The organism is uncultured Porticoccus sp. (assembly GCF_963975625.1).
GTDB lineage: Bacteria > Pseudomonadota > Gammaproteobacteria > Pseudomonadales > Porticoccaceae > Porticoccus.
On sequence record NZ_CAXBHS010000009.1, the window covers coordinates 1 to 57,671 of the forward strand.

The following is a 57,671-nucleotide window of genomic DNA, read 5'->3' on the forward strand; positions in this document are numbered from 1 at the left end:
CTGATCTTCCGTCACCGAACGGGCGTCGTTCGTGACCACCGCTCCGTCGTTGGTGGTCTCTCCATTATTATTCCCATTATCACTGATATCCGCATTAGCAGTCGGATCAGGCAACGGCGGCGGTACATAGTCGGGGTCAATACCCGCCGTCGGGGTCACTTCTCCGCCGAGCAAGGAGAACTGCAGGCCCTGACCGATTTCATCACCCGTTCCAGAAGCACCGTCCTCAGCGCCAGCTGCTGTTGCTTCCTGATCTTCCGCTATATCCTCACCGGCGGCGAGTGTGGCCAGCAAATCCTGGAATTCGGGATTTTCCTCTTCAGCAGACTCGATAGCCGCCAGCTGTTGATGACTGTCCAGGCCGACAACAAAAGAATCGCCACTATTTAACTGGCGAACAGAGCCGTCGGCAAAACTGATCGCGACATGGCTACCATCAGTTACCTGGAGGACATCACCCTCATGAATGGGATCACCCATTTTGAGCTCACGGAGAGCACCGTCTGGAGAAACAACTACCACTGTGGCGCCTTCAGTCGATGCAACAAATCCGAGAATTTGCTGGTCTTGACCGGACTCGACGGTGTTTGCTTGTGAAGTTTGCTCGTTCATGATTTCAACCCTCCCGGCTCAATCCGGCTTAAACTTGGTCACATCTCTCACTTGACATGTGTCCTGCTATTAGAGTTCTACACCAACGGTGTAGAGCAGTTCTCCAATGGCGCGAAATATCCTATATTCATTGTAGAGAAGATCCTGCCTGGCAGTGACCAGAGACTGTTTGGCAGTGATCATTTCATTTTCAGTATTCAAAAGATCGAGGAGCGTGCGGCGACCAAGATCGAACTGCTGAATATACGCTGCTTTTGTTGATTCAGAATCCCGAACATAATCCTCAAGTACCGGGATTTGATCGCGCACTGCCTCATAGGCAACCCACGCCAAGTGCGTCTCCTGCTCGACCTGGCGATAGGTGTTGTTACGTACTTCTTTTGCCTTTTCCACCAGGTGGGCAAATTGCTGTTTCTTTGCTTCATCGGAACGACCTCGATAAAGGTTATAACGCATACGCAACATGACCGTCAGATCATCGACCTGCTCGTCTACGCCGTCGATATTCTTATTCAGGTCACGCTCCAGCTCGACATGAAACTGTGGGTAAAAGGTACTTTTTGTCTGTTCGTACTGAAAGTTCACAGCTTTGACATCCGATGCGGCGGATTTCAGCAACGGATGCGCCTCAATAGCCCTGGCAATGGCTTCATCGACTGTAGCAGGCAAATATTTACTGTAGGTGCCGGGTGCAACCAACTCACCTTCCTGGGGATAACGTCCAACTACTCGCTGAAAATTTGTTTTAGCATCCAGTAGATTTGCTGTCTGATTAATGACGTTCGTTTTTGCCAGGGCCAAACGACCGGATATCTGATCAAAATCAGCGGTACTGCCCACGCCGGAATCGGCACGTTTTTTCATCTTGTCATAAATATTTTCATGTGTAGCCAATGTTTGCTTGGCCAACGCAAGGATGTCTTGCTGCTTGATGACTTCCAGATAGGATCTGACTACCTCTAGAGCAATATTCTCGCCCACGGAATAGGCACGATGCTCAGCACTTTCGTGCCTGGCCATCTGATTTTTGTGTTCATTTGGAGTACTAAATCCGTCAAACACCAGTTGTTTGACGTTTAACTGAGCCTCGTGTCTCTCCAGCTCATTGCGTGTGCGGTCAGGATCAGAAAACTGGCGTGATGTGGGGTCTCTCTCCTGATAACCAAACCCGGCCAGTAGGTCAACAGAGGGATAATAGCCACCCAACGCTTCCCTTATTTGTCTTTCCCGTGCATCGACTTCACGAAGTTCCGCTTGAACCTCCGGATTGGATTGCAACGTTTCAGCAATAGCATCCCGCATATTTATTGTTTGTGCATTCAATTGCATCGAGAAGCAAGCAGCCCCGGCAATAGAAAAAAATGTCAGATATCGGTTAAAAAACATTATTACTTCCTGTCCTTCTTGTATTGCCTTCGGAATATAAAATCATAGTGATTATATATGGTTAGATTTATAACACAGAATTTGGGTGAACCAGTTACCGTTTGGATTGGTAAAATGACCACTTAAGTAGTGATCTATTTCAATTACGGCAACTAGCGTTCCCTGAACGCCAACTCTTTGGTTTTCAGGATGGGTTTGAGTAGATAGTCCAGAATGGTTTTCTGACCGGTCAGAATATCGACCTGAACAATCATCCCCGGAATAATTGGCAATGGATCGTCTTCGTTGCCCAAATGGCTGCTGTCCGTTCGCAACCTTACCTGGTAGTAGCTAACGCCCTCTTCGTCCACAATCGTGTCCGGGCTGATTCTGATCACCTTGGCCGGCAAACCACCGTGAATCGAAAAATCGTAAGCCGTAAACTTGACCGTTGCCTGCTGCCCGGGATGAATAAAAGCAATATCGGAAGGCGAGACACGGGCATCCACCAATAATGAATCATCAAACGGCACAATCTCAACCAGATCCTCCCCGGGCTGGATGACACCGCCGATCGTTTTAACTTTAATCTGCTTGACGATGCCTTTCATGGGCGAACGAACCAAGGTCCGGGTCACCCGATCTTCCAACGCCTGGTTACTTTGGCCGATACGGCCCAGTTCAGCCATCACCTCATTCAGTTCTGCACGGGACTCACTGGCAAAAGTTTGCGAATAGCTTTCGGCATTTTTAATTGCCTCCTGGTAAGCAGATTCCAGCTGGGGAATTGATATTGTCGCCCTGTCCAGCTCACCTTTAAGATCGTTAGCCTGACGCTCCAAGCGAAGTAATTCCACCTGGGAAACGGCACCCTGGGAAACCAGTGGACGGGTAAACTCGAGCTCTTGGCGAAGCAGACGGTAGCTGTCAGACAGGCTTTGCCGATTGACCCGCATTGAGGACAGTTCCTGCTTCTTTTGTGAAACCTTCTGATTGAGGCTGTCCAGCTGCGAGAGATGAGCCTGTTTGCGGGATTCGTATAATGCCCGCTCACTGGCAACCAATATTTCATTGTGAACATCGCCCAGCTTTTCCAGCTCTTCATCAAATCCGGTGCTATTGGCCTCAGCTCGCAACCGCGCAGCTTTGACCGTCAGCTGTTCGACTTGTAGCGAGCGCTCCCGGTAAGTCGATGCAAAAATGGTATCGTCAATCTGTAAAAGCGGTTGGCCGCGGTCGACCACCTCGCCTTCAGTGACAAACAGCACCTCCAGTATGCCGCCCTCCAGATTCTGCACTATCTGGATATTGCTGGAAGGGACAATTTTGCCCTCCCCACGGGCAAATTCATCAATTCTGGCCAGACTGGCCCAAATTATCATAATGACCAGAAATGCTGCGATCACCCATAACAACACCTGAGAAACAAACGGTGACTGCTTCAGTACCGCCTCTGAGGAGTACGACATGTACTTCAGGTCGACAGCAGAGGTCTTGTCCAGTTGACGGCGCAATTTTTCCAGTTGTTGCTTGGGCATCAGCCTTTCCCTCTGATTTTGCCTTCCTTGAGGGCCGCCAGCACTTCCGACTTTGGACCATCGCTAATGATCACACCCCTATCGACCACAATCAGGCGGTCAACCAGAGTCAACATACTCATCTTATGGGTAATGATCAGCAACGTACTGTTCGAAAAACGGGTTTTTATCTGCTGGGTCAAGCGCTCTTCTGTCCCCTGATCCATGGCCGATGTCGGTTCATCCATCACCAGCACACGGGGTTTGCGAAGAAATACCCGAGCCATCGCAATGGCGCTGCGCTGACCTCCGGAAAGTGTTTCTCCCCGCTCGCCCACCGGCATTTCAAAACCCAATGGATGGCTGTTGACCAACTCCAGTATACCAGCCTGCTCTGCGGCATCGACCACCTGCTGATCTGTAATACCATTCAGGCCAAACGTTATATTGTCTCTCAGCGTGCCAAAATACAGTTTTGCATCCTGTGCCACATAGGCCACGTTATGACGCAAATCTGCCGGATCGAGTTGATTGATATCGAAACCGTCCATCAGCACAGACCCACTGGTGGGCTCATACAAACGTATCAGAAGCTTGGCAAGGGTCGATTTACCTGAACCAATTCGACCGATAATCGCCACTTTTTCGCCGGAATTGATGGTGATATTGACATTTTCGAGTGCCGGCCTGGGCTGCTCCGGGTAACTAAACGTCACTTGCTTGATGCGGATATCCCCGTGAAAAACAGGGCGTGTCAGGTAACGTTTATCCGGTTCACGCTCAACCGGCAGGGCCATTACCTCATTCAGGGACTTCAGGGTCGCCTCCGCATGGTCATAACTGACCAGCAAATTAGCAATCTGACTTAGCGGCGCCAGTGCACGTCCATTCAAAATCACACAGGCAATCAGACCACCGAGCGTGAGGTTCTGATCGGCTATCAGATAAACACCCCACACTACGATGGCAACCATGGCTACCTGCTGCAGGAACTGAACAGCCTGAAGTGCGCTGTTGGAGGTCAAACGCGATTGCAGACTCCATTGCGAGACATAACCCACCGCCTGTTCCCAACCTCGCTGGATCTGACTTTCAGCACCCAGCGTCTTGATGGTTTCGATACCCACCAGGCTTTCGATTAATGTGGCATTTTTCTTGGCACTGCCCCGCATGACATTTTCAATGGTGGGACGAAGCTTTTTCTGGGCCCGAAATCCAAGGTAAAGCGCTATTGGGAACACCGTTAACGGGACAAACACCAACCAGCCGCCCAGGTACCAGATGAACACTATAAAGAGAACCACAAAGGGCAGATCGATCAGGGTCAGAATGGTGGAAGAGGTGACAAAATTTCGCAGCATATCGAAATCGTGTAGACGGGACGCAAAGGCACCGGTGGAATTGGGCCTGGCAGACATCTTCAGATTAAGCACCTTTTCGAGCAGTTGTGCAGAGAGCACCACATCTGAACGTTTTGCGGCCAGCTCTACCAGATAGGCACGCAGCAGTTTTAAGACCAGATCAAATGTGTAGACAATGAGCACACCGACAGCCAGCGCCCAGAGAGTCTCCACTGCGTTGTTAGGCACCACCCGGTCATAGACATTCATGACAAACAGGGGTTGGGCCAAAACAAAGAAATTAATCAGGAAAGACGCTAACAGGACATCGCGATAAATCTTCCAGGAGCTGCGCATGACGCCCCAGAACCAATGATCTCCGGTTTTCTGATAAATTTTTGGTGTGCGGGAATCAAATTGCTGCATTGGCCTGACATAAAAGACATGGCCACTGTGAAGCCCTTTCAGCGTTTCAAAATCCACTTGCTCGGAGGTATTGTTTTGAGGATCGGTTAATACAGCCAACTGCAACTCAGCATCCAGGCTGGACAAAACCACGGCCTGACCACTGTTAAGTAGCAGCACACAGGGTAAAACTTCCTGCGGAATATTATCCAGTTGTCGAGCAAGCAGAATCGAGGCCAGGCCCGCCCGGTTTGCCGCCCGGTTAAACAACTCCGGCGTCAGTTTTCCATCTACCAGCGGTAGGCCGGACGACAGAGCAGAAAGTGAGGTCGGGCGACCTTCCAGTCCAGCCAACAACAACAGGCAATCCATGAGCTCATGGGTGTTAATCTCTGCCGTATCCTGATGATATGCTGCTTTTTGCTCAGGCGTAGTCATAAATAGTATTCTTCATAAATGGTCAGTATCAGTGGCTGCGCAATGCTAACATGCCGGTGACTGAACACCCAGCGGGGTTATTTCGATGGTTTTTGCCGATATAATTCCAGCCAACACACTTACTTTACAGACAAATCAGTTGTACCCATGCCAACCAGCAGCAGTCTTTTAACCAACCCGGTAAACCGTCGGTTCTCTATCGCACCCATGATGGACTTAACCGATCAATACTGTCGTTATTTTCACCGGTTGCTGAGCAGGCAAAGTGTCCTCTATACAGAAATGGTCACCACCGGAGCATTGATTTACGGCGACCGGCCAAGACATTTACAGTTTCACTCAGCGGAACACCCCGTGGCTTTGCAGCTTGGCGGCAGTGATCCCACCGAGCTGGCCACGGCCGTTAATATTGCCAGTAGTTACTGTTACGATGAAATCAACCTGAACTGTGGCTGTCCCAGCGACCGGGTACAATCAGGCAAATTCGGCGCAATTTTAATGAAAGACCCCGGGCTGGTTGCACAGTGTTTTCAAGCCATGCAGGAAGTGAGTACCGTTCCTGTCACGATAAAACACCGCACCGGGATTGATGAACAGGACAGTTACGCCTTCTTATCTGACTTTATCGGCACTGTTGCAGAAGCAGGTTGTCAGACCTTTATCGTTCATGCGCGCAAAGCTTGGTTAAAGGGATTAAGTCCGAAGCAGAATCGTGATATTCCACCGCTGGAGTACGAGAAGGTTTATCGTCTGAAAAAGGACTTTCCACAACTGGAAATCATTCTAAATGGTGGTGTCACAACCTTAAATGATACCAAGGCACATCTGGATCACGTCGATGGCGTCATGATGGGCCGGGAGGCATACCAAAATCCTTATTTACTCGCTGAGGTCGATCGAGAGCTCTACCACGATCACCGTTTATCGCCTGACAGGGAGCAAATTCTGGAGAACTTCGCTGTTTTCATGACAGAGGAACTGTCTAAAGGCACCAGGCTCAGTCATATGACCAGACATATTCTTGGCCTCTATCAGGGTATGCCTGGCGCGAGAAAATTTCGGCGTTATATCAGTGAACATGCTCACCGGCCAGACGCCGGTATAGAGGTTCTTTACGGTGCCATGGCGGCAATGCAAAGCACTCAAACCCATATACAACTAACCGAGCCTATTTAATATGATCAGCAAACTGGATCAATTGCGCGAAATGACTGTCGTTGTTGCGGATACTGGTGACATCGACGCCATTAACCACTATCAGCCCATTGATGCCACCACAAACCCATCCCTGATCCTGAAAGCTGCCGAACTGGAAAGTTATCGCCCCCTGCTGGAACAATCAGTCAACCGCGCCAGGCAGTCACATCCGGACTGGTTGCCGGAATGCATGGACATGCTGGCGGTAGGCATTGGCCGGGAAATACTTCAGCTGATTCCCGGTCGGGTCTCAACAGAAATTGATGCCCGCCTCTCGTTCGACACGGAAGCAACCATCGCCCGAGGTATGAGCCTAGTAGAGAAATACCAGAATGCCGGTATTGCTAGCGACAGGATTCTGCTGAAGATAGCAGCAACCTGGGAGGGTATACGCGCCGCCGAACAACTGGAAAAATCTGGCGTCCAATGTAATTTGACGCTCCTGTTCAGTTTTGAACAGGCAGCGGCAGCAGCAGATGCAGGCGCCTTTTTGATTTCCCCTTTTGTGGGTCGTATTCTCGACTGGCATAAACGTCACAGCGGCAAGACAGATTATCTGCCTGAAGAGGATCCCGGTGTTCTCTCAGTGAAATCAATCTACAATTTTTACAAGCAGTACGGTTACGACACTATTGTCATGGGTGCCAGTTTTCGAAATACGGATCAAATCGAAGCACTTGCAGGCTGTGATCGCTTAACCATAAGCCCACAACTACTGGAAGCATTAAACAATGATAGCGGCCACCTGGCACGCCAGCTCCATCCGGACAACACTGGGGAACCAATTGATTGCGATCAGTTAAATGAAGCAAGCTTTCGTTATCAATTAAACAACAATGCAATGGCCACCGAAAAACTCGCCGAGGGAATACGCAATTTCATAGCTGATCAGGACAAACTGGAGAAACGGCTGATGGGAGAAACAACTCGATGATAGACCAGATCAAACAGTTTTTTTCTACCAGAATTGATGAGCCCGACGGCGAACCTGTTCATCAGAGGCAGCTTGCGGCAGCCGCGCTAATGGTCGAAATCATGGTCATTGACAGGACTCTGAGCGAAGACGAACAAAAGATTATCCGACAACTACTGGAAAACCAGTTTTCCCTGTCACACGAAGAAATCGAGACGTTAGTCCGTCTCGCTCACAGCGAAGTTAACGATGCCACATCACTGTTTCAGTTCACTCGATTGATCAATGATCATTTTGCCGTGCACGAAAAAAGGGAGCTGGTCGAAAACCTATGGCGAGTTGCCTTTGCTGACAATCAATTGGACAAACACGAAGAAGCGCTGATTCGGCGAATTTCAGAGTTACTGTACGTCTCCCACACAGATTTCATTCAGGCAAAACACCGCGCCAACCAGAACTACGGAAATTAACGGGTCTGCTCGAGAGAGCGTATCAAATCGATGAATTCCTGCTGATTTCTCTCATTTAACACAGACAACAACCGGTGTGCTTCAAGCACACGATCCCGAACCTCTTCCACTTCCACATCTGGGCTAATATCAGGCAACTCCTGATAGTCCGCCGCAGATGACGATGATTCCTGGATGATATTGAATATCTCATCCAACCCCATCACAGCAAGCACCTGATAAAGGCTTTCATCATTACAGAACACAGTAGGTTTGATACCAAAATGGTCATGGCTGTAGATAGCGAGCTTGGCCAACAAACCCAATGTCGTGCTATCGACGGCAATAGTATCAAGCATGTCGATCACCACCTCAGCGACATTACCGGTCTGAAAAATGGCTTCAATATAATTGTTCAGCGAAGTGCACAGAGTAACGCGTACATCACCAACCAGCTTGATAAGGTAAACATCATCGTCATGAGAAACCAGAATTTTACCCGGTTGCACTAATACCCCCTGCGCACGGTCAAAACAGTGACATCGTCGGGCGCATCTTTCAGCTGGTTGATACACAAACCTTCACAAATCGCCTCTATGGATCCGTCTGATTTGGCCACCGCATCTGCAATAAACTGCTGTTTTTCACTGTAGGAGTTTCCCGGTAAAAATTCCAGTACACCATCCGACACCACAGTCAGAACAAACTTTTCTGGCAACTTGATTTCCTCTACTGCCCAATGACCTTCAGGAAAAATACCAATCGGTTTACCTTTGCCCGGCAACAGTGAAACCTGGTCATCGGTAACCAGCACCGGCATCGGCATATGGGCAGCAACTGAATACCGCAAAATATTCTGCTCCATATCAATAGATGCAGAGAACATGGTCAAATGTTTATCGAGCCCCAGTGCCATAATCTGTTTATTGATGTGCTCAATAAAGCCCTCTGGAGCTCTGGTCATGGCCCCATAATCATTGCGACTGATATGCCTTCGCAAAATACGATTAAGAATGAATTTCAACAGGACAGTTAAAAATGCAGAAGAGGCACCGTGCCCCGACACATCCGCGACATAAAGCACCATATAACGATCAAAAATGACGTTGTAGCCGACAAAATCTCCGCTCAGAAACAGCGACGGGACAATCCGATGAGCAATTTCGTAGTCGCCATGATAGAGCGGGGTCACCGGCAACAGGCTGCTCTGCACCTGCCGACCTGCCATTTGATCAACTTCCAGTATCCGGAGACTCTCTTCCAACTCACGGTTTGCTTTTTCCAGCTGCTCACGGTACTGGCGGTTTTGCACCATCAGGCTTTTACAATGTGACGCGCGTTCAACAGCCTCTAGAAACCGGTCGCCATCAAATGGTTTGATAACCACGTCCGCCGCATAGTTATGGAAAAGTGCAACCACATCCCGGGGATCCGTTTCCGGGAGCACAACAACATAGGCAATATCCACATCCTGAGAGGGAAGACAGGCAAACTTTTCTCGAATCACCGAGAGAGGGAAATCGATCACCACGACACCGGGGTGGTCGATTTTGATTGCTGCGAGAGCATTTTCAGGATTATCAAAAATTGAAACGCGCCAACTGGTGTCGACCAGATGCGCGTTCAAGGCATGACATTTTTCCTGACTGTCGGCAACAATAAACAGTTTGCCGTTCTTATCCATAGGTTACTCGGAACTGATATCCAGTTGATCAGGTATAAGCTCCATGCCCTCTTCGATAGTTGCTTTCCCGGGCAACTGTCGATTAGCAAAGAAAAATGAACTGGGGTTAAAAATCCTTATAGTCCCCGAAGTCATCTTCCACACCGCCATCCGTCAGCAAAAATTTACGACGCTGTAAGTATGCATCGCGGATAAAGCTGTAGCGCTCGCCGCGCACGAACTTTTCAGCCTCGAGGAGATCGGCACGGGTAGAAATCACCTCGGCGCCGTAGATCTGATTTCGGGTTGGGACATGGTCTATTTCGTTAATAGGGTTGATAAACCAATCGACGATCCGGGCCGGGCCGTCACGAACAGTGCTGGGACCGATCAACGGTAACACCAGATAAGGGCCACTATCTACACCCCAGACACCCAGTGTCTGGCCGAAATCTTCCCCATCATTTTTTGGCAGGCCAAAATGATCGGCCACATCAAAAAAACCCACCAGACCGATAGTGGTGTTGATGACAAAGCGTCCAGTGTCATTCCCTGCCTGACGGAATTTCCCCTGCAACAGATCGTTGAAAACGTTCACCACTTCACCAACATTGGAGAACATCCTGCTGACTCCACGCTCAACCGGATCAGGCGTGACTGCCCGGTAACCCTTGGCGATAGGCTTCAGCGTATAAGTATCCACGGTATCGTTGAACGCAAACATCTTGCGGTTGAAGCCTTCCCAAGGATCGTCGGGGTTCCCCGCAGCAAATACATGGGTAGATAACATAACGCCAGTCAGCAACAGCACTATTTTTTTCATCTGGGGTGTTCTCCCTGCTTTTTATAATCTGATAACAACAAATTCTCGCAATTCTACACGCTGAATTTTTTCAGGTATACCGTAATCATCCAAAACCACACGCCACAAGTCTCCCGACCCTACCGCTCAGCAGATAACAACCTTGTGTCATAAAACTGACATATTAAGATACCAACACCCGTTTATGTCTGTTTCGGAAAAAACAGCAACTATAAAGCAAGCATCGACGATATCGAGATATCAAGTATTAAATAAACAAGAGTGGAATCATAACTATGAAACGAACTGCCATTTTCCTAGCTGTTAGCGGCTTTACCCTGTGCCCTGCCCTGTTCGCAAATGCAGACGAAGCAACCCTGCAGGAATTGAGAGCTCAGGTTGCCGTCCTGACTGAGCGCCTCAATGAAATGGAGGCAAAAACCAAAGTAATGGAGGAAAAAACCAATCAGGTGGTTGCCACCGCAAAACCAGCCACCTCCTGGGCCGACAGAATCCAGTGGCACGGCGATGTCCGGTACCGTGTCGAACAGACTGACAAAGACAGCGCCTACGATGACATCAACCGCAACCGGGTACGTGCGCGTATTGGTCTCACCGCTCAGGTTTCCGATGAATTCAAAGCGGGCGTAGCACTGGCCAGCGGAAGTGAATCGCCAACATCCGCCAACCAGACTCTCGGAGGGGGAGGCAGCTCCAAACAAATCAATCTGGATATGGCCTGGATTGACTGGAATTTTGCCGAAAACCTGAACCTGGTGGCCGGCAAGACCAAAAATCCTTTCTATACCCCTGGTGGTAGCGGCCTGGTATGGGATAGCGATTATCGCCCTGAGGGCGGGCACCTGTCCTATGACAATGGCTCGATCTGGGCCATTGCCGCCTATCACTTTCTGAATAGCTACGATGGCAGCAAAGGGACGGACGATATCGAGGAGATGTTTGGTGCCCAGCTAGGCTATAACGCAACAGTTTCCGACAAAACATCTCTAAAGGTGGGTACCAGCTACCTTTTATATACCGGTTGCCGGCAGTGCCGCTTTTTTTGAGGATAGTGATGATAATGCCGAGTTCTTCGGTAACACAGGGATTGGCGGATCCCATGCACTGGATTATGAAGTTGCCGAAGTCTTTGCCGAGTTGAACACCAAGCTCGCTGGTATACCAACTATGCTGTTTGCCGATTACGTCAAAAACACCGATAGCGACGCCGATGAAGACACAGGCTATGCGGCAGGATTCAAACTTGGCAAGGTAAAAGGCAGGGGTGATCTGGCCTTCAGCTATCTGTATCAGGATCTGGAAGCCGATGCTGTCTTTGCCGCTTTCTCTGACTCGGATTTCGCTGGTGGCGGCACCGACGTGGAAGGACATAAATACGGAGCCTATCTCGGCCTCAGCAAGAACACCACAGCAAGCCTGTCCTACTACGACACCGAAATCGGCAAAGTCAGAGGTGAAGGCAAAAAGAGTGACTACGACGCCATCAAGCTCAACGTAGAGGCGAAATTCTAACCGGTCGTCCCGCCAAGTATCAGAAAAATGGCCCACCCCGGGCCATTTTTTGGTTGGACCCAATAGTTTTCATTCCCGCCAACTGGGCCAACCTCTCTCAGTAGACAGATTGCATAAAACAACGACTGTCACCAAATTGTCACGAAACTATCACGGCGCTGAAACAATCGCGACATAAGGTTCTCCTGTCTGAAGCAATCAGGCTAAACGCGTTTAGTTATTTGAGGAGAACGATTCGATGAAATCAAAAACATCTGCAATTTTAATCACCGGCGCCATGCTGAGTGCCGCTGTTTTGCCTGTTCAGGCGGACCCCATGCTGGATCTTCTGAAAGTGTTGCGGGATAAAGGTGCTATCAGTGCGCAAGACTACAACACCATCGCAAATGCAGCCAAAGCCAAGGAAGAAAAAACACTTGCTGAAAAAGAAGAAATTGTAAGCATGGTTCAGGAGGCTGACAAAAAAGCGTCCATCGTCACATTAAGTGAAAAAGGACTTAATTTTCAATCAGTTGATAAGGCGTTCACCGCAAATATCGGCGGCAGAATTCATACTGATTACGTCAACATAGATGACGAATTCTTCGATCGGAACTCCGGTGCCGATGAATTTGGTAATGCAGCCAAGTTTCGTCGTGCTCGCATCGGCATGGAGGGGACCATGTTTACCGACTGGAGCTACGCGCTTGAAATCAACTACGGTCAGGATGAAAGCACTGAATTTACTGATGCGACCATTGGTTACACCGGATTTGACAATGTCAAGTTAAAACTTGGCCGCCACAAAATGCCAAGTGGCCTGGAAGAGTTGACCAGCTCGAACCGCATTTCGATGATGGAAAGAACCGCTGCCACCAACACTTTTGCCAAAGGCCGACGCAACGGGTTTACCGCAGAAACTAAGGGCTCCAACTGGACACTGACCGGTGGCGTCTATCTTGGCGAAGGTGTAAGCAAAGAAGATAACGAGGGCAAAGACACAGACTATGGATATGGCGGTCGTTTTACTTTTGCCCCTCTGCATGAAAAAACCCAGCTTGTTCACCTAGGTGTCTCTTATCAACGTGAAGAATTTGAAAAGACTTTTGATGGCAATGAACTCGCCACCAACAATGGTCGTTTGAGGGCAAGGCCCGGCGTACATTTCTTCAACGATCGACCAGTACAAGTGCGTTACCGGAATACTGAATATACCGATACCATTGGCCTGGAAGCAGCCACAGTCATGGGTCCCCTCTCACTGCAAGGTGAGTATTTTAGACAAGACCTAAGTCGTGAAGATGCGAAAGATGCAGATGTAGATGGCTGGTACGCTCAGGCAACTTACACACTAACTGGCGAATCTCGCGGCTATCGGGGCGGAAAGATGCGCACCATCTCGCCGAAAAATCGCTTGGGTATGGGTGGTTACGGCGCATGGGAATTGGTTGCCCGCTATGACACGCTTGATTTGTTCGATAGTAGCGCTGCCAATGAACTGACTGACAGCATTCGGGGTACCGAGATCAAAACACTGACCCTGGGCGTCAACTGGTACGTCAACGACACCATCAGATTCATGGCTAACTTCGTCGATGCCGAGATTGATTCCGATGACGTTAGTAACATGGAAGGCGATGTCAAAGCCTTTATGGTCCGCGGTCAAGTCGCCTTTTAATTTACAGGACCTCTTCTCCTGAAACCTTAAACCCCACCTCTAAACTGGTGGGGTTTTTTTTGATCAAAATGTAGCAGCAACTACAAACCTCTACGGAGCAACTACCATGAAGATAAAGTCGCGCTTTCTAGCATTAACAATAACTGCTGGGGGTTGGCTATTCAGCAGCATGTTGGCTGCAGAATTGCCGAAAAACCATAGCATTAATAGAGGTGATGTGATCGCAGTACACCTTCATCAGCTAAGGCCAACACAAGCAGCTGTCGGTTACGATCAGATTTTTTACAAGCTTGGTCGTTATCAACATGACAGAGAAAAGAAATTTGATGAAATCTGTGAAACTAATGGCCAAAAGTCAATCGTTACTGTTTCAGCCAAGTCCACAGCCTCTGTTGCCAGTTCATTTGAATGCACTGACCCCATTGGGACTCACAAAATGGATATGAAAACTGTGGTTATTGGCCCTGACCATCAATTGTATTTAACGGACGGACATCACACATTTAACGTATTTTGGCATATGGAGGATGGTGGAGCCGACTTCGAAGTCAATGTTGTTGTTGCCGACGACTATCGTGATACTCCCACAATGGAAGATTTCTGGCTAAAAATGGAAGCGGCAAATAATCTTTGGCTTTACGATGAAAAATTTAAAAAAATTGCACATAGAACACTGCCCGAATCACTGGGCTTGGAGAACTTTCATAACAACGTTTATCGTGCATTAATGTATTTCTCTAGAAAAATTGCCTGGGAAAAACCCAAGCCAGCGATTAACTTTGTGGAATTTTACTGGGGTAAAGAAATCCACGATAAAATCAATCTCAATAAATATGATTTGAACTCAATGAAGGGTTATCAAAAAGCCGTTAAAGATGTGAGTGAGCTGATTTTGTCCATTGATAGTAACAATATCGGAGGTATCGGAAAATCCGCAAAGCAAATGGGGCAGTACGATGGTTTTGATAAAAAGGAATTTGAGAAGCTCGCGAGAAAAGGCAAAAAACTGGATTATATGCTTCTCTACAAAAAGCAGGCCTCAGGCAAGGGGCTTAGCTTTGATAAAGCTGTAAATCATAGCGTTAATCTTATCTTTAGAGATCAGACGACCCTTTTTTCTACTACTGATTTGATGAAGATACCAGCTATGAACATCTCGAATGAAGTCAATGCGTTGATCGAAATACCCACAGGCACATCGGCAAAATGGGAACTGAATAGGCACAATACGCATCAAATTATTTGGGAACTCAAAAACGACAAACCTCGTATTGTTAATTACTTGGGCTATCCAGGTAATTACGGCACCATCCCTAGCACTGCAATGCCTAAAGAATTGGGTGGAGATGGTGACCCTCTTGATGTTTTGGTTCTGGGGCAATCAATTCCGCGCGGCGAGGTTATCTCAGTTCGCTTAATTGCTGTGCTAAAAATGCTTGATGGTGGTGAGCAAGATGACAAGCTGATTGCTGTTATCTCAGAAGACAGCCCATTCTCCGGTGTTGAGTCCATCTCGCAATTGAATAGCCAATTTCCCGGAGTATTGGATATCATCAGGATTTGGTTCGAGAGTTATAAGGGGCCAAACGGCGACATGGAAAGCCAAGGCTTTGGAGACCATATAGAAGCAATGGCAGTTTTGAAAAAATCCATTCAAGCCTATCAAAACCTTTGACAAGAACTTTAAATCACAAATTTTCAACAGCATGGCATGGAGTTTTTAAATACGGGGGAAGTGACTTAACTTGATAGCCGTCATTAGCCACTTCCTCTGTAGTCATGGTGAAATCAAAATATCCAGTTGATAAAGCCGCTCAAGCAATTGCGCACCGTGAGCGATAACGGCGTCGGGGTTGTCATGCCCCAACTCCGTGGCAATAGCTTGCAGCGCATCCAGGCCGGTGCAATGACGTGCCTCCAGCAACTGCAACAGCCGAATTGTCACCGCGTTGCTCTCAAGAAACTTCACGCTGTGTTCCCGGTTACGATACACCACCAGAAATGTCGGCTGCTCGGGCGGTTCTGCTGGCTGGTATTCCTGTCCAATCAAATGAACCGGATATTCATAGGATAGCCGCCACGCCAGTGGCGAAACCTGCAGCGACTCAGCCATCACGTCAACAGGAACATAGGGCAACTCCGGTAGATCGCCTTCGGCGACATCAAGTGCCAGTTCTACCCATTCATAATGGGCCAGTTCCAGCAGAAATGGAGGATCCGTTACCAGTGGCTGGCGCTCTTCCTGAAGGTACTTGAGAAACTCCTGACTGATCTCCAGAAAATAAGGTGAATGGCTACAATGCCGGCTGACAAAGTCGCGAACCAGGGCATGCCACTGCTGGTCAGCGATCAACTGCCTCAACACGGGGAAACCGGTTGCAATGAACGATTCTATGTTGTTGTAAACCAGCTCCCGATAGATCTTCATACGCCGGTCTTCAATATCCGGGGGAGCTGGGTTAGCATCCGGGTCCCGCAGGTGTGCAGCAAATGCATATTGGGTTTGCTGAAACATCGGCAGGGTTGATGATTCGAGGGATGATTCAGACATTGGCTACTCTTCCACGCTCCCCGGTCTGCAGGGCTGACTGCTGCGACTGTCGGATACGCGCCACCTCCTCCAGCAAGACAGGCACGGGTGGTATGTTGAAGTCCCGTTCCAGCAGGGTTGGCACAATGCCAAACTGTTGATAGGCCACATCGAGGAGATGCCATACAGGGTCAATAACATCCGCGCCGTGGGTATCGACTCGCAGATCGTCCGCCTCTTTGTAGTGGCCGGCAATATGGGCATAGACCACCCGCTCTCCGGGCAATTGCGCGAGGAACTCCTCTGCGTTGTAGCGATGATTGATACTGTTCACGTAGATGTTGTTCACATCCAGCAACAGATCGCAGTCGGCCTCTGCGATCACCGCATTGATAAAGTCAATTTCAGACATTTCCTGTTGGGGCGCCGCATAGTAGGAGACGTTCTCCATTGCGATACGCCGGCCGAGAAAATCCTGAACCTGGCGAATTCTTCCAGACACGTAGTGAACAGCCGATTCAGTGAAGGGAATGGGCATCAGGTCATAGAGATGCCCGTGATCACTGCAATAACTCAAATGTTCAGTGTAGTAACGCACCTGATGTTGATCTAGGAAGGTTTTAACTCTCGACAGCAGTTCAAAATCCAGCGGCGCGGGGGAACCGATTGACAGAGAGAGACCATGACAAACAAAAGGGCAGCGCTCCGTATAGGCGCGGAACTGATGGCCAAGGCGACCACCCACTCCAATCCAGTTTTCCGGGGCCACCTCCATAAAATCGATATTTTCAGGTGATTGGGACCACAGCGAACCCATCAGTGCTCGCCGCAATCCCAGACCAGCCCCCTGGACGGGGTATTGGCGATCAAACATGGCCGTACAGGCTACTCAACTTACCCTTGACCACCGCACTTGCCTTCGCCGCATTTACCTTCCTTATTGCCTTTGTCGCCCTCACCACATTTACCTTCACCGCATTTACCTTCTTTATCTCCCTTTTCACCTTCACCGCATTTCCCTTCACCACATTTGCCTTCGCCATGGTTACCGGCCAATTTATAGCCTGCACCCAGCTCAGTGGCCTGAAAGGGATTCTCGGTGGCAGATGCCATTGGGGAAATGGCAACGGATGCCATAAATGCGGCGCCAACTGCCGCTGCCAGTGGATTCAAGTTACGCTTGCTCATCATTAATCTCCATTTAGGTTAGTTGGCCGAAAGAATACTCGACCGTAAACGAAAGGCTCTAAAATCAGACTGGATGCCACAGAATAAGTTTCCCGATCTATTTTTAATACAGGATTATTCAAAAAACCACACCAAATCAGGTCCCTGCCAGCATTGACTCCAACTCGAACCAGTGGGCAGTTATCCGTTTCTCTGAAACAGGCATACGCGTACCCAGTTGCTGAGCAAATAGTGAAACACGGTATTCCTGCAACATAAAGTAGTGTTGCCACATCTCTTTGCGAACGTCATCGGCGAGATCGTCCCATTTGCCAAAGCAGGGATAGAGACGATCCTCCAGTTTTGTCAGCTGCTGTAGTGTCTGTCGATCTTTTTCCGGCTGGCCCGGCAGTTTTTCCAGTCGCGCCAGGATCGCCTTTAAATAGCGCGGGTATTGCTGCAACCATTCCGCAGGCACATCCAGCAAAAAACCGTCGCGGAACAGACCATCAATCTGCCGATTTATATCTGACACCGCGGGCAAAACAACGAACCCGAGTTTTTTAATGACTCGATACACATCTGCCCGCAGGGGCAGACAGCTGAGAACCAGCTTTTCGAGTTCCAGGGCGGCACCGGCAATCTCCGCCTTGCCCTCCAGAAGTTGCTGCTCAAAGGCTTGGCGGTTTCGCGGTACAGCGTTGCCCTCGATCAACGAACGGTAATAGGCTGCATCTATCAGCGAACCGAGCAGCTGCTCTCGACCCTGGAAATGGGCGGCTTTCAACGACAAATCACAGCCCTTCAGCAACGTTTTGCGCAGGTATTTCACCCCCTGCGGATAGCTCAACTGATAGAGCTTCAACAACCCCCTGACCGTTTCATTGGCGGCTCTAGCCGGATTATCCAGTAACTTCAAATCCACCCGGTTTCCGTCACAAACCAGCGCCGGATAGGTGCGAATAGCCAGCCCCTGCTGCCGGATGGTGAAACTCGTTGGCAACTCATCAAATGTCCAACCGGAAAGGTCTTTTTTCTCGATGCTGTCGACAGAGGACTCATTGATCGTTTGGGAGACCCGCCCCCGGTAGGTCGCTTTAAGCTCGGTCAGGTTGCGGCCCATCGCCAACAGCTCGCCCTGCTCATCGGTCAGGCGAATATTAACGGAATAAATGGGCTCCAACTCAACCTGCTGCCACTGCCCATCGGCAACTGTCACACCGGAAAGCCTTTTCAACTGCTGTCCAAGGGACTCGGCAAGAGGGAAATCATCCGCCTTCAAGCCCGCCAGCGCCTTGTCCACAAAACCGGGAACCGGCACGAAATGACGGCGCAGTGATTTCGGCAACCCCTTGATTAAAGCAATACACTTATCCCTCAGCATACCCGGCACCAACCACTCAAAACGGTAGTTTGGCAACTGGTGGAGGATACTGACAGGAACCGTCACACTCACCCCGTCTTCGGGATGCCCCGGCTCGAAATGGTAACTCAGTGGATAGGCTGTGCCCTGCCACTCCAGATGATCCGGGTATTGGGTCTCAAGGTCTTCATCAAGCTCCCGCTGGATCAATAGGGACTCGTCCATCCACAACAGCTTGGGGTCCTTTTTTTCTGCCTCGGTGCGCCATTTTTCAAAGCCTTTCAGATTAACAATATGGAGGGGCAAGCGCTCCTGATAAAACTGGTACATCACCTCATCATCCACCAGCACATCGCGACGACGGATTCGCGATTCCATATCCTCGAGATTTTCCTGCATTGCTTGATTGTGGTCGAAAAATGCACCCTTACCCCGATACTCGCCCTCCACCAGTGCGGCACGAATGAAGATGTCGCGACACACGGATGGATCAATCGCACTGTAGTTACAGGGTTTTCTCGTGAGAATCGGCAGTCCATACAACGTCTGTTGCTCAAAAGCCATCACCTGCCCTCGCCGGGCACTGTAATGAGGTTCGCTATAACTTTTCTTGACCAGATGTGCCGCCAGCTCCTGCAGCCATTCAGGTTCAATCGCGGCGTTGACATGACTGTACAGTTTTGACGTCTCAATAATTTCTGCTGCCATTAGCCACTTGGGCGGTTTTTTAAACAGTCCAGAGGCGGGAAAAACATGGAACTTGCGATTGCGCGGGCCGAGAAATTCCCGTTCATCGTGGCGGAATCCCACTTGCCCCAGCAAACCGGTTAACAGGGCTCGGTGGATCGCCGGATAGTCCGCTGGATCACGGTTTTCGGGTAACTTCAGCTCACGACAATAACGGTGCAACTGGTGATGCAAATCCCGCCATTCCCTGATTCGCAGGGGCGATACAAACTGCTGTCGGCAATATCTGTCAAACGGGTTGCGGCCCAATGCCTGGCGCTGGTCTTCCATCGTATTCCAGAGGTTTAACAGCGCCGTGAAATCCGAGTGTTTATCCTGCCACTGGCGATGTTTTTCGTCGGCGGCCTGCTGCTTGTCGGCGGGCCGCTCCCGGGGATCCTGAACACTGAGTGCGGAGACGATAACCAGCAATTCACGCAGGGCGCCTTCTTTTCCGGCCGCAAGCAACATCCTGCCCAACCTCGGATCGGCCGGAATACGGGAGAGTTGCCGCCCTGTCTCGGTCAACTCGCCCTGCGGAGTAACTGCATGCAACTCCTGCAACAGACTGAAACCGTCGTTGATCAGCCGCTGGTCCGGGGCCTCGACAAACGGAAAGTCACGGATATCACCAATTTTCAACTGCAGCATTTGTAGAATCACTGAAGCCAGGTTGGTGCGGACAATTTCGGGATCGGTATAGGCCGGACGGTTATTGAAGTCCGCTTCGCTGTAGAGGCGAAAACAAACCCCTTCACTGACCCGGCCACAGCGCCCCTTGCGCTGGTTGGCACTGGCCTGAGAAACCGGTTCTATTGGCAGTCGTTGTACCTTGGTGCGATAACTGTAGCGACTGATTCTGGCCGTGCCCGGGTCAATCACATAACGGATGCCGGGCACTGTCAGGGAGGTTTCCGCCACATTGGTGGCCAGTACCACCCGTACACCCTTGTGGGGCAAAAATACCCGGCCCTGCTCCGCCAGACTCAAACGGGCATAGAGTGGCACCACCTCGAGGTGAGGCAGTTGCGCCTTGCGCAACAGATTGGCCGTTTCGCGAATCTCGCGCTCGCCGCTGAGGAACACCAGGATGTCACCCCGCTTTGGCAACGTCAGAATCTCTTCTACCGTATCCAGCACCTGCAGCGACAGATCCCGGTCTTCCTCGGCGGGACGGTATTCAACGTCCACGGGATAGGTGCGGCCGGATACCTCAATAATCGGTGCATCATCGAAGTGCTGCGAGAAACGCTCTACATCGATGGTCGCAGAGGTGATAACCACTTTCAGGTCGGGGCGCTGGGGGAGAATATTTTTCAGATAGCCGAGCAGGAAGTCGATATTCAGGCTCCGTTCATGGGCCTCGTCGATAATCAGGGTATCGTAGCGGTGCAGCAGTCGGTCATTCTGAATATCGGCGAGCAGAATACCGTCAGTCATCAGTTTAACCAGCGTGTTATCGCCGATCTGCTCACTGAAACGAACCTGATAACCGACCGTTTCGCCAAGTGGTTGCTGCAACTCCTTAGTGATACGGTTGGCTACCGTCCGGGCCGCAATGCGACGCGGCTGGGTGTGGCCGATCATGCCGGCGACGCCGCGACCGAGCTCAAGACAGATTTTGGGTAACTGGGTGGTTTTACCGGAACCGGTTTCCCCGGCCACAATCACCACCTGGTGGTCGGCAATTGCTTTGCGAAGATCTTCACGACGGGCCGCAATGGGCAGGTCTTCCGGATATGTCAGAGACGGCACACTGGCCCGACGCGCATGATACTGTTGGCTGGATTTTTCCAGCCGCGCCAAAAATGCCTTCATCTCCCGGTCAAACGGCTTGCCCTGCGCAGCCCGTCGAGCAATCTTGTCCAGTTGCCGGTTCAGCGGCCCACGGTCAACCCCGAGGCACAGCGCAACCCTGTCCCGCCATTGTGAAACATCGTCCGTCATCGTTGCATTCGTGCCATCCGGTCAGCTATCACGCAACTCTCGACGCAAAACCTTACCGACGTTGGAGAGCGGCAGCTCATCCCGAAACTCAATGTATTTTGGTAATTTATAACGGGCCAGTTGCTTCGCACAGTAATCGTGCATGTCGTCCGCGGTCAGCTCGGGATTGGTGCTGACCAGATACAACTTGACCGCTTCACCCGAGTGCTCGTCTGGCACGCCAACGACCGCGCAGTAACTGATGTCGGGATGATGCGACACCACGTTTTCAATCTCATTGGGATAGACGTTAAAACCCGACACACTGATCATGTCTTTTTTGCGGTCGTGAATGCGGAGAAACCCATCCCGGTCCACTGATGCGATGTCACCGGTTTTCAGCCAACCGTCGTCAGTAATGGTTTTGGCTGTCTCTTCAGGGAAATCCAGATAGCCGGACATCACCTGCGGACCCCGCACCCAGAGTTCGCCGTGTTCATCAACGGTTAATGCCTTTCCCTCGTCATCGACAATTCGCAACTCTGTCTCAGGAACAGCAATACCCACAGAGCCGGCCTTGCCGGAACCCCGCGGAGAAAATGACACGATCGGCGAAGCCTCGGTAAGACCATAGGCTTCGCTGATCTCGCAGCCGGTCTTGTCCTGCCAGGCCTTACCGGTGTCACTGGCCAGAGCGGAACCGCCCGACAGGGTAATTTTCAGACCGGAAAAATCAATGCGGGTAAAGTCGGGATGCTTGAGCAATGCCACAAACAGGGTGTTCAGCCCGGAAAACAGTGTGGCGGGCCAGCGCCTCAACAGCTTGACGAAGCCCTTGATATCCCTCGGATTTGGCACCAACAGCGAGTGAGCCCCGATATACACGCCGGTGGTTACAGAGAGCGCAAAGGCATAGATATGATAGAGCGGCAACGGTGAAACAATCCGTTCTTTGCCCCGCTCCAGACCCGACATCTCAAGCAATGCCCAAGCCTGGCGAGTGACATCGACCATATTGCCGTGACTGATGATGGCGGGTTTGGAGACACCGGTTGTCCCGCCGGTGTATTGCAACAGCGCCATATCGTCCAGTGTCAGCTCAACCGGTTGATATGCGACGTCGGCAGTCTCGGCAAATACCTGCTGCAAAGGGATTGCACGGCCGGGCTTCACCGCTTTACCCATCAGTTTAAGCACCACGCTCATCAACCGACGTTTAAGGGGTGAATGAAGATCGAAGGGGCTGGTGACAAACACGGTTTCCACCGGTGTCTGATCGCGTACGGCTTCCACGATACCCAGGAAGCGATCAAACACCACCACGGCCTTCACCCCGGCGTGATTGAGCTGATAGTCGAGCTCCACCTCGGTATACATTGGGTTGATATTCACCACCACTAATCCGGCTTTAAAAGCACCGTAGGCCACCACCAGGTACTGAATCAGGCTGGGCATCTGAATGGCCAGACGGTCACCGGGCTTTAGCTGGGTGTGTTGCTGCAAATAGGCGGCAAACCGGGTAGAAAGGGTATCCAGCTCAGCAAAGCTTAACGTGCCACCCAAGGACGTCACCGCCGGGTTATCCGGAAAGTGCGATACCGCATCCTCCAGCACATCCAGAAGTGACTGAAAATCACAGGGCGGCAACTCCGCAGGCAATCCAAAGTGTTCCCACGATTTTCGTACTGCTTCGTTCACATCCATTGGCTGCTGATTCTCAGACATTGCTCACCCCCCCGGGATTGTTATGTTTTTTACCGCACGGGTCATTCTGCAATGGTTTTAGCCCGATAACCAATGCTAACCAAATGCCCGGCGGACGTACAACAGAACTTGTGGCGGTTTGTTGACCACCACTAAATTAATTGCCAAAAGTAACCCAAACGACGCATGCCAATGCGGCTTAAAGACCACAAATCCGTCATAATGCCGGCCATGATCATTCTGGAAAATATTACCCTGCAGCGGGGCACCAAACGGCTACTGGAAAAAACCAGCGCAACCATCCACCCGGGTCGAAAAATAGCATTGATTGGTGCCAATGGCGCTGGCAAATCGAGCCTTTTCAGCCTGCTTCTGGGGGAGTTGACAGTGGAGGAAGGCACGCTGCAGATCCCCGGTCAATGGCGCATGGCCCATATGGCACAGGAGATACAGACAACCGACCGGGCTGCGCTCGACTTTGTCATTGATGGTGACGAGACCCTGCGCAAGCTGGAGGCAGACATCGCCCGGGCCGAAACCGATCAGGCCAACGACCGGCTGGCCAACCTGCATCAGGCACTGGACGAGATCGATGGTTATACCGCTCCGCTACGGGCGGAACAATTGCTGGAGGGGCTGGGCTTTTCTGCAGAGGAAAGAGCTTCCCCAGTGAGCCGTTTTTCAGGTGGCTGGCGGATTCGCCTGAATCTGGCCAGAGCATTGATGTGCCCATCCGATTTTCTGATGCTAGACGAGCCTACCAACCACCTGGATATGGATACGACTCTCTGGTTGGAACGATGGCTGCAGAATTACCCGGGTACCGTTTTGTTGATTTCCCACGATCGGGATTTTATCGACAACGTCTGCGAAGAAATTTTTCATATCGAACACGCCAGCCTGCTCAGCTACCGCGGCAACTACTCGGCATTTGAGCGCCAGCGCAGCGAGCGACTCACCCAACAGCAGGCTGTTTATGAAAAGCAGCAACGCCGTATCGGAGAAATCAATCGATTCGTCGCTCGCTTCAGGGCTCAGGCCACCAAGGCCCGACAGGCCCAGAGCCGCCTGAAGGAACTGGAGCGAATGGCAACCGTCGCGCCCGCGCATATTGATTCACCGTTCGACTTTGAATTTTTCCCACCGGAACGAATCAGCGATCCGCTGCTATCACTCAGTAAAACTGTGGCGGGTTATCCCGACAAACCTATCCTCAGCGAAGTCAACCTGACCTTGCATCCGGGTAGCCGAATCGCACTGCTCGGCGCCAACGGCGCCGGCAAATCGACGCTGATTAAAACCCTGGCCGGTGATTTACGGCCTCTCGGTGGTGAGCGCGTTGCGGGGGAACACCTCTCCATCGGCTATTTCACCCAACACCAACTCGATGCTCTCGATATATCCGCCAGTCCCCTGCTGCATTTACAGCGACTGACGCCGAGCGCCACTGAACAAAGCATGCGCAATTTTCTGGGTCGCTTTGATTTCCGTGGCGACATGGCACTGGATGTGATCGAGCATTTCTCAGGTGGTGAAAAGGCACGACTGGCTCTGGCGATCATCGTCTGGCTAAAGCCCAACCTGCTGTTACTCGACGAACCCACCAACCACCTGGATCTCGAAATGCGCCATGCGCTGACCATGGCGTTACAGGACTTTGCCGGTGCTGTGGTACTGATTTCCCATGATCGGCATTTGATCCGGAATACCGTTGATGACCTATTGCTGGTAAACGCTGAGGAAGTGGCGCCTTTTGCTGGCGACCTCGACAGCTACACCCACTGGCTACTGTCACATTTGCGCGACAAAGGCGAACAAACATCCTCCGCACCCGGGCCTGCTATACAGCGCAAACAGCAACGCCGTGAAGGGGCTGAAATCCGGCAACAGCTGCGTCCGCTCAAGAAGGCCCTGAGTGAAGCAGAAATGCGCATGAACAAGCTGGATGTGGCGGTCAATGATGTTGAAAATCGTCTTGCCGACCCGGCAATTTATCAACCCGAGCACAAAGAGGCGCTGCAGTCACTGCTGTTTGAACAGAGTCAGCTCAAACAGCAGCGAGAGGCAGTTGAAATTCAATGGCTGGAACTGGCCGAGCAGCTGGAAACACTTGAAGTCGCTTTGACTCTCTAGGAATTCACTTCGTGGTCTGCAGTCCTGGAGGATCGAACAAACTGACCGGCAATCAGCTGCCCACCAGTATAAACCAGCAATGCTGCAAAAAAGCAGACGAAGATGGGCAGCGCGCCACGCAAATAACCCTGATCCGAAGCACTCGTTAGCCCCTCATACAAGCTGACAAACCAGGCCGGGGCCAGATAGTGGAGGTCGGGGTAGGCCTTGATAGGCACCAGTAAAGTGGCACTGATCAACAGCAGCAGCACATTGCGAAAATGCCTACCGGGTAACAGCTCGCGGAACCGCCATAAAAACAGCAACACCAGCCCACTACCGACATAATAGGCGACCAGTCCCCAAAGATAGTTTTCGTCTGAATACATAAATACGCTCCTTTCCCTTTGATACGTCCGTTATTCAATCCGTGACCGGCGAGTATAACCTAATGGTGATGATTGCCCGAGATGTTTTGACTCACCCTCTGAAAAGCAGAGGCCGCCACTAAAAACCAGTTGGCAGAAGATGTCAAAGAGAACTCAAGAAAACCGGATCAACTGCTCACCCAGTGGATCACATGGTCCTCCATATCCTGCTCTGCTACGGAAAATTCTTCAACCACCCTGCCCCGGACTGAAATGCCTGCCCGGTGTACTGATTCAGGATCGCCGGAAACCAGCGGATGCCAGGCTTTCAATCGGCGGCCAGCAGCCAGTAGGCGATAAGCGCAGGTATCTGGCAACCAGTGGAATTGATCTATTTTTTCGGGTGACAGGGCCAGACAATCCGGCACTTTTGCCAACCGATGCCGGTAATCGACGCAACGGCAGCTGGTCTGGTCGAGCAACTGACAGGCAACATCCGTATAAAAGATATCGCCATTCTCCTCATCTTCGAGCTTGTGCAGACAACACCGGGCGCAACCATCACAGAGCTGCTCCCATTCATCGCGACTCATTTCTGCCAGAGATTTTTCTTCCCAAAAAGGTTTTTTACTCAATCACTTACCCTTTAAAGCTTATCGTTTTTATTACGCAATTCCTGCATATACGCCTCGGGACTTGGTGGCAACTGCAGGTAATAACCCTGCTCTCTGATCGCTTCGAGCACCTTGGCGACATCGGCTCTGGCCAGCTTTTTATCCAAAGACAGTGCCAGGGTCATTGCCAGTTTGGGTTTGCCGAATCGCTGTAACAACGGCTCAGGGATTCGGTCCAGATCCTCCTGATGATCGACATAGAGATACATGGCTTCATTTTTCGAGCTGCGATAGATTTTGCAGATTTGTTTACTCATTGACGATACTCGCCCTGGATGACAAAAGACGACAGACTTCAGCAAGAAGCACCTGTCCGATCAGGTCATAGCGCCAGCCTTCCCGCAATGCAGCGGAGAGGACGGGCTTGCCGGTATCGACCGCCGAACGCACCAACTCTTCGATATCGCGCTTTCTGACCAGCATTTCAACCGACAGGTTCCGGGATTCTGCGCATTCGCTGGCCACCGCCTTAAGTTCCTTCGCCATATCCCGGGCCGCTTTTGGCAAAGGCGCATCCAGCGGCGGCAACGGCCTGGGATTTGATACATGATCGCTCTGCGCCCGATGAATCAGTGACAGAAGATCGTCACCATAACGGCGTAAAAAACCCGGGAAAATGCCTTCGATACCGGCCAGTGACTGCTTGTTGGCCGGTTGCGCGATGGCGATATCCAGCAGGGTCCGATCAGCTATCAGGCGGTTGCGCGGACGATTGCGCTGCCGCGCCTCGACTTCCCGCCACTGGCAAATTGCCTGCAATACCTGCAGTGCTTTCGCTTCCAACTTCCAGGCACCCTTAACCTTGCGATAATAGTCTGCCGTGTCATCGGTCTGAAGCGAACGATCGACCAATGTCGTCATTTCCTCGTCCATCCATGCCGTCCGATCGAGTTTTTCCAGCGCCGCCACCAACAAATGATAAACAGGCAGCAGGAAATAGACATCGGACGCCGCATAACCCAGTTGCGCCTCACTGAGAGGCCGCTGCAGCCAGTCTGAGCGGGTCTCGCCCTTGGGCACGTGATGACCCAACAGGTCATCCACCAAAGCGGCATAGCCCCGGGAGAACCCGAAACCGGACAATGCCGCCGCAATCTGGGTATCAAACAGCGGTTGAGGCAGAGTACCCATCACATGCTGCAGCACCTCCAGATCCTCAGAACAGGAGTGGAATACCTTGATAATTGCCGGGTTTTTAAAAACGCTGCCCAGCTCATCGAGTGAATCCAGTGCCACGGGATCAATAAGCCAGCATTGCTGCCCGTCAAATATCTGGATCAAACCCAGTATCGGGTAAAACGTATCGGTTCGCATAAACTCGGTGTCAACGGCCAGCACATCGGATTCATGCAGCACTTCGACGCAGTGGCTCAAAGCGGCACTGTCAGCCACCAGAATCGGTGACGGCATTTGTTCAGACATCAGTGCTTCCCGTTACAAAGGTCATTAAGAAATCTGCGGCATGAATTGGCAGACCCACTATAGTTGTTTGCGGCTGGTAAAGGCATGGGACAGAGTTCCGCCATCCACATATTCAAGCTCGCCACCCATTGGCACCCCGTGGGCGATACGACTCACGGTCACATTGAGCATTCTGGCTCTTTCACTGATGTAATGGGCCGTGGTTTCGCCCTCGACGGTGAGATTCGTGGCCAGAATCAACTCATTGATCTCTTCTTCGGCCAACCGGGACATCAGATGATCGACACCGATGGCATCCGGCCCAATACCATCAATCGGCGAAAGATGGCCCAGCAGGACAAAATAACGCCCCCGATAGCTGCCACTGTGCTCAATAGCAAACATATCGGCCGGTGTTTCCACCACGCATAACTGATGGATGTCGCGACGCCCGTTACTGCATATTTCACACAGGTCGGCTTCCGTCAACGTCCGGCACATCCGGCAACGCCGCACGTGCTCAGCAGCCTGATTCAGCGCACTGGAAAGACGAACGGCGCCATCGCGGTTGCGCTCCAGCAGCTGCAGCGCCATTCGCTGGGCGGACTTTGGGCCAACACCGGGCAGACAGCGCAAGGCATCAATCAATTCGTCTATCAAAGGGCTGAACACAGTCTGTTTCCAATCTCTCGGGAATCATTCGAACACACCCTTCATCAAGGCGCGCCCTGTCTTGCTATCTGAGCAACGGCTCAAAAAGGCATCTGGAAACCCGGCGGCATCTGCATGCCACCGGTGAGTTTTTCCATCTGTTTGCGCTGGTCTTCCTCGACCTTTCTGACGGCATCGTTGACAGCCGCTGCCAGCAGATCTTCCAGGAAGCCTTTTTCTTCAGTGAGCAGGGATGGATCCAGATTGACCTTGCGCACATCGTGGCGACCATTCATCACCACCTGTACCAGACCGGCACCCGCTTCCCCGGTGACCTCTGTTTTGGCCGCCTCGGCCTGCAGTTGCTGCATCTTTGTTTGCATGTCTTGAGCTTGCTTCATCAATTCATTTATATTCATATAGTTACCGATATTAATTAATCTATTGGTTTAATTGTATTTTCCAGCAAAATGCCATTAAACAGCTCGGTGATTCGCCGAACATTGGGATCCAGCCGCAGCTGCTCCACCGCCTGCGACTGGCGCTCACGGCGCAGTCTTTCAGTGCGGGCCAAAGGGGTTTCAGTAGCGACTGCACCTACTTCAATCTGCACGGTCACTGGCTCGCCAAAGTATTCTGTGAGGACATCGGCGAGGCGCTGTTGATGCGATTCCTCATACAGCGAACTACTGGCGATATCCAGCACAAAGTGTAACGTTGGACCATCGGCATCCACCAGGCACAAATTGGCGGCAATATTTTGCAACAAACCAGCCACCTGAAGTCCCTGGTAAATTTCAATCCAGCGGTCCGGTACCGCCTCAGCCAACGGCACCGGGTTCACGGCTATTAAAGGATTCGCGCGTTCAGCAACCTCAGGCACCACCTCTTCCTTCTGCACCGCCGACGTCAAATCACAAGTTACCCCTGACTGCTCGCTCGATACGGCCTCCGTTTTATTCTCAACAGTGTTGCTCTCAACAGCCGTCTGATATCGGGCCTGACGGGAAAATGAGGCCAGCGTCTCCGACTCAACCCAAGGCGCCGGCTCAATGGACGTTACCGCCATATCATCTCCAGTTGATGGCTTGGGAGTGATATCCAGTGGTGCCGGGTTAACCGACAGCGTTTCCGACACCTCATCGGCAATGGCGGAAACCACCTCCATCTCGGGGACCGATTCAACTGATGATCGATCCAGAGCCGGCTTGAATGTTTCTAGAGAATCCGCCCGCACAGTTGCTGACAGCGTGCTGTCGCGATCACTGGATAGGGACTTTTTTGGCGACTCCTCCGCCCCCTCTGCGGTCGGAGGGACGGACACAGCAGGGTCACCCGCTTGTACCGGGGGGGGTTGTACAGCACTGTCTGCCACCGGCTGAAATGCCAGCATTCTCAGCAGAGCCATTTCAAAGCCGATTCGGGGTTCCGGTGCCAGTGGCAGATCCCGTCGCCCCAACAGGGCTATCTGGTAAAACAACTGAACATCTTCGGGACTGAGTGCTTTTGCCAACTCGCGCACCAATGGGTCATCACCATGTCGATTGTCCAGTGCATCGGGAACGGTTTGCGCGATGGCAACCCGGTGCCAGACTGAAAGCAGATCGGCCAATGCGGCACCAAAATCCGGAGCATGCTCCGCCATACGCCCTACCACCGCCAGGACATCCACCGCATCCCGGTTAGCCAGCGCTCTGGCAATATCGGCGATGGCCCCAAGGTCAATGGCACCAAGCATGTCATAGACTTCCGCCTCGGTGATTTTGCCACCACCGTGAGCAATGGCCTGATCAGTTAGACTCAGGGCGTCGCGCATACTGCCGTCGGCAGAGCGGGCCAGAGCCCAGAGACCGGCCTCTTCGCAAGGGACCTTTTCCTCACCCAATACAAACTGCAGATGCTCCACAATTCGTTCAGGACTCAGGTGTTTGAGGTTGAATTGCAGGCAGCGCGACAGAATTGTCACCGGCAGTTTTTGCGGATCCGTGGTGGCCAGCAAAAATTTCACGTGAGGTGGTGGTTCTTCAAGGGTTTTCAGCAGTGCGTTAAAGCTGTGACCCGAGAGCATATGCACCTCGTCGATCAGGTAGACTTTAAAGCGCCCCGCCGTCGGTGCGTATTGAACGTTGTCCAGCAGCTCCCGGGTGTCCTCGACCTTGGTACGGGAAGCCGCATCCACTTCTATCAGATCAACGAATCGATTCTCTGCGATCGACACACAGGCACTGCATGTACCACAGGGCTTAGAGCTGATGCCCGTATCACAATTGAGGCATTTGGCCAGAATACGGGCAATAGTGGTTTTCCCCACACCCCGGGTACCGGTAAACAGATAGGCATGGTGCAGCCGGTTGTTATCGAGGGCATTGATCAGGGCCCGCAACACATGCTCCTGCCCAACCATCTCGCTAAAATTGCGAGGGCGCCACTTGCGGGCCAGAACCTGATAACTCATGGGGCAGTATCCGCCTTGCTGAAAGGAATGATTATAGGGTGATCACTCCGGCACCGAAAGCCGTAGCGCATCAGGCGGGCTCGCGGACAGCATCGCTGTCGGCATCCCAGAGATTGACCGCCCCGATGCGCGGCGACCGATCCAGCTTTAAATCCGCGAAATCAAACAGGGAGACATCGGCCAGCTGTGATGGCTCAACGGACTGAATGGCACTAAAAATCGTTTCCAGACGTCCGGGATGCTCTTTCTCCCAAGTTTGCAACATGTCCTTGATGACCTTGCGCTGCAAGCCATCCTGAGAACCGCACAGATTACAGGGAATAATCGGGAACTGCTTGGCTATGGCATAGCGCTCCAGGTCGCTTTCCTTGCAGTAGGCAAGTGGGCGTATCACCATATTCTGCTTGTCATCGCTGAGTAGTTTTGGCGGCATGGACTTCAGTTTTCCACCGTAGAACATATTCAGAAACAGGGTTTCAATCATGTCATCGCGATGGTGGCCAAGGGCAATCCTGGTGGCACCGATCTGCTCGGCAAAGCCGTACAAGGTCCCCCGCCGTAAACGCGAACAAAGACTGCAGTAGGTCTTGCCCTCAGGAATCAACTCGGTGACAACACTGTAGGTGTCCTTTTCCAGAATATGAAAGGGAACCCCCAGTTCGGTCAAATAACGGGGCAACACCTCAGGCGGAAAGCCGGGTTGTTTCTGGTCGAGATTGACGGCGACCAGCTCAAAGCTGACCGGTGCGGTTTTCTGCAGGCCGAGCAAAATATCCAGCATACCGTAGGAATCTTTTCCGCCGGACAGGCAGACCATCACCTTGTCACCCTCTTCAATCATATTGAAGTCGGCAATGGCCTTGCCCACATTGCGGCGTAGGCGTTTTTGCAGCTTGTTGAATTCCAGTCGCTGTTTGCGAGTATCGAAATCAATCATGATTGTCTTGTAACAGTTTTTTGGGTTGTGGAACCACTCAGAGAAGAGGCCATTCTATCGGTTTTAGCACAGACGCCCAAACGGGTCAGGCGCTGTCGGCATAGCGGTTCTGCAGGGCCTGATAGAGATCATCCTTGAATTCAGGGCAACGATGATCAAGTTCCGCAACCGCTTCCACCAAGTGTTCGTTATCTTCCTTGTTCCCCCACTGCTTGCGGTAGCTACCATCCTGGTAACCGTGGTCCTGGCGAAAAAAGTTCAGCACATTTTTACCGACATAGCGGGTGTAAAGCTCATCAAAACTCAACCCTACCCCCGCCATCAAGGCACCGAACCCGGCCACATCAAACTTTTTAGTTTGCAGGGTGCTCAGGGTAAATGCCTCGAGGTCTTCACGAAAATCACCGGAAGGCTTGGCATTCGCCAGCTGCCGCTCCACCAACCGGGCTATATCTCCATGGTGGTTCCGGGATTCCAGCAGCAGAATACTGAGGCCGAAATGCCAGATATCCACCAGCTCCAGTTTTACCTGGTTTGCATCCGGCGTCTGTTTTTTCCACCACTTCCAACCATAGTGATCAAGCAATTCGGCACATTCCACCCATATCGCCCGATACCATGCAAAATGCTGCTCGGCCCAGTTCTCATTCACCCTGCTATTCATCGCATTCTGCAACTCCAGCATCGCCAGTATCTGTTGCTTCATAAGCACTCCGTCTCTGTTGGGGGAAGCGGGCATTCAGGCCCGCACGAACCTGTTGTTGTACTTCTCATCACCAATCGTGGTACCCGGCCCGTGCCCGGTGACCACGGCCACATTGTCATCCAGGGTATAGAGCCGCTCGCGAATGGATTTGACGATCTGACCGTGATTGCCACCGGGCAAATCGGTGCGGCCGATACCACTGCGAAACAGGGTATCTCCGGCGATCAACAAAGCGGCCGGCTCGAACCAGAAACTGGTAGAACCCGGTGTGTGCCCCGGCGTATGCATTGCCACCCCGCCACAACATCCCAGATCATGGTCATCCTCAAAATAATGATCAGGATCGGGAAGAGTCACCAGCGGCACGCCAAACATGGCACATTGTTCCGCGACACCACGCCACAGAAACATGTCCTGACGGTGCAGATAAATGGGTGCACCAGTGGTCTTTTTGATCTCACCGGCGGCGAGAATATGATCCAGATGCGCGTGGGTATGAATAATTGCCACAACCACCAATTGCAGTTCTGCCAGAATGGCCTGAATATCTGCGGCATTGCCACCGGGATCAATCACCAGAGCCCGACGGGTGGCCGGGTCACCTATGACCGTGCAGTTACACTGCAACGGCCCCACTGGAAAGGTTCGAACGATATAGGGTGTCGCTTGGCTCATAACAGGCTGTATTCATCAATCGCAAACCCCGCATCTTAGCATAGTTGGCACTATTCATTGAGAACACGGCAATCCTGAAAAAACAGAGCCCACTCGGACACTGCTCGGTTTTCGCTGATCCAGATAGCCATCCCCCACGTAATAATTATCCACGAAAAGTTCTTGCACCAGCCGCAATGAAAATAGCCCTGTTCAGGAACCATCGATAGCTGAAGTAATCATAGTTGCCAATGCGTCGATAACAAACGTGCTTAATCGTACGACTAGCAGAACGGCCATAAAGACCATGCTGAAACGTTTTACAGTAATAAACAGGTTGAAATGCATGGGCAAAAGCGCAAGCATACCGACCACTAAAAAATCAACGCGTCAAGTACTCATCAATACCATGGAGTCACACATGAAAATAATTCCACAGATCCTTGCCCTGCTGGCACTGGCTTCCCTGCAGGTACACGCCGGCTCAAACAGTGAACCTGTCTCCCAGGAATCTTCCAAAGAAGCCAAAATCAATTGGCAGTCCCCGGAGGAAATCAGCACCCTGATCGAATACAAAATGGATCCCGTGAACGGTGAAATCACCTACGGACCGAACTTTGCCCTCTCGGAAAAAAAGCTGTCCGAGAATTTTTCCGAGATCTACTTGGTGCGCGCTGTAGACCTTGAAGGTGAAGACCAGTACATTCTCTACGTCACAGCTCAGTACAATGATGAAGGCTGGCGCTCCTATAACAAGGCGACCACCAAGGATGGCGAGCTTCGCCTGGTACCCATGTCGAAAGATGAAAATGTCTGCGAGGCAGCCAATTGCCGCTACGAAGAGCGAATCGCCCTGCCGATCTCATTTATCAATTTCTTTGACAGCGCCAATATGGGAATGGATCTCACCATCACAGGCAATCGCACTTACCAGATCAAACTGCCCAGCAGCTATTTCAAGGCAATCCTGAATGCCACGCCCGATGACGAGGTCTATGAAAACCTTCCGAAAGGCCAGAAAATCTGATGTAACATTGTTCAAATACCATAAAAAAAGGGGCATTCAGCCCCTTTTTTTATGGCTGTCACTCTTTCAATAGACCTACCTGCTTCCCCAGATTTTCACCACGGCCCCATCGCTGCCCAGCAGGGCAACCACAAGACAAACAGTGCCAGCAACCAAAAAGCCTATTACAGGAATCAGCCCACCCATGACTGCTGCTGCAATCACAAAATAGAGGGATATGCCGGTCAGCATCAAAAAAAGAATGCCCACAAAAAGCAGGATTTTTCGATTCAGGGGACGATAGCCCTGCGCAGGCGCATTGCGCTCGAAAACACGTAGGATAGGCCAGAAGATTTTGCGAAATACCATTTTCATAAAAACAACCTGTTCAGAGTGTGATAACAACTTTTCAGTTTTGGCTGACCACTGCCGTCTATTCGACAGCCAATAAAATTTTGCACTAATACTAATAGAGTTTCGTTAATTTAAAGCGCGTGGTAACACCACCGTCTACCGGTAAGCACCGCTCACAAAACCTGCCCCTTCACGGGTAAATTTCAAGGTAGCGGCTTCCCCCAACCCGGCAATTACACCAGTAGCAATCACGTCCTTTCCAACAAAAGTCCTCATTAATGCTCTTTTCTGCGTTTTCACATCATCCGGGCATGTTCATCTGGTTACGCCCTATTGACTCAGTCTAACCGCCGGCAAAGACAATTGGCAGCGCTGCTTACCTGGCAATCAGGCCCGTTAAACATGAACAGTGCCGATTGTCTGTTCTATACTGGCAGCATGAAACTTTTGTCATGTTGCACGAGTTACCTCCCTCGCAGTTGTCTGCTGATATGCCTTTTGCTCTTCTCTGCAGTTCTCCGGGCAGAGGTATGGGTTATTGATATCGAAGGAGCCATAGGACCAGCAACAGCTGACCATATGGAACGGTCTATGGAGAAAGCCATCACAGCTGAGGCCGGCATGATTGTACTGCGTATTGATACGCCGGGTGGCCTGGATATGGCCATGCGGGAGATGATCAAGGTCATCCTGGCTTCTCCTCTGCCAGTCATTGGTTATGTGTCTCCCAGTGGAGCAAGGGCCGCCAGTGCTGGCACCTACCTGTTGTACGCCACACATCTGGCAGCCATGGCTCCCGGCACCAATCTCGGGGCAGCAACGCCAGTTCAGTTGGGCGGTGGATCACCGGGATTGCCAAGCATGCCGGGTAAAGATGATGCCAAAGATGGCAAATCCGGGGGAGAAAGCAAGGAAAACACAGAAGCTGCCCCGGCAGGCGATGCCATGGAGCGAAAGGTGGTGAATGATGCCGTGGCCTATATCCGCAGTCTGGCACAACTCAGAAGCCGCAACGGTGACTGGGCGGAACGCGCAGTGCGTGAAGGGGTCAGTCTCTCGGCAAACGATGCCCTTGGACAGGGCGTTATCGAGTTGGTTGCAGACTCCATGGAAAATCTGCTGACGCAACTGGATGACCGTCAAGTGACGCTGGATAAAAAATCCGTGACGCTGTCCACTGCCGGGGAAACCGTCCACTACCAGTCAGTGGACTGGCACAGCGAATTCCTGGCAGTTATCACCAACCCCAATATCGCCTACATCCTACTCATGGTCGGCATCTATGGCCTGATTATTGAGTTCTACAACCCGGGTATTGGCCTGCCGGGTATTGTCGGAGCAGCCAGTCTGCTGATTGCCATGTATGCCCTGCAAATGCTACCAATCAGCTATGCGGGGATGGGCTTGATCCTGCTGGGCATCGCCCTGATGACAGCAGAGGCTTTTGCCCCCAGTTTCGGTCTCATGGGAATCAGTGGAGCGATCACCTTTTTGACCGGCTCGATCATGTTGATGGACACCAACTTACCTGCCTACCAGATTGCCCTACCGATGATCATTGCATTGACAGTGTTCAGTCTCGGCCTGTTAGTGTTTGCCCTGAGCATGCTGGTTAAGGCACGACATCGCAAAGTAGTCACCGGCACGGAGCATCTGATCGGAAGCATGGCAACGGTGGGACGGGTCGACGGTGTAAATGCCTGGGTTTGGCTCGAGGGAGAACTCTGGCATGCCCGGTCAGAATCACCCCTGCAATTGAATGAACAGGTAAGGGTAACGGCTATTGACGGGCTGACCGCTGTGGTCAGCAAACCCACTGAAGGAGAATACTGATGTTCGAGATGCAAACATTTTTCGGGATACTGCTGGTATTGGTGGTCGTATTACTGGCCTCCATGTTCCGTATTTTGCGGGAATATGAACGCGGCGTGGTGTTTATGCTGGGCCGTTTCTACAAGGTGAAGGGCCCCGGTTTGATCATCATCATCCCCGTGTTGCAACAGATGGTACGGGTGGATTTACGCACGCTGGTGATGGATGTGCCGACCCAGGACGTCATATCCAGAGACAATGTCTCTGTCCAGGTCAATGCGGTCATTTATCTCCGGGTCATGGACCCCGAGCGGGCCATCATCCAGGTGGAAAATTACCTCGAAGCCACCAGTCAACTGTCGCAGACCACCCTTCGTTCGGTGCTGGGGCAGCACGAGCTCGATGACATGCTGGCAGAACGCGACCGCCTCAATGCCGACGTGCAGACCATTCTCGATAAACAGACCGAGGCTTGGGGTGTCAAAGTGGCCAACGTGGAAATCAAGCACGTTGATCTGAACGAATCCATGATCCGCGCCATCGCCAAACAGGCGGAAGCCGAAAGAGAGCGTCGTGCAAAAGTCATTCACGCCATGGGTGAGGCCGAAGCGGCAGAGAAACTGGCAGAAGCGTCAAAAATACTGGCCACAGAGGAATCCGCTATTCAATTGCGTTACCTGCAAACCCTGGTGGAAATTGCCGGTGACAAGAGTTCCACAATCGTGTTTCCACTGCCCGTCGACATCATGAAGAAATTTTCGTCCTGAGGCTGGCAACCGACCAACATGCAGTCGACATCCGGAACGATGTTGAGGTCATTCGAAAATATTGTGGAATGGCCATGTAATTTTATGACCGGAACAGCGCCCGGCCCGCAGAGAGAGCCCCTGTGCCAAAGCAAGACGTCGATGTATTGATTATCGGTGCCGGACTGTCCGGTATCGGCATGGCCTGCCATCTGGCCCGACAGTTACCGAACAGGCGTATTATGCTTCTGGAACGCCGCGATGCAATTGGCGGCACCTGGGATCTGTTTCGCTATCCCGGCGTGCGCTCTGACTCGGACATGTTCACCATGGGCTACGACTTTCAGCCGTGGATGAGGCCGGAAATTCTCGCCGAAGGTTCAGTGATCCGCGACTACATCAGCCGCACAGCCAAGCAATACGGCGTTGATCAACACATCCACTTTGGTCTGAAAGTCACCGCCGCCGACTGGTCCAGCAGCCGATCTCAGTGGACAGTCACGGCGCTCAATGAAACCACCGGTGACATCGCAAGCTACCGCTGCCACTTCCTGATCAGTTGCGCCGGTTACTACAATTACGATGCGGGCTATTCACCGGAATTTCCCGGCATCGAGTCATTCAAGGGAATGTGTATCCATCCCCAGTTCTGGCCGGAATCCCTGAATTATCGCGACAAAAAAGTGGTGGTTATCGGCAGCGGGGCCACCGCAGCCACCATCGTGCCGGCAATGGCCCAAGATGTCGCCCAGATCACCCTGCTGCAGCGGTCGCCGAGCTACTATCTCAGCACCCCCCGCTACGACAATCTGATCAAGCTGCTCGAAAAAATACTCCCACAGCAGTGGCTGTACCACACCCTGCGCTCTGCCAACACCTTTCTCCAACGCCTGCTGTACAAAAGTGCCATTCGCTGGCCCGAAAAAATGCGCAAATACCTGCTGTGGAAAGTCAAAAAATCCCTGGGTAAAAGTGCTGACATGCGCCACTTCACGCCACATTATCCACCCTGGCAGGAACGACTTTGCGTAGTGCCCGGCGGGGACCTTTTCAAAGCCATCAAATCCGGTAAAGCCCGCATAATAACCGATCAGATAGACCACTTTACCGAACGGGGCATTCAACTCAAATCCGGGCAGTCGCTAGATGCAGATATCGTGATTACCGCTACCGGTTTACAGTTACAGACCTTTGGCGGCACGACCCTGAGCATCGACAACAGGACAATACCGGCAAACAGTCTGCTCAGTTACAAATCCGTTCTTCTGCAAAATTTGCCCAATATGGCCTTTATCCTCGGCTATACCAACGCCTCGTGGACACTCAAGTCAGATATCGCATCCCGTTACATCTGCCGCCTGCTTCAATACATGGAGAGCAACAACATCACCACTGTCACACCCCGTGCACCCGACAACGAAGCAACCGAAGAGAATGTAATGAACGTATTGAGTTCGGGCTATATTCTGCGGGGCAAAGATCAACTCCCACGTCAGGGCAGACATGCTCCGTGGCAAGTGTCACATAGCCTTGAAGCTGATCGGGCCATGCTGCTCAGCGACCCGATTAACGACCAATTACTGGAGTTTACCGCCAGATGAATACAGTCCATTCCCACAAAGCCGTTGAGATGATTCACCAATGAATCCGATCTTTGCCTTTCTGCTCGCGATCTTTGCCCTGGTTATTGCCTGGGTCATATTGAACCGGGTATTTCCCCGTCAGGCAGCAAAGACCGGTATTGGCCTGGAACGCTGGCGTTCATGCCTCGACAGCAAAATAGCCACCATTCCCGGTGCCACTATGCCCTACCTGGAGGGTGGTTGCGGTGAGCCGCTGGTACTGATTCACGGCTTTGGCGGTGACAAGGACAACTTCACCCGCATCGCACGTTTCCTCTCCCCCCATTATCGCCTGATCATCCCGGACCTGCCGGGCTTTGGTGACGCCAGTCGGGACCCGGATGCCAGCTATCAGGTCACCGATCAGGCAAAAAGCCTGTGCGAGTTTCTGAATGTGCTCGGCCTCAAGCGGATTCATCTGGGGGGCAACTCCATGGGCGGCTTTATTGCCTGTCAATTTGCCGCTGAGCAGCCCGAACGGGTTGCCAGCCTGTGGCTCCTGGATGCTGCCGGCACCCAGCCCGCCTTCGAATCGGATATCCTGAAACGCTATATCGCCACTGGCGAACTGCCCATGTTGTTGCGTTCGGCCAGTGACTTTGACCGGCTGCTGCAGGTGACAACCAGACACCCTCCCTATTTGCCCTACTCCCTGAAATACATGCTGGCCCGACGAAGCGCCGCCGATTTCGCCTTGCACAGCGAGATCATGCGGCAATTCATCGCATCGCCCATGCTGGAAACACAGTTCAAAAAAATCGACACGCCCGCACTAATTGTCTGGGGGGACGAAGATCAGGTCCTGCACCCTGCCGGTGCTGCCGCTCTGCAATCATTGCTGCCGAACAGCGAGATTCAGATGATGCCCGATATTGGTCATCTGCCCATGCTGGAGGCACCCCGCCGGACTGCCCGGGATTACATCCGTTACCGCGACGGAGTTTCAGCCAAGAACAACAAGTGAAGGAAACAGATAAAGGACAAAGAGTTAAGCGGAATATACGCTGAAGAAAAGAATTGCATCGAAAACCACGCCGAATAGAGGATTGCTAGAGGTGGATTTCGGCTTCCATAAAAGTGACGGCTGAACCCGTTAATCTCACCCTGTCGCCACGCACTTCACAGATGATATCACCGCCACGACGAGACAGCTGCTTCGCCGTCAGTATGGACTTGCTAAACCTTTCGGCCCAGAAAGGTGCCAGCGCACAGTGCGTAGAGCCGGTCACAGGATCCTCCGGTATACCCAATTTGGGCGCAAAGAAACGGCTGACAAAATCCACGGTATCACCGGGCGCAGTGATGATTACACCACGCAATCCCACCTTGCTGAGCAGACCCTGGTCAGGTTTGACAGCACGGACCTTTGACTCGTTATCGAACACCGCCAGATAGTCATCAGCCGCCAATAACTGAACCGGTTTTTGTCCCAGGGCCTGGTAGAGCAAATCAGGTAGTTCACAGGGTTTTGGCACGCAGGCCGGAAAATCCATTTGCAGCTGACCATCTGATCTCTCAACTGTCAGCTCACCACTGCGCGTGGTAAAAGTGATCCGGTTTTGCCGGTAGTCACTGTGCACAAAAATCACATGGGCTGCCGCCAATGTGGCATGACCACACAACTCGACTTCAGCCAGCGGAGTAAACCAGCGCAGCGAAAAGCCATTGTGGGAAGGGACAAAAAAAGCCGTTTCGGAGAGGTTGTTCTCCTCTGCAATGGCCTGCAGCAGGCTGTCGTCCAGCCATGAAGCCAGTGGCACCACCGCAGCGGGGTTGCCGCCAAAAATTCGGTCGGTAAACGCATCGACCTGATATTGCTGAAGTTTCACGTCAGTTCACCAAAAGATCGCAGGTGCTCAACTGCTAATCTTCACAGACTGCAGGGCAATGCTTGCCACCTTTATTCGCCGGATTGCAGGGGCCACCCTTTCCCGCATAGCAGGCGCCACCCAAACCTTTATAGGCCGGACCACCGAGACCATCGTACCTGGCACCGCCGTAACCTTTGTAGGCCGGACCGCCCGGCCCCTCGTAGCGAGCGCCGCCTTTACCGGTATAACAGGGCCCACCAATACCGGCGTTGGCCGGCCCGCCGGGACCGGCATAAGCTGGGCCGCCTTTGCCTGCATAGCAGGGTCCGCCCGGTTTTTTGGAACCTTCGCAATCGCAAATATCGTTGGCCAGCGCACTGTAAGGTGTGAATGCTACAACGAGGAACAGAATGGCCCATTTCATCATGATGCTTCTCTGGTTAAGTCATTGGCGATGTTGTCTTTGGCTGAGCCAGAGCTTATCACTAAAGCCGCTGGCCGTTTACTCCCAGTCGTTTAATCAGGCGGCTGAAATTGCCGCGGTCCAGTCCCAACTCCCGCGCAGCCCGCGACTGATTACCATCACAGCGGTGCAATGTATCACTGACCAGACGCCGCTGGAAATTCGCAGTGGCCTCCCGCAGGTTCGGCGAGCTGACAGTATCAGAGGGTGTCAGTGCTAGATCGTCAGCGGGACTTGAGCAGGTTTCGGGCGCCGACAGATCCAGCACCTCCAGGCCGATGCTGAGCAATTTACGCGAGCCAACCTCCTGTGGAAAACGCGCCCGCGCCCGCAGCACAGCCCGGCTGATCAGATGCTCCAGCTCCCGGACATTGCCCGGCCAGTCATAATGCAGCAGGGCTTCCCGCGCACTGCTATCCAGCCTTATACCCCGCAGGCCTAGACGACGCCGATTCAGCTCAAGAAAGTGCCCGGCCAATACCAGCACATCGCGATGACGTTCGCGCAATGCCGGGACCTGGATGGGGTAAACACCCAAACGGTGATACAGATCCGCGCGAAAATGGCCGGTCGCCACCTCACGACTCAGATCCCGATTGGTGGCAGCGATAATTCTCACATCCACCCGGTGGACGGCATCGCTACCCGGACGCTGTATTTCGCCACTTTGCAGAGCGCGCAAAAGCTTTGGCTGGACAGCCAGCGGCAACTCGCCCACCTCATCGAGAAACAATGTGCCGCCATGGGCCAGCTCAAACTTACCGGCACGGGCCTGCGACGCACCGGAGAATGCCCCCTGGGTATGGCCAAACAGCTCGCTTTCCACCAGATTTTCCGGCAATGCAGCGCAATTCACATACACCAGCGGAAAGTCCGCACGTGCCGAACTGAGGTGAAGATGACGGGCCACCAACTCTTTGCCCACACCGGTTTCTCCAGTGATCAGCACCGCCAGATCAGATCGCGCGACCACATTGATATCCTGGTAAAGCAGTTTCATCGCCTTGCTGTCACCAATCAGCTGTGACTGCCCCTGATCCGCCACTACGGCCTGCGCCACAAGATGTTCCCGCTCGGCGCGAGCCTGTAGTCCACCAATCAGATTAATGATTCTGATGGTTGCCTCAGTGAGACGAATGAACGTGCGCAGCGCCAGCGTATCAATATCGTCGAATACGCCGGGCTGCAAAGCATCCATTGTCAGAACCCCCCAGGGAATGTCATCGATGTAGAGAGACACGCCGAGACAGTCATGCACATGCAGGCTGTCACTGGTGCCATCAATCAGCCCGTCATAGGGATCGGATAATTCCGAATCCGCCAGGAATCGCACCGGCTCGCGACTCAATAAAATTTTCGCCAGCCGCGGCTGCTCATCCACCACGAAGGTACGTCCCATCGCGTCCTCGCTGAGCCCGTTGACCGCCATGGGTTGCAACGTGGAGCCCTGCAACTTCAACAGGGCGGCAGCATCGCAGGGAAAGACCTGATTCAGCGCCGTCAGCAAGCGGGCATAGCGCTGTTCAGGCGACATTTCCCGGCACAGGTCCGCAAGAATCTCCAGCATGACCTCAGGCACATTACTTGCTGTCATAAATACACCATTATTGTTTATTTAACATCATTACGAATGGTATCACTTTAACAGCATAAAAATTATTTTTATAACATTCATAGTGTTATATGTTGGCACAATAAATGCCTTATCTCTTGTACCTGAGCAGCTTTTTATATCCGAACAGCACTCACAGCAGAGAATGGAGTACGTTATGCTTTCACAACAGTCCAGAGACATTATTGATGCCACCCTGCCCATCGTGGGCGAGCACGTGAATCAAATCACCGAGGTCTTTTATCCGCTGATGTTCGACCGCTACCCGGCCGTCAGGGACTATTTCAACCAGGCCCACCAGGCAACAGGTACGCAGCCACGGGCGCTGGCCAATGCCGTGGTCGCCTATGCCAGCAACCTGGATCGTCTGGAAGTGCTCGGCGATGCCGTAGGACTCATTGTGCAAAAGCACGTCTCGCTGAATATCCTGCCGGAGCACTACCCCATCGTCGGCGAATGCCTGCTGGCAGCCATTAAGGAAACACTGGGCGATGCAGCCACAGAAGAGGTCCTCTCAGCCTGGGGTGAAGCCTATGGTCAACTGGCAGAGCTACTGATCAACGCCGAAGAGCAGGTTTATCAGGCCAACCAGGAGAAACCCGGTGGCTGGCGCGGTGAACGCGGCTTCGTGCTGGTGAAAAAAATTCGTGAAAGCGATGTCATCACATCATTCTACTTTGAACCGGCCGACGGCAAACCCATTGCCGGCTTCAAGCCCGGTCAGTACATCACCCTGATACTCGACATTGACGGGCAGGCTGTCCGCCGTAATTATTCGCTGTCGGACAGCCCCGGCAAGCCGTATTACCGGATCAGTGTAAAGCGCGAACCCGGCGGGCTGGTCTCGAACTATCTGCACGATCAGTTCAGCGTCAACGATCACATCAAACTGACCGCACCCTGTGGCGACTTTGTTCTCAACGACGCCCAGCGGCCGCTGGTATTACTGAGTGGTGGCGTCGGTATCACACCCACCGTCAGCATGCTGCAGCCCGCATTGGACAGTGGCCGCCAGGTACATTTCCTGCATGGGGCCCTGAACAGCGATTGCCACGCATTCAAGGATCTGGTTGAGGAAATGGCCCACAACTACGAAAACCTGCACCGCTACTACTGTTACAGCGACCCCCTGCCCCAGGACAAAGACCAGCACAGCGGATTTTTTGATCGCGAACGCCTGGCGGGACTGTTGCCTGCCCATGGGGAAATAGACGTGTATTTCCTCGGGCCAAAACCCTTTATGCAGGCCTGTTATCGTGCGCTCAATGAATTGAAAATTCCTCTCGACCGCATTCGCTATGAATTCTTCGGGCCACTGGAAGAGCTGTAAAAACTGCGGCCAGGTACGACTTTTTTACCTCGAAAGTTGTACCTGGCCGCGGCTTTCATTTCAGTCATCGTCGATAAATGCCGTGCGATGGAATTCCGCCGCTTCCGTCACTTCCTTCACCCCACACTCCAGCAATTCTGGCACATCACCTCCCGCCAACACCTCCAGCACAGCGTGCACCCCACGGGAAAGCGATGTCAGGTTGTAGCCGCCTTCCAGAACAAGCGCCAGCCTGCCATCGCAGTATTGGTCGGCAATATCCTGAACGATGCGCGTGAGGACCTTGAAACCGTTATAGGTCATATTCATGGCCATATCATTGTGATGCGGGTCAAAGCCAGCCGAGACCAGAACCAGATCGGGTTTAAAGCGCTCGACGGCCGGGAGCAGTATTTCACGAAAAGCTTTCTCAATAGCAATGTCACCGGCAGCTTCAGGGAGCGGTACGTTAATCGTGTAACCTTCGCCGAGTCCGGCACCGACTTCGTCAAGATGGCCCGAACCGGGATAAAAAGGTGCGGCACAGTGGGTATCGAAAAACAGCACATCGGGGTCCGCCCAGAATATTTCCTGGGTACCATTGCCATGGTGTGCATCCCAGTCAACGATTAGGATTCGCTCACAATTCAACTTCGCCTGGGCATGGGCTGCCGCCACTGCAACATTATTCAGCAAACAGAAACCTCTGGCCCGGACCGGCTCAGCGTGATGACCCGGGGGGCGAACCAACGCAAAGGCACTTTTTGACTTTTTATTGACCACGCTTTCCACCGCTGCGATGGCATTACCGGCTGCGGCGATGGCTGCCTTGATACTGTCGGGTGACACAGCAGTGGTATCACTATCCAGCCAGGCGCTTTTTCCTGCCAGGGAGAAAATATGATCGAGATATGACGTGGTATGAACGCGGCTCAGCTGCTTGTATGTGGCACTGGCACCCGACGTCAAATGGATGCCTTGAATCGGGTTCTCGTCAAGGTACGTCTTGATCGCACTCAGCCGTCCGGGATGTTCCGGATAGCTCCATTTAAAGTCCAGTTCTTGCAGGATGGTTCTGACATGTTTTTCCACCCGACTGGGGATAAAAGGCAAATCCACCTGTGGGTCATGGCCCAGCATCACCTCGTCAAAAAAGACATCTACCTTGCGATCGCCTATCACCCAATTCCCCTTTGACTGTTCGAAACTGTCTGCTTACAGATTACGAGCTCATCGCCGTTTTGCCAGAGCGCTCTGCACGACCGTTGTGAAGGCCGCAGCACGGACTCCCGTAGGCTTGAACCCCAGCTTACTCCAGGTCGCCGCTGCCTCCTTGTTGGAAGCGGCGTATTCGAGGATCAACTCATCGATACCCTGACTCTCCGCAAATGCAACCAACTCCCGAAGTATGGCACTGGAAACGCCAAGTTTACGAAAATTCGGCTCCACCCAAACATCATCAATAATGCCGGACTTGCACTCAATGTCTCCAGACTGTTCCCAGATACCCTGATTACGCCACACGTATAAATAGCCCATCCCCACCAACCTGGCATCGCCCGCCTCGGCCACAACAAGCAGCTTACCCGGATCTGAAAGAGACGAGCGCAGCGTTGCCATCAGCCGTTTTCGCTCCTCTTTCTTAAGGGTGTGAGGTGGTTCCCCTGCAACGTGAAGTGCCAGTCTGGCAAGGAAATCGACAAGCACAGGCAGGTCGGCTTGCACCGCTTTGCGTATCCTGAAGTTGCCGGCATTGTCTCTGGTTATGACCATTTGCTTAACGTCTCAGACACGTATGGAAAAGTTGGAAGTTATACCTGATCGGAGTTTTTCCTTTATCCCGGCAATACCGAGAAAATCCCAGACTACACCACTCACGGACTCTGGCACTATAATAATGAACGATTCCGTGTATTGCTTGTGTTCGCTTGTCATCCTGCTTACCCGAGCTAACATGCATTCATCCGGCGAAAAAGGACTCATCCATGAAACCCGAAACCATTGCCTTGCACCACGGCTATGAGGCCGACAACCAGCACGCGGTTGCAGTACCCATTCATCAAACAACTTCTTTCTCCTTTGACAATGCCCAACACGGTGCGGATTTGTTTGACCTGAAAGTTGCCGGCAACATCTACTCACGCATTATGAACCCGACCTGCGCCGTCCTCGAACAGAGAATCGCAGCGCTCGAGGGTGGCATCGGGGCCCTGGCAGTCGCCTCCGGCATGGCGGCCATTACCTACGCCATTCAGACAATCAGCGAAACGGGCGACAACCTTGTTTCGATCAGTGAATTGTATGGCGGCACCTACAACCTGCTCGCCCACACCCTGCCCCGCCAGGGAATTGAAACCCGTTTTGCCGACAAAGACGATTTTGCCGGTATTGAAGCCCTGATCGATGACCGCACCAAGGTGCTTTACTGCGAATCGATTGGCAATCCGTCGGGCAGCGTTGTGGATATCAAACGTCTGGCTGACATCGCTCACGCTGCGGGTATTCCGCTGGTTGTCGATAACACTGTAGCCACCCCCTTCCTGTGGCGGCCGATTGAACAGGGTGCCGACATTGTCGTGCACTCAGCCACCAAATACATGGGTGGGCACGGCACCACGATGGGTGGTGTAATCGTTGATTCTGGCACATTCCCCTGGGCTGACCAGCCCAAGCGCTTTGCACTGCTGAATGAGCCGGATGTGTCTTATCACGGCGTCAGCTACACCCGCGATGTGGGGGAAGCCGCCTTTATTACCCGGGCGCGGGTTGTACCCCTTCGGAATATGGGTGCGGTTCTGTCGGCTCAGGCCGCCTGGAACCTGCTGCAGGGGCTGGAAACTCTCGCACTGCGGATCGAGCGCGTGTGCGAAAACACCCAGAAAATAGCCGAATACCTGCAGCAGCACCCTCGAGTCAGCTGGGTCAACTATGCGGGTTTGCCTAACCACAAAGACCACGCGCTGGCACAAAAGTACATGAAGGGTAAAGCCTCGGGGATCCTCAGCTTTGGCATCGAGGGTGGCCGCGAAGCCGGGGCCCGTTTCTACGATGCCCTGGCGTTGATATTGCGATTGGTAAACATCGGCGATGCAAAAAGCTGTGCCGCCATACCCGCATCGACCACCCACCGCCAGTTGAATGACGACGAACTGAAAGCGGCCGGTGTCAGCGCCGACATGGTTCGACTGTCAATTGGTATCGAACACGTTGACGACCTGATGGCAGACATCGACCAGGCACTCGAAAAGTCCGTGGGTTAATACTGGCGACCTTTGAACAAGCACACACCAGGCAGGTTGGTGAAACTGTCGGCAATATCCGTCAGGTGCAACAGGTGTGCCACCGTTTCTGCCTAATATTCAGGAACCAAAGGGGTCGGAGTGAATAAATTTAAAATTTATTCACTCCGACCCCTTTCTCACGCTTTCTCACGGACCTGTCACGCTAACGGCAGTCAAAGGCCCTGGGCACCCCGTCGCAGCCAGTTATGAACAAATGCCAGCTTGTAACGGGCGTGGTCCGACAACACGAACGGATAAATATCCGATAGACCCATGGAACGATTGACGTGATTGACGCCCACGGTAAGCGCTGCCGCAATCTGGATCAGCCGTTCGGCATCGGGCTCAGAATACGGGTCCCAGCCAGTGTGAGGTATCTGCGGCGATGACAGGCCGGTGGCCACGAAGCTGTCGGCAATGTCCGTCAGATGCAGCAGGTGTGCCACCGTTTCTGCCCAATCTTCATGGGGATGAGTGGAGGCGTAACTGGTCAGGTAGTGCTGTCTCCAATTCGGCGGAGGGCCATTCTCGTAGTGGTATTGAAGCGCCCCGACATAGTCCACCCGCTCATCGCCAAACATCTCCCGGAATGCATCGAGAAAATCCTCGCGAAGACTCAGCCGCCACCAGAGCATGTGGGCAATTTCGTGGCGCATGTGGCCTATCATGGTGCGATAAGGCTCCTCCAGCGCTTCACGACGGGTAGTGAGCAGCACGGGATCCACCTCTGCCACACTAATCGTCACCACACCTTCAACATGCCCCATCGCAACAGGGGTCGGTCCTTCAGCGAGCATATGAAATACCGGCCGCGCACCCGGATCCTCCGGACGAAACCAATGCCAGCGCCCCAGATTATCCAGCGCCCACCGCTTGGCCGCCTCGGTCTGTGCCCAGTTGGGGATGGCATTAGGGATCGAAGGATCAGGTGCCAGCGCCGTCATGGCACAGGACCGACAGAATGCCCCCTCGTCCGGCGCTATCCAGTTGCAGCCAATCTTGTCTCGGTTGGCACAGAACGGTGGCATCGGCAGAAAAGCCCGCGCCTGGGGATCATAAGCGACGGGGGTTCCGTCAGCCGTGGCAAGGTTGTCGAACCAGAGAGAGCCGGCACCAACCGGATTGGCAAAAACACGCATTTAGCAAACTCCAAAAGCGATGTAAGTGACCGATTTAATTCAACATCGTGGGCCATAAACCCACTTGGCCACAAGTAGAAACAGGTTAGGTTTAACCCGACTCCACTTAATCTCTGATCTCACTTATTGCAGCTAACGCCGAACAGCAAGAAAAACGCCAATTACCATCAGGACCAGACCGACAAACCGGATCAGATTTACCGGGTTGTACGGCGCACCTAAAAGCCTGAAATGATCAATGACTGCCATCGAAACAACCTGCCCCAGCAAGACGAATGAAACGGCATTGCCCACACCAAATTTTGGCGCAACCCAAGTGATGGTTAATATATAAAAAATGACGAAGGCACCACCGAGATAGTAATAAACCGGGATATGGCCTGGCATAGACTTTGGCAGGCTGCCAGAAGCAAGCAGGTAAACAATGGATAGCACGCCACCCACCACAAAAAGAATGGTTGTTGCCAAGGCCGGGTTTTGTAATTTTGTGCCCAGCACGCTGTTCAATGCTGCCATGACGGGGATACCCAAACCAGCCAGCAGCATCACTGCGGCATATAAATAGAAACTGTGGTTGCTCGTCACTCGCGATTTCCTTCAACAGTCGATGGGGGTCGTAATATGCCCAATAGTCCGCCCATCGGCAAATTTGCCGTGCAATAGAAAATTGGCTATCAGTAACATCCAGTCAAAAGACGGATCACCATAGATACATGCTCGACGCCCTGTTCATGACAGTGAGTTCAAATCGTTCTGTACAGCGGGTTTGAGAGAGGCCATAGCACACGTGAAGTGGCAAAAGATGCTCTTCTCTCGGGTGGCAAAATCGGGCACCAGGGGCATTTTCCCAACCAATCAACAGATCTCGCCTCTCCTCTTCCAAATATTGATCACCGCCACAAACATCGCACAACCACTTTTCAAATGAGTGATTGAGTTGTCGGGATTCGGCACTATCGGGCGCGAAAAAGGCTTTCAGATTATGAAAGGAAAAACCGGAACCGATGACCAATACATTCTGCTTTTTCAGTCCCTGGAGTGCGGATCCAATATTGATGTGAAGCGAAGCATCCAGACTGTTTACCAGAGACAGCTGAACACATGGCACATCGGCCTCCGGATACATAATTTTGAGGGGCACGAAAACACCGTGATCGAAACCCCTCTCTTCATCCAGATGGGCTGCTATTCCCCAATTACCCAGCATCCGATAAATGTCAGCCGCCAGAGAAGGGTCGCCAGCACAGGGATACCTGATATCGTAAGACTCCGGCGGAAATCCGTAGTAATCATATATCAAGGTGGGAAAGCGCCCTGCCGTAATCGTTGGCATTTTTTCTTCCCAGTGGGCGCTGACAACCACAAGCGCGTCGGGTTTAGGTATGGTCGCCGCAATACCCTGCAGGCAGGACACCATCTCAACATGTCCAGAATCTCCCAATAACGGTAACGGTCCACCGCCGTGCGAGATAAATAGAGAGCTGGGCAGTTGCATCACCGGATCCTCCAAGAATGGCAAAGTCAGAGTACCAGACTAAGAACACTAACAAGAAGCTACGCATCGCGAGACGTGTCAGGGTGTGGACAATCAGGCCAAAAAACGGACTTTAGTGCTCTGTTCCTGGTAAGTACTTTGTACTTTACTGATTGTATATCCTCGAATGACAACGCAGACTTGAGCTCTACAGGAATGAATTTTGGACGAACAGGGTCTGAGCATGAAACCATCCACAGACGACCAAACGATAGAAACTGTACTCTGGACCGTCCTGTTCGAACAATCCGGAGATGCCATGGTGGTACTCAGGCGAGATGGCAGTGTGTATCGGGCCAACCAGCGTTATGTCGACATGCTGGGCTATTCCCCCGAAGAGTTGAGCCGCCTTCACGTGTGGGACTGGGATATCCATTTCAGCAAACAGAAACTCAAGGAAATGCTACTGGCCGCTGATAATACCAGTGCGCATTTTGATACCCGGCACCGCCGCAAGGACGGCACTATTACGGATGCAGAGGTCAGTACCAATGGCGCCCTCTATAGGGGCGAAAAGCTGATTTTCTGCATTGTCAGGGACACCACGGAACGCAAATACACCGAGGAGCGGCTTCGAAAGAATAAAGAATTGCTTGAGCGGGTCGCCGCCCAGGTACCCGGCGCACTGTACCAATACCGTATGGCCCCGGATGGTACGCGCAGCTTGCCCTATTTCAGTGAGGGCCTCGCCGAACTGGGCGGTCTGAAGCACGAAGAATTATCCGGTACAGACGAGGACAACATCATGTCCCGCATTCTTCCTGAGGATGCCGCCGATATCGAGAGTAAAGCCCAGGTATCTGCACAAAACCTGTCGCATTACCATGCAGAGTTCCGCATCCGACATAATGATGGCTCCATTCGCTGGATCGAGTGCCGCTCCACACCGGAGAAGGAAGCGGACGGCTCTATTATCTGGACTGGAATACTTCTGGATATTACTCAACGCATCCAGGCCGAAGAACAGGTACGAATTATGGCCATTACGGACGGCCTCACCGGCATTAATAACCGGCAGGAGTTCGACCGCCTGCTGGAACACGAAATAGAACGTGCCAACCGCTACCATACCCCGCTTTCACTGCTCATGTATGACCTCGATCACTTCAAGCAGGTCAACGATCGCTTCGGCCACAATACCGGTGACACGGCATTGAAAACAGTTACCAGCCTGGTCAACGATAACATCCGCAGCATTGATATCCATGGGCGCTGGGGTGGCGAGGAGTTTATGGTATTGCTGCCGCAAACCGGGTTAAGCACGGCGAAAGACGTCGCCGAGAAGTTACGACAAACCATTGCCAACCATCAATTCAACAAGCTCGGCAGCATCACGGCCAGTTTCGGAGTGGTAGAGTTTGCCCCCCATGAAAAGGCCAAATCATTGGCCCAACGGGTCGATGAAGCACTCTATCGGGCAAAAGAGCGTGGTAGAAATAGGGTTGAGGTGTAGTGGAAGTTGGAGCAAATACAAACGTAGCCCAGAAGTGTCTGGCTATTCGGGGTAAGTCCAGAAGAACGATTTCATTGGTGTATTATCCCAACCATTACCTTTGCGGCACATGCTATAAAATTTGTATCTGAGCCCATTTATTGCCACGTATTTTTATACGCTTTCAATTGACTACGCCTCTTTTGCTACCTCGGCGTTTTCCATCGAAGGCCAGCCATTTTGGTCTGGATCAAAGCTGGGGTCCAAGGCTTGTATACGCTTGACCAACGGCGGATGTGTCGACATCAGGCCAGACATTTTGACCGAGAGCTCGGCAAACATCATATGCCTGGCCTCTTCCAGTTCATCATGCACGGCTTCTTTCATGCCACTATGCTGGAGTCCGCCGATTTTTTTCAGCGCACCGGCCAGGGAGTCCGGATCACCGGTATAACGTGCGGAATCCGCATCAGCTAAATATTCACGTTGCCGTGAAATGGCTGCCTGCATGATTTTGCCCATAAAGGCCCCCAACAACCCTAACAGGATGATGGCAATGCCTATTAACGCTATTTGCGCCCCGCCTTTTCTGCTGCGACCACCGGAATGCATCAGGATACGACCCACAACATAGAGGACCATCAAGCCATGAATCAGGCCGATAACCCGTACATTCAAACGCATATCCAGGTTGCGAATATGTGCAAACTCATGGGCGACAACAGCCGCCAGTTCACCGCGGTTTAACAGCTTTAAAGCACCGCGCGTAACGGCAATAGCCGCCTTGTCAGGCGAGCTGCCGGCGGCAAAAGCATTGATCCCCGGTTCGTTTTCGAGCACAAAAATGCGGGGGGCTTGCATGCTGGCACCGAGGGCCACTTCTTCAACAATGTTTTTGTACCGGGTAATCAGCGGGTCGCCAGTCTCATCACTGACATCGGTAGCGCCCAGAGAACGGGCTACTTTGGCACCATCCCCGCCCATACTGACCATTTTCCAGAGTGATGTTAAAACAATCACGCCGGCTACTGCCAAAGCGACATAAACAAACAACCGCCAGTCGACAACGATCTGGTTGGCCTGATTTACTGTTTCCGGGGTTAAACGCACCGAGGCCAATGACGCAATCAGCACGGCGATCAGCAGTACTGAAAAAATGAACAAGGAGGTAATCAGCAGGCTTTGCTTGCGGGCATTCGCGCCATGCCGATACATACTCATTTCAGCCATGCCTAGAACTCAACTTCAGGGGCATTTTGAATGGCTTCACGATCGTCAAAATCCAGTTCTGATGCACGCTTAAAGGTAAACATGTTCGCCAGGATATTGGTCGGGAAGGTTTCCAGCACATTATTGTATTCAAGCACGGTGTTGTTGTAGCCACGACGCGATGCGGCAACCTTGTTTTCAATAGTGGTCAATTGCTCCATCAAATCACGAAAAGCGCCATCGGCCTTAAGATCGGGATAGGCTTCTGACAAGGCAAAAATCCCGCCCATCGCTTTACCGAGGAGGCCTTCGGCCTGTCCCAGTGCCAGCATTGATCCTGCGTCGCCCGAGTCGCTTTGACCGCGTAATTTTTCAGCTTGATTCCGGGCATCAATAACGCCGGTCAACGTGGCCTGTTCGTGCTTGGCATAGCCTTTTACGGTGTTGACCAGTTGCGGAATCATGTCATGTCGTTGTTTGAGCGTGACGTCTATCTGTTTGAATGCATTTTGAAATACATTGCGAAGTCGAACCAACTTATTGTATTCCAGGATTACATATAAAATCAGTACGCCAAGAATTCCCAGTAATACCCACTCCATATCCCTACTCCTTTCTATTTAAACAAGTAATAACCTGGCATTCATCGATTGATCCCAGGCGATGTTTTTTTCATTGTATCTTGTTGAGTCATCATGTGTTTGAACCTGGAACAGGAAGGAAACACTGAAATCCACAAGAACTCCACTAAAGAACCCGGGTATTTGTAAGCCAGTATACGCGCGGGTAACCCCACATCCAGCATTGCCGGCGATGGCTGCTTTCACTGTGAAACGCTTGAATCGTTGTCGGTAGCCTTCAGCATGGTACGAATGCGGTCAATGTGGACTTGAGAATCTTTAGCCCGCTGGGAGGTCGATGAGGGCAATTTTCTTTTTTACTCATCGATAAGCCCCCATTGCCATAGATTATCTGAATTGGCCTTGCTTGCTGCCACGGCAATCAATCTCGCTTGGAAAATAGCCTGCTTTTCCAGTGCGGCTATTGCGACCTCAGCACCTGGAAATCAATTGGTTTAAAGTATCACTCTGACCAGACGGCATACTCATTGCCACTTGGGTCGCTAAAATGAAACCTGCGACCACCGGGGAAGCTAAAAATTGATTTCACGATTTTACCCCCGGCTTGCTCCACTTTATTAAGAGACGCCTCAAGGTCGGAACTGTAAAGAACAACAAGGGCACTACCCTTCCCAACCTCAGCCACTAGAGGTGATCGGTAAAAACCCCCATCAAGGCCGGCATTCTGGATCGCAACATAATCAGGGCCATAATCTACGAACTGCCAGCCGAAAGCATCCGAGAAGAACCTCTTTGTGCCTTCGAGGTTACTCGCCGGCAATTCGATATAGTTGATCTTTTCAGATGTCACAGTTCACCTCGTAGTCTTATAACGCCGGCCAACACTGGCGACAAAACCTCAACGAGGCGGAGGTTTTGGCCTCCGGTGCATGACATGGTTATGCAGCATGTAGCGGTTTGATCCGAGCCACTTCTTCCTTGACCGACTGAGCAGCCGTCCAAAGATCAACAGATCGCTGCGCATTCAGCCAGAATTCCGGCGAATTACCAAACAAACGGGCAAGCCGGAGCGCCATTTCAGGACTGACAGCACGACGTTCGCGAAGTAATTCATTAACTGACTGGCGAGAAACACCCAGAGATTCAGCCAACCCGGCAACGGACAGGCCATAGTCCGGAAGGAAATCCTCCCTCAGCATCTCGCCAGGATGAGTCGGCTTGCGCTGCATGCCGGCAGTATTAAGAATAGCCATAGTTATCACCTCACTCAGTGGTAGTCACACACTTCGACCTCATACGCATCGCCATCTTCAAAACGAAAACAGATACGCCACTGATCATTTATTGAAATTGCGTGCTGCCCCTGCCTGTTTCCCGCCAGCGGGTGAAGGCGATTGCCGGGCGGCACTTTCAAATCCTCCAGCTGTACGGCCAGATCCACGTATTCAAGTTTTCTAGCGGCTCTCGGTGCAACATCCGCAGGAAATTTCTTTGCCTTGCCCCTGGAGTAAAGCTCTTGGGTTCGTTTGTCAGCGAAGGATTTGATCATGCATCGAAGTGTATTGTGTCACGTGACACATGTCAATAAGGCTTGAGAATGACTGCATAACGCCCCGCTAAACGGCGAGCGGTCGCGAGTCCGGTGAAGGCCACGTATTTTGTGGCCGTAACGAATTTGAGCGGATTGTTATACATGATGATCTAGGCGGCGCATTAATAACGAGGCTAAGCTTAAATTATCTAAACATTGATCAAGGGTTTCAGGGAAAGAATACTCATGCCCACGCGGATTCCGTATGGCCATTACCGATCCAGCAAAAATAAACTGAAATCCCTTTTGCTCATCAATTTCGCTAGCTGTGCTCAAAGGGGTCAGTTGAATTAATGGTGAAGTGTCGCTAAAAGCCTTCATCATTAGTTTATACCCACTATCTGATTCCCCCGAAAGATTCTGAACCCTCTTATCAATATACTTGTATGCTTCAAAAGTAGCTTGGGCATAATGTCCATCATCAAACAGTTTTGATGTTATGGTAGCGATTTCTGGATGAATGTTCCGCTCATCGAAAGGATGCATTTCTGTACTAACTTTTGATGATCTAGCGAACGGCGCAGATGCACGTACAATTTTCTCGAATTTATCTAGCATTTTATGCATCGATTAGATTTTCTTTAATGCTTTTAAAGATTGCATCATAGGTTTCCTTGGTTCCATCAGCAGGGAGATTGATCTCTACCCTGACTGTAAGACCTATATCCCGATTTCCATTTTTTTGTCCAGCGCCAGAATTCTTACCTAGATCTACAGACAATGGCGTGCTTGGGTTTGCCTTGCTTTTTGGTTTTGGTTTTGATTTTGTTTTTTTATTTTCGGTTGAACTTCCATTCTTGTTGCCTCCCCGTTTAACAGGGACCTCTCCATGACCAGATAATGCAGCAAACACCTTAAATGTATTTGCTTGACGTCGTCCGATAGCATCTCCGGTCTGGTCGTTCTGCCTAAAGAAAGTTATGAGATCATCGTTATCGAGACCCCATGTGGATTCTCCATGCAGCTCAAACAGTGCCGAGTACGCTGCTTCCACCAACTCCGAGAATGCTTTTGAAAACTCTTCGTCTTTATGATGAGAAAACACAGAAGAGGCTTGCGAGGTCTTTGTTCCTTCGCTATCAAGCAAGCCAATAAATTGGAGGGCATTTATTAAGTGACTTTCATTGTTGGGTGCGAGTCCCAGCTTTTTGACGGTATCTGAATTCACCTTTGTTGGGAAAGACTTCCTTAGCTGAGAAACCATCAGACTGATATTGCCGGGACCAGATATATATGGATGTGAATCCGCCATAACTATTTCCTTGTGATGAATTTTATTAAGTATGTCGAAGTATTACGTATAACATTTGTATATCGCGCACGCGCGCTCTGCCGAATCTGATATTCGGCACTTTTTGATAACGGATTGATACAGAATAGAAAATTGAGACATATCCGATTCCCTTCTGAATAAAGCGAGTTTTTCCTATTATCCAAAATAATAGGACCTCATTATATCCTTCTTACTGCTAGCCCCTTGTTTTTCAATCATGTTTAGGCAACCGGCTGGATAACGAGCATGGACCGAGTATAAACCGTGGTCTCGATTTGACAACATTACACGAGGAAAGCCAGCCCATTGGACCGATTACAGGGAAAATAAAAGGATAATTTACGCGCCTTCCCAAAGCAGGGAAGGCAGGTATAACCATTTGAGTTTAATGGTGCCCGGAGCCGGGGTCGAACCGGCACGGAGGTTACCCTCCGAGGGATTTTAAGCGGTAGTCTGGCTTCAACTCCGGGGTACTCCCTGCTTGTATACAGCGCGATTCAGCAGGTTTTTCAGAGACTTACAAAAAGGGATCATATGCCGGAGTTTGACGCTAATCGCTCTGGTTCACTCTCCCGAGGCTCCTATTTGCTCCTTGGATAAGACCTGGAACCGGAGGTTTCAGGAGTCCAGAAATGCCGCGAGTAAAGCTCACAAAAACCATCGTTGCCGGTGCCCAACCGGGAGAGACCGACATTGAATTGAGGGATACCCTCGTCCCCGGATTTTTCTGCAAAATCACCCCAACCGGACGCAAGGTTTTCATGCTCCAGTATCGCACAAACAGTGGCAAGCGACGCAAGCCGTCTCTTGGCCTGTTTGGCGAGCTGACTGTCGAACAGGCCCGCACCCTCGCTCAGGATTTGCTGGCGGACGTACGCCGGGGCAATGACCCTTCAGGCCAAAAAGCCAGGGATCGGCAAGCCCCGACGGTTAAGGATCTATGCAAACGCTTTATGGAAGATCACTGTATACCGCACAACAAACCACTTACCCAAAAGAAAAACCAGTACCATATCGATAAATATCTTCTCCCCTCCATGGGCACCCTGAAAGTCCACGAGGTGGAACGGGCAGATATTTTGGCGCTCATGAAGCGCCTGGAAAAAACACCCACCCAGGCTAACCGGATACTGGCTTGTGTTCGCAAAATGTTCAACCTGGCTGAACTTTGGGGGTACCGCCCGGATGGCACCAATCCTTGCCGACACGTGACCAAGTTCCCCGAGAAAGGCAAAACCCGACTGCTTACCGACAAAGAGATGATCCAGCTATTCAGGCAGCTGGATAAAGCGGAAAAAGAGGAGCTTGAACACCCTTCCCCAATTCTCGGCATCCGACTCCAGTTTGCCTTTGCCGCCAGGATGTCAGAAATCCTGGCGCTACAATGGGAGTGGGTAGACCTGGTCGGTCGCCGAGTCGTCTGGCCCGACAGCAAAACCGGTGACATGTCCAAACCTATCAGCTCGGAAGCCTACGAACTGCTCTCTGATGCCGCAATCCACAGCAAATCGCCGTACGTCTGCCCTGCCCTGGAAGATCCCAACAAGCCGTTGACCCAAAATGCCTACTATGGCGCCTGGCGCCGCATACTGAAAAGGGCCGGCATCCCCCTTGTTGGCACACATGGCATA

General features: G+C 51.9%; 56 protein-coding genes (1 of these 56 running past the window's edge). 17 read left to right on the top strand and 39 right to left on the bottom strand.

What is annotated here, in order from left to right; genetic code table 11:
• The 4 genes from AACZ64_RS09115 to AACZ64_RS09130 all read right to left on the bottom strand — a co-directional run.
• Positions 1-612: retention module-containing protein (locus AACZ64_RS09115; RefSeq protein WP_339639907.1), on the bottom strand; the 612-nt coding region annotated here is incomplete at its 3' end.
• A gap of 69 nt (positions 613-681) precedes the next feature.
• Positions 682-1,998, bottom strand: a complete 1,317-nt coding sequence (locus tag AACZ64_RS09120) for a TolC family outer membrane protein (RefSeq protein WP_339639908.1) — start codon at positions 1,996-1,998, stop codon at positions 682-684.
• 152 nt (positions 1,999-2,150) lie between these two features.
• Positions 2,151-3,515, bottom strand: a complete 1,365-nt coding sequence (locus AACZ64_RS09125; protein WP_339639909.1) for an HlyD family type I secretion periplasmic adaptor subunit — start codon at positions 3,513-3,515, stop codon at positions 2,151-2,153.
• Complete coding sequence (locus tag AACZ64_RS09130) at positions 3,515-5,677, bottom strand: type I secretion system permease/ATPase (RefSeq protein ID WP_339639910.1); 2,163 nt, start codon at positions 5,675-5,677, stop codon at positions 3,515-3,517. Before AACZ64_RS09130 ends, AACZ64_RS09125 begins: the two co-directional genes overlap by 1 nt.
• Positions 5,678-5,824: 147 nt before the next feature.
• On the opposite strand from AACZ64_RS09130, the gene dusA reads away from it, so the two are divergent.
• Genes dusA through AACZ64_RS09145 form a run of 3 tightly spaced genes read left to right on the top strand, consistent with a single transcriptional unit; the run spans position 5,825 to position 8,257 of the window.
• Entirely contained in the window at positions 5,825-6,853 is a 1,029-nt protein-coding gene (gene dusA, locus AACZ64_RS09135) for a tRNA dihydrouridine(20/20a) synthase DusA (protein WP_339639911.1), read from the top strand.
• 1 nt (position 6,854) lies between these two features.
• The gene (tal, locus tag AACZ64_RS09140) at positions 6,855-7,808 is read left to right on the top strand and encodes a transaldolase (protein ID WP_036860405.1); all 954 of its coding nucleotides are present in this window, start codon (positions 6,855-6,857) and stop codon (positions 7,806-7,808) included.
• On the top strand, positions 7,805-8,257 hold the full coding sequence (locus AACZ64_RS09145) for a TerB family tellurite resistance protein (protein WP_036860406.1): 453 nt from the start codon (positions 7,805-7,807) through the stop codon (positions 8,255-8,257). The genes tal and AACZ64_RS09145 overlap by 4 nt, the downstream gene beginning before the upstream one ends.
• Here the strand turns inward: AACZ64_RS09145 and AACZ64_RS09150 are convergent.
• The 3 genes from AACZ64_RS09150 to AACZ64_RS09160 all read right to left on the bottom strand — a co-directional run bounded on the left by AACZ64_RS09150 (position 8,254) and on the right by AACZ64_RS09160 (position 10,722).
• Positions 8,254-8,745 carry an STAS domain-containing protein gene (locus tag AACZ64_RS09150; RefSeq protein ID WP_036860408.1) on the bottom strand — a complete coding sequence of 164 codons (492 nt, stop codon included), beginning with the start codon at positions 8,743-8,745 and terminating at the stop codon, positions 8,254-8,256. The genes AACZ64_RS09145 and AACZ64_RS09150 overlap by 4 nt on opposite strands.
• Positions 8,745-9,920, bottom strand: coding sequence for a SpoIIE family protein phosphatase (locus tag AACZ64_RS09155; RefSeq protein ID WP_293614291.1), 1,176 nt, complete (start codon positions 9,918-9,920; stop codon positions 8,745-8,747). Before AACZ64_RS09155 ends, AACZ64_RS09150 begins: the two co-directional genes overlap by 1 nt.
• A gap of 106 nt (positions 9,921-10,026) precedes the next feature.
• Positions 10,027-10,722 (bottom strand): VacJ family lipoprotein, encoded by a 696-nt coding sequence (locus AACZ64_RS09160; protein WP_293614290.1) that lies wholly within the window; start codon positions 10,720-10,722, stop codon positions 10,027-10,029.
• Positions 10,723-10,997: 275 nt separating this feature from the next.
• Here AACZ64_RS09160 and AACZ64_RS09165 point away from each other — a divergent pair, with 275 nt between their 5' ends.
• From AACZ64_RS09165 to AACZ64_RS09180, 4 genes are all read left to right on the top strand, one after another.
• Entirely contained in the window at positions 10,998-11,768 is a 771-nt protein-coding gene (locus tag AACZ64_RS09165) for a putative porin (protein ID WP_339639912.1), read from the top strand.
• Between the two features lie 121 nt (positions 11,769-11,889).
• Positions 11,890-12,234, top strand: a complete 345-nt coding sequence (locus AACZ64_RS09170) for a putative porin (protein WP_339639913.1) — start codon at positions 11,890-11,892, stop codon at positions 12,232-12,234.
• Between the two features lie 238 nt (positions 12,235-12,472).
• Entirely contained in the window at positions 12,473-13,891 is a 1,419-nt protein-coding gene (locus AACZ64_RS09175; RefSeq protein ID WP_339639914.1) for a porin, read from the top strand.
• Between the two features lie 106 nt (positions 13,892-13,997).
• Positions 13,998-15,566, top strand: a complete 1,569-nt coding sequence (locus tag AACZ64_RS09180; protein ID WP_339639915.1) for a ParB-like protein — start codon at positions 13,998-14,000, stop codon at positions 15,564-15,566.
• Positions 15,567-15,668: 102 nt separating this feature from the next.
• Here AACZ64_RS09180 and AACZ64_RS09185 read toward each other — a convergent pair whose 3' ends face one another.
• The 5 genes from AACZ64_RS09185 to AACZ64_RS09205 all read right to left on the bottom strand — a co-directional run bounded on the left by AACZ64_RS09185 (position 15,669) and on the right by AACZ64_RS09205 (position 23,328).
• Positions 15,669-16,442: a putative DNA-binding domain-containing protein gene (locus tag AACZ64_RS09185; protein ID WP_272980923.1), complete on the bottom strand. Its 774-nt coding sequence runs from the start codon at positions 16,440-16,442 to the stop codon at positions 15,669-15,671.
• A complete protein-coding gene (locus tag AACZ64_RS09190) occupies positions 16,435-17,295 on the bottom strand; it encodes a DUF692 domain-containing protein (protein WP_293614287.1) in 861 nt (286 codons plus the stop codon). The genes AACZ64_RS09185 and AACZ64_RS09190 overlap by 8 nt, the downstream gene beginning before the upstream one ends.
• 20 nt (positions 17,296-17,315) lie before the next feature.
• The gene (locus AACZ64_RS09195; RefSeq protein WP_293614380.1) at positions 17,316-17,609 is read right to left on the bottom strand and encodes a hypothetical protein; all 294 of its coding nucleotides are present in this window, start codon (positions 17,607-17,609) and stop codon (positions 17,316-17,318) included.
• 136 nt (positions 17,610-17,745) lie between these two features.
• Positions 17,746-21,624 (bottom strand): ATP-dependent RNA helicase HrpA, encoded by a 3,879-nt coding sequence (gene hrpA, locus AACZ64_RS09200; RefSeq protein ID WP_293614286.1) that lies wholly within the window; start codon positions 21,622-21,624, stop codon positions 17,746-17,748.
• A gap of 21 nt (positions 21,625-21,645) precedes the next feature.
• Positions 21,646-23,328, bottom strand: a complete 1,683-nt coding sequence (locus AACZ64_RS09205) for an AMP-binding protein (protein ID WP_293614285.1) — start codon at positions 23,326-23,328, stop codon at positions 21,646-21,648.
• 210 nt (positions 23,329-23,538) lie between these two features.
• On the opposite strand from AACZ64_RS09205, the gene AACZ64_RS09210 reads away from it, so the two are divergent.
• Positions 23,539-25,440: an ATP-binding cassette domain-containing protein gene (locus AACZ64_RS09210; RefSeq protein WP_293614379.1), complete on the top strand. Its 1,902-nt coding sequence runs from the start codon at positions 23,539-23,541 to the stop codon at positions 25,438-25,440.
• Here AACZ64_RS09210 and AACZ64_RS09215 read toward each other — a convergent pair.
• The 10 genes from AACZ64_RS09215 to AACZ64_RS09260 form a co-directional block, all read right to left on the bottom strand.
• A complete protein-coding gene (locus AACZ64_RS09215) occupies positions 25,437-25,808 on the bottom strand; it encodes a hypothetical protein (RefSeq protein ID WP_036860423.1) in 372 nt (123 codons plus the stop codon). The two genes, AACZ64_RS09210 and AACZ64_RS09215, sit on opposite strands and share 4 nt — an antisense overlap.
• 167 nt (positions 25,809-25,975) lie before the next feature.
• Positions 25,976-26,422: a YcgN family cysteine cluster protein gene (locus AACZ64_RS09220; RefSeq protein ID WP_293614284.1), complete on the bottom strand. Its 447-nt coding sequence runs from the start codon at positions 26,420-26,422 to the stop codon at positions 25,976-25,978.
• Between the two features lie 11 nt (positions 26,423-26,433).
• Entirely contained in the window at positions 26,434-26,718 is a 285-nt protein-coding gene (locus AACZ64_RS09225) for a YcgL domain-containing protein (RefSeq protein ID WP_293614283.1), read from the bottom strand.
• A complete protein-coding gene (gene rnd / locus AACZ64_RS09230) occupies positions 26,711-27,883 on the bottom strand; it encodes a ribonuclease D (RefSeq protein WP_293614282.1) in 1,173 nt (390 codons plus the stop codon). Before rnd ends, AACZ64_RS09225 begins: the two co-directional genes overlap by 8 nt.
• A gap of 57 nt (positions 27,884-27,940) precedes the next feature.
• On the bottom strand, positions 27,941-28,534 hold the full coding sequence (gene recR / locus AACZ64_RS09235; RefSeq protein WP_036860428.1) for a recombination mediator RecR: 594 nt from the start codon (positions 28,532-28,534) through the stop codon (positions 27,941-27,943).
• Between the two features lie 80 nt (positions 28,535-28,614).
• Positions 28,615-28,932, bottom strand: coding sequence for a YbaB/EbfC family nucleoid-associated protein (locus AACZ64_RS09240; protein WP_293614281.1), 318 nt, complete (start codon positions 28,930-28,932; stop codon positions 28,615-28,617).
• Between the two features lie 17 nt (positions 28,933-28,949).
• Positions 28,950-30,968, bottom strand: a complete 2,019-nt coding sequence (gene dnaX, locus AACZ64_RS09245) for a DNA polymerase III subunit gamma/tau (protein ID WP_293614280.1) — start codon at positions 30,966-30,968, stop codon at positions 28,950-28,952.
• A gap of 70 nt (positions 30,969-31,038) precedes the next feature.
• Positions 31,039-31,902 carry a tRNA 2-thiocytidine(32) synthetase TtcA gene (gene ttcA, locus AACZ64_RS09250; RefSeq protein ID WP_293614378.1) on the bottom strand — a complete coding sequence of 288 codons (864 nt, stop codon included), beginning with the start codon at positions 31,900-31,902 and terminating at the stop codon, positions 31,039-31,041.
• A gap of 88 nt (positions 31,903-31,990) precedes the next feature.
• Positions 31,991-32,611 (bottom strand): dUTP diphosphatase, encoded by a 621-nt coding sequence (locus AACZ64_RS09255; protein WP_293614279.1) that lies wholly within the window; start codon positions 32,609-32,611, stop codon positions 31,991-31,993.
• A 33-nt stretch (positions 32,612-32,644) separates the two neighbouring features.
• Positions 32,645-33,286: an MBL fold metallo-hydrolase gene (locus AACZ64_RS09260; protein ID WP_293614278.1), complete on the bottom strand. Its 642-nt coding sequence runs from the start codon at positions 33,284-33,286 to the stop codon at positions 32,645-32,647.
• A 400-nt stretch (positions 33,287-33,686) separates the two neighbouring features.
• On the opposite strand from AACZ64_RS09260, the gene AACZ64_RS09265 reads away from it, so the two are divergent.
• Positions 33,687-34,292: a hypothetical protein gene (locus AACZ64_RS09265; protein WP_293614277.1), complete on the top strand. Its 606-nt coding sequence runs from the start codon at positions 33,687-33,689 to the stop codon at positions 34,290-34,292.
• 75 nt (positions 34,293-34,367) lie between these two features.
• Here AACZ64_RS09265 and AACZ64_RS09270 read toward each other — a convergent pair whose 3' ends face one another.
• The gene (locus tag AACZ64_RS09270) at positions 34,368-34,646 is read right to left on the bottom strand and encodes a hypothetical protein (protein ID WP_293614276.1); all 279 of its coding nucleotides are present in this window, start codon (positions 34,644-34,646) and stop codon (positions 34,368-34,370) included.
• A 570-nt stretch (positions 34,647-35,216) separates the two neighbouring features.
• Between AACZ64_RS09270 and AACZ64_RS09275 the strand changes: the two genes are divergently transcribed.
• From AACZ64_RS09275 to AACZ64_RS09290, 4 genes are all read left to right on the top strand, one after another.
• Complete coding sequence (locus AACZ64_RS09275; protein WP_293614275.1) at positions 35,217-36,458, top strand: nodulation protein NfeD; 1,242 nt, start codon at positions 35,217-35,219, stop codon at positions 36,456-36,458.
• A gap of 8 nt (positions 36,459-36,466) precedes the next feature.
• Positions 36,467-37,204: a slipin family protein gene (locus tag AACZ64_RS09280; protein WP_339639962.1), complete on the top strand. Its 738-nt coding sequence runs from the start codon at positions 36,467-36,469 to the stop codon at positions 37,202-37,204.
• Positions 37,205-37,326: 122 nt separating this feature from the next.
• On the top strand, positions 37,327-38,784 hold the full coding sequence (locus AACZ64_RS09285) for an NAD(P)/FAD-dependent oxidoreductase (protein WP_293614273.1): 1,458 nt from the start codon (positions 37,327-37,329) through the stop codon (positions 38,782-38,784).
• A gap of 40 nt (positions 38,785-38,824) precedes the next feature.
• On the top strand, positions 38,825-39,769 hold the full coding sequence (locus AACZ64_RS09290; protein WP_293614272.1) for an alpha/beta fold hydrolase: 945 nt from the start codon (positions 38,825-38,827) through the stop codon (positions 39,767-39,769).
• Positions 39,770-39,854: 85 nt separating this feature from the next.
• Here AACZ64_RS09290 and AACZ64_RS09295 read toward each other — a convergent pair whose 3' ends face one another.
• From AACZ64_RS09295 to norR, 3 genes are read right to left on the bottom strand one after another with little or no spacing between them, the layout of a single operon-like run.
• Positions 39,855-40,634 carry a PhzF family phenazine biosynthesis protein gene (locus AACZ64_RS09295; protein WP_293614271.1) on the bottom strand — a complete coding sequence of 260 codons (780 nt, stop codon included), beginning with the start codon at positions 40,632-40,634 and terminating at the stop codon, positions 39,855-39,857.
• 34 nt (positions 40,635-40,668) lie between these two features.
• A complete protein-coding gene (locus AACZ64_RS09300) occupies positions 40,669-41,043 on the bottom strand; it encodes a hypothetical protein (protein WP_293614270.1) in 375 nt (124 codons plus the stop codon).
• 58 nt (positions 41,044-41,101) lie between these two features.
• Complete coding sequence (gene norR / locus AACZ64_RS09305; RefSeq protein ID WP_293614269.1) at positions 41,102-42,673, bottom strand: nitric oxide reductase transcriptional regulator NorR; 1,572 nt, start codon at positions 42,671-42,673, stop codon at positions 41,102-41,104.
• 175 nt (positions 42,674-42,848) lie between these two features.
• On the opposite strand from norR, the gene hmpA reads away from it, so the two are divergent.
• Complete coding sequence (gene hmpA / locus AACZ64_RS09310) at positions 42,849-44,021, top strand: NO-inducible flavohemoprotein (RefSeq protein ID WP_293614268.1); 1,173 nt, start codon at positions 42,849-42,851, stop codon at positions 44,019-44,021.
• A gap of 60 nt (positions 44,022-44,081) precedes the next feature.
• Here hmpA and AACZ64_RS09315 read toward each other — a convergent pair whose 3' ends face one another.
• Positions 44,082-45,182: a histone deacetylase gene (locus tag AACZ64_RS09315; protein WP_293614267.1), complete on the bottom strand. Its 1,101-nt coding sequence runs from the start codon at positions 45,180-45,182 to the stop codon at positions 44,082-44,084.
• A 48-nt stretch (positions 45,183-45,230) separates the two neighbouring features.
• The gene (locus AACZ64_RS09320; RefSeq protein ID WP_293614266.1) at positions 45,231-45,773 is read right to left on the bottom strand and encodes a GNAT family N-acetyltransferase; all 543 of its coding nucleotides are present in this window, start codon (positions 45,771-45,773) and stop codon (positions 45,231-45,233) included.
• 212 nt (positions 45,774-45,985) lie between these two features.
• On the opposite strand from AACZ64_RS09320, the gene AACZ64_RS09325 reads away from it, so the two are divergent.
• Positions 45,986-47,260 (top strand): aminotransferase class I/II-fold pyridoxal phosphate-dependent enzyme, encoded by a 1,275-nt coding sequence (locus tag AACZ64_RS09325; protein ID WP_293614265.1) that lies wholly within the window; start codon positions 45,986-45,988, stop codon positions 47,258-47,260.
• A 194-nt stretch (positions 47,261-47,454) separates the two neighbouring features.
• Here AACZ64_RS09325 and AACZ64_RS09330 read toward each other — a convergent pair whose 3' ends face one another.
• From AACZ64_RS09330 to AACZ64_RS09340, 3 genes are all read right to left on the bottom strand, one after another.
• The gene (locus AACZ64_RS09330; protein ID WP_293614264.1) at positions 47,455-48,420 is read right to left on the bottom strand and encodes a putative zinc-binding metallopeptidase; all 966 of its coding nucleotides are present in this window, start codon (positions 48,418-48,420) and stop codon (positions 47,455-47,457) included.
• Positions 48,421-48,552: 132 nt separating this feature from the next.
• A complete protein-coding gene (locus AACZ64_RS09335; RefSeq protein ID WP_339639919.1) occupies positions 48,553-49,005 on the bottom strand; it encodes a DMT family transporter in 453 nt (150 codons plus the stop codon).
• A gap of 115 nt (positions 49,006-49,120) precedes the next feature.
• The gene (locus AACZ64_RS09340; protein ID WP_293614262.1) at positions 49,121-49,915 is read right to left on the bottom strand and encodes a class III extradiol ring-cleavage dioxygenase; all 795 of its coding nucleotides are present in this window, start codon (positions 49,913-49,915) and stop codon (positions 49,121-49,123) included.
• 223 nt (positions 49,916-50,138) lie between these two features.
• On the opposite strand from AACZ64_RS09340, the gene AACZ64_RS09345 reads away from it, so the two are divergent.
• On the top strand, positions 50,139-51,407 hold the full coding sequence (locus AACZ64_RS09345; RefSeq protein ID WP_293614261.1) for a sensor domain-containing diguanylate cyclase: 1,269 nt from the start codon (positions 50,139-50,141) through the stop codon (positions 51,405-51,407).
• A 171-nt stretch (positions 51,408-51,578) separates the two neighbouring features.
• Here AACZ64_RS09345 and AACZ64_RS09350 read toward each other — a convergent pair whose 3' ends face one another.
• From AACZ64_RS09350 to AACZ64_RS09385, 8 genes are all read right to left on the bottom strand, one after another.
• Positions 51,579-52,616 carry a M48 family metalloprotease gene (locus AACZ64_RS09350; protein WP_293614260.1) on the bottom strand — a complete coding sequence of 346 codons (1,038 nt, stop codon included), beginning with the start codon at positions 52,614-52,616 and terminating at the stop codon, positions 51,579-51,581.
• Between the two features lie 2 nt (positions 52,617-52,618).
• Positions 52,619-53,197 (bottom strand): LemA family protein, encoded by a 579-nt coding sequence (locus tag AACZ64_RS09355; protein ID WP_293614259.1) that lies wholly within the window; start codon positions 53,195-53,197, stop codon positions 52,619-52,621.
• An 18-nt stretch (positions 53,198-53,215) separates the two neighbouring features.
• Positions 53,216-53,422: a hypothetical protein gene (locus AACZ64_RS09360; protein ID WP_339639920.1), complete on the bottom strand. Its 207-nt coding sequence runs from the start codon at positions 53,420-53,422 to the stop codon at positions 53,216-53,218.
• 256 nt (positions 53,423-53,678) lie between these two features.
• Entirely contained in the window at positions 53,679-54,026 is a 348-nt protein-coding gene (locus tag AACZ64_RS09365) for a VOC family protein (RefSeq protein WP_293614258.1), read from the bottom strand.
• Between the two features lie 88 nt (positions 54,027-54,114).
• Positions 54,115-54,429, bottom strand: a complete 315-nt coding sequence (locus AACZ64_RS09370; RefSeq protein ID WP_293614257.1) for a HigA family addiction module antitoxin — start codon at positions 54,427-54,429, stop codon at positions 54,115-54,117.
• A 14-nt stretch (positions 54,430-54,443) separates the two neighbouring features.
• The gene (locus tag AACZ64_RS09375; RefSeq protein ID WP_293614256.1) at positions 54,444-54,725 is read right to left on the bottom strand and encodes a type II toxin-antitoxin system RelE/ParE family toxin; all 282 of its coding nucleotides are present in this window, start codon (positions 54,723-54,725) and stop codon (positions 54,444-54,446) included.
• A gap of 138 nt (positions 54,726-54,863) precedes the next feature.
• Positions 54,864-55,334, bottom strand: coding sequence for a TIGR02391 family protein (locus tag AACZ64_RS09380; RefSeq protein ID WP_293614255.1), 471 nt, complete (start codon positions 55,332-55,334; stop codon positions 54,864-54,866).
• Complete coding sequence (locus AACZ64_RS09385; protein WP_293614254.1) at positions 55,327-56,019, bottom strand: DUF5343 domain-containing protein; 693 nt, start codon at positions 56,017-56,019, stop codon at positions 55,327-55,329. The genes AACZ64_RS09380 and AACZ64_RS09385 overlap by 8 nt, the downstream gene beginning before the upstream one ends.
• A gap of 653 nt (positions 56,020-56,672) precedes the next feature.
• Here AACZ64_RS09385 and AACZ64_RS09390 point away from each other — a divergent pair.
• Positions 56,673-57,671: the 5' portion of a site-specific integrase gene (locus AACZ64_RS09390; RefSeq protein WP_293614253.1), read on the top strand. It continues 198 nt past the right edge of the window; the window shows 999 of its 1,197 coding nt (coding positions 1-999); it begins with the start codon at positions 56,673-56,675; its stop codon lies beyond the right edge, outside the window.

Coding starts and splice junctions, on each gene's coding strand:
- AACZ64_RS09120 (WP_339639908.1), bottom strand. CDS start 1,998: ATGTTTTTTAACCGATATCTGACATTTTTTTCTATTGCCGGGGCTGCT.
- AACZ64_RS09125 (WP_339639909.1), bottom strand. CDS start 3,515: ATGCCCAAGCAACAACTGGAAAAATTGCGCCGTCAACTGGACAAGACC.
- AACZ64_RS09130 (WP_339639910.1), bottom strand. CDS start 5,677: ATGACTACGCCTGAGCAAAAAGCAGCATATCATCAGGATACGGCAGAG.
- dusA (WP_339639911.1), top strand. CDS start 5,825: ATGCCAACCAGCAGCAGTCTTTTAACCAACCCGGTAAACCGTCGGTTC.
- tal (WP_036860405.1), top strand. CDS start 6,855: ATGATCAGCAAACTGGATCAATTGCGCGAAATGACTGTCGTTGTTGCG.
- AACZ64_RS09145 (WP_036860406.1), top strand. CDS start 7,805: ATGATAGACCAGATCAAACAGTTTTTTTCTACCAGAATTGATGAGCCC.
- AACZ64_RS09155 (WP_293614291.1), bottom strand. CDS start 9,920: ATGGATAAGAACGGCAAACTGTTTATTGTTGCCGACAGTCAGGAAAAA.
- AACZ64_RS09160 (WP_293614290.1), bottom strand. CDS start 10,722: ATGAAAAAAATAGTGCTGTTGCTGACTGGCGTTATGTTATCTACCCAT.
- AACZ64_RS09165 (WP_339639912.1), top strand. CDS start 10,998: ATGAAACGAACTGCCATTTTCCTAGCTGTTAGCGGCTTTACCCTGTGC.
- AACZ64_RS09170 (WP_339639913.1), top strand. CDS start 11,890: ATGCTGTTTGCCGATTACGTCAAAAACACCGATAGCGACGCCGATGAA.
- AACZ64_RS09175 (WP_339639914.1), top strand. CDS start 12,473: ATGAAATCAAAAACATCTGCAATTTTAATCACCGGCGCCATGCTGAGT.
- AACZ64_RS09180 (WP_339639915.1), top strand. CDS start 13,998: ATGAAGATAAAGTCGCGCTTTCTAGCATTAACAATAACTGCTGGGGGT.
- AACZ64_RS09185 (WP_272980923.1), bottom strand. CDS start 16,442: ATGTCTGAATCATCCCTCGAATCATCAACCCTGCCGATGTTTCAGCAA.
- AACZ64_RS09190 (WP_293614287.1), bottom strand. CDS start 17,295: ATGTTTGATCGCCAATACCCCGTCCAGGGGGCTGGTCTGGGATTGCGG.
- AACZ64_RS09195 (WP_293614380.1), bottom strand. CDS start 17,609: ATGAGCAAGCGTAACTTGAATCCACTGGCAGCGGCAGTTGGCGCCGCA.
- hrpA (WP_293614286.1), bottom strand. CDS start 21,624: ATGACGGACGATGTTTCACAATGGCGGGACAGGGTTGCGCTGTGCCTC.
- AACZ64_RS09205 (WP_293614285.1), bottom strand. CDS start 23,328: ATGTCTGAGAATCAGCAGCCAATGGATGTGAACGAAGCAGTACGAAAA.
- AACZ64_RS09210 (WP_293614379.1), top strand. CDS start 23,539: ATGATCATTCTGGAAAATATTACCCTGCAGCGGGGCACCAAACGGCTA.
- AACZ64_RS09215 (WP_036860423.1), bottom strand. CDS start 25,808: ATGTATTCAGACGAAAACTATCTTTGGGGACTGGTCGCCTATTATGTC.
- AACZ64_RS09225 (WP_293614283.1), bottom strand. CDS start 26,718: ATGAGTAAACAAATCTGCAAAATCTATCGCAGCTCGAAAAATGAAGCC.
- rnd (WP_293614282.1), bottom strand. CDS start 27,883: ATGTCTGAACAAATGCCGTCACCGATTCTGGTGGCTGACAGTGCCGCT.
- AACZ64_RS09240 (WP_293614281.1), bottom strand. CDS start 28,932: ATGAATATAAATGAATTGATGAAGCAAGCTCAAGACATGCAAACAAAG.
- dnaX (WP_293614280.1), bottom strand. CDS start 30,968: ATGAGTTATCAGGTTCTGGCCCGCAAGTGGCGCCCTCGCAATTTTAGC.
- AACZ64_RS09255 (WP_293614279.1), bottom strand. CDS start 32,611: ATGAAGCAACAGATACTGGCGATGCTGGAGTTGCAGAATGCGATGAAT.
- AACZ64_RS09260 (WP_293614278.1), bottom strand. CDS start 33,286: ATGAGCCAAGCGACACCCTATATCGTTCGAACCTTTCCAGTGGGGCCG.
- AACZ64_RS09265 (WP_293614277.1), top strand. CDS start 33,687: ATGAAAATAATTCCACAGATCCTTGCCCTGCTGGCACTGGCTTCCCTG.
- AACZ64_RS09270 (WP_293614276.1), bottom strand. CDS start 34,646: ATGAAAATGGTATTTCGCAAAATCTTCTGGCCTATCCTACGTGTTTTC.
- AACZ64_RS09275 (WP_293614275.1), top strand. CDS start 35,217: ATGGAGAAAGCCATCACAGCTGAGGCCGGCATGATTGTACTGCGTATT.
- AACZ64_RS09280 (WP_339639962.1), top strand. CDS start 36,467: ATGCAAACATTTTTCGGGATACTGCTGGTATTGGTGGTCGTATTACTG.
- AACZ64_RS09290 (WP_293614272.1), top strand. CDS start 38,825: ATGAATCCGATCTTTGCCTTTCTGCTCGCGATCTTTGCCCTGGTTATT.
- AACZ64_RS09300 (WP_293614270.1), bottom strand. CDS start 41,043: ATGATGAAATGGGCCATTCTGTTCCTCGTTGTAGCATTCACACCTTAC.
- norR (WP_293614269.1), bottom strand. CDS start 42,673: ATGACAGCAAGTAATGTGCCTGAGGTCATGCTGGAGATTCTTGCGGAC.
- hmpA (WP_293614268.1), top strand. CDS start 42,849: ATGCTTTCACAACAGTCCAGAGACATTATTGATGCCACCCTGCCCATC.
- AACZ64_RS09320 (WP_293614266.1), bottom strand. CDS start 45,773: ATGGTCATAACCAGAGACAATGCCGGCAACTTCAGGATACGCAAAGCG.
- AACZ64_RS09325 (WP_293614265.1), top strand. CDS start 45,986: ATGAAACCCGAAACCATTGCCTTGCACCACGGCTATGAGGCCGACAAC.
- AACZ64_RS09330 (WP_293614264.1), bottom strand. CDS start 48,420: ATGCGTGTTTTTGCCAATCCGGTTGGTGCCGGCTCTCTCTGGTTCGAC.
- AACZ64_RS09340 (WP_293614262.1), bottom strand. CDS start 49,915: ATGCAACTGCCCAGCTCTCTATTTATCTCGCACGGCGGTGGACCGTTA.
- AACZ64_RS09345 (WP_293614261.1), top strand. CDS start 50,139: ATGAAACCATCCACAGACGACCAAACGATAGAAACTGTACTCTGGACC.
- AACZ64_RS09350 (WP_293614260.1), bottom strand. CDS start 52,616: ATGGCTGAAATGAGTATGTATCGGCATGGCGCGAATGCCCGCAAGCAA.
- AACZ64_RS09355 (WP_293614259.1), bottom strand. CDS start 53,197: ATGGAGTGGGTATTACTGGGAATTCTTGGCGTACTGATTTTATATGTA.
- AACZ64_RS09370 (WP_293614257.1), bottom strand. CDS start 54,429: ATGGCTATTCTTAATACTGCCGGCATGCAGCGCAAGCCGACTCATCCT.
- AACZ64_RS09375 (WP_293614256.1), bottom strand. CDS start 54,725: ATGATCAAATCCTTCGCTGACAAACGAACCCAAGAGCTTTACTCCAGG.
- AACZ64_RS09380 (WP_293614255.1), bottom strand. CDS start 55,334: ATGCATAAAATGCTAGATAAATTCGAGAAAATTGTACGTGCATCTGCG.
- AACZ64_RS09385 (WP_293614254.1), bottom strand. CDS start 56,019: ATGGCGGATTCACATCCATATATATCTGGTCCCGGCAATATCAGTCTG.